The organism is Luteibacter yeojuensis (assembly GCF_000964085.1).
Classification (GTDB): Bacteria; Pseudomonadota; Gammaproteobacteria; order Xanthomonadales; family Rhodanobacteraceae; genus Luteibacter; species Luteibacter yeojuensis_A.
In genome coordinates this window covers 112,519-155,640 of sequence record NZ_JZRB01000016.1, presented here as the reverse complement: position 1 = coordinate 155,640, position 43,122 = coordinate 112,519, and the positions used below count along the sequence as shown (strand labels likewise).

Below are 43,122 nucleotides of genomic sequence, written 5' to 3'. Positions count from 1 at the left end.
TTCCCCGGTAATCCGCGATGAACCCAAAAAAAGGCCCGCCATTGGCGGGCCTTTTTTCGTTGCAGCTCAGCGGGGTGGCTTTACGCACCCACCGCCGAGTACCCCTTCAGCCGCTGCGCGAACTGCTGCAGCGAGCGGATGCCGCTTTCCTCGGCTTCGTGGATCCACTGCTGGAGCGAGCTGAGGGCCTTGTCGGCGCCACGCTCTTCCATCAGGGCCACCAGGCGGGCGCGGAAATCGCACACGGTCTGCAGGGCCGGGCGGTTGGCCAGGGCGGCCTGCATGCGCTCGCGGGCATCGTTGTCGAGCCAGCGGCCGCCGTCGGCCAGGGCGCGGCGCAGGCGCCGCGGGATAGCCTTCATGCGCTCGCCGGCCGAACCGGCCTCTTCGCGCATCGTCGGTAGGATGACGTTGCGGTAATAGTCGGTGGTGGCCTGGAAACGCAGCGCAAGCACGCCCTTCAGCGTCTCGGCATCGGGCAGGTGCACGTTCGGGCGCAGGTTCAGCGTGGGGGCCACGCGGAGCACCTTGGCGAGGCCCACGGCACGCAGGGTGCAGATGGCCGCCCAGCCGATGTCGAACTCCCACTTGCGCAGCGCGAACTTGGCCGAGCTGGGAAACGCGTGGTGGTTGTTGTGCAGTTCCTCACCACCGATCCAGAAGCCCCACGGCGAGATGTTGGTGGCCGTGTCGCTGCTTTCGAAGTTGCGGTAGCCCCACCAGTGGCCGATGCCGTTGACGAAGCCGGCGGCCCAGAACGGGATCCACAGCATCTGCACGGCCCACAGTGCCATGCCGATGACGCCGAACAGCGAGACATTGATGAGGGCCATGAGGACCGGGCCCCAGTACGGGTGCTTGCCGAACAGGTGGCGCTCGAACCAGTCGTCGGGCGTGCCGCGGCCGTACTTCTCCATGTCGGCCTTGTTGTAGCTGGCTTCGCGGTACAGCGAGACGCCGTCGAGGAACACCTTCTTGATGCCAAAGACCTGCGGGCTGTGCGGGTCTTCCTCGGTCTCGACCTTGGCGTGGTGCTTGCGATGGATGGCCACCCACTCCTTCACCACCATGCCCGTCGTGAGCCAGCCCCAGAAGCGGAAGAAGCCATTGAGCGTCCAATGGAAATCGACGCCGCGATGGGTGGCGCTACGGTGGTAGTACAGCGTCACCGTGAAGATGGTGAGCTGGGTGACCACGAGCATGTAGACCACGATCTCGCCCCACGACGCGCGGGTGAGGCCGTTGGCCAGGAAGTCGAGCACCGTGTCGAGCATCGGTCGGTTACCGCTTGGGTAGTGAAGGGAATGTACAGGTGTGCAGTCTATAGGGACGCCCCCGTACCCACCAGCACGGAGCGCGGCAAAATGTGAAGCCCACGGTTGGCGAAATGTGCCCCTTTCCGCACAATCGCCCCATGACCGCCGCCCGCCTTGTTCAGCCATGTGAAAACCCGCGCGCACGTTGCCCGCAGGTTCCTGCGCTTTGCGCGCCATTGGGCGATTTAGCCGCATGATCGCTACCGCTTTGCTGAATGTCGCCGGCATCTCCCGGCGCCGGGCCGGGCGCACGGCGGTCAGCGACGTCAGTTTCTTCCTGAACCGGGGTGAAGTCCTGGGCCTGCTCGGCGTCAATGGCGCGGGCAAGTCGACCACCCTGCAGATGCTTTCGGGCGCGCTGAAGCCCGACACGGGCAGCATCCAGCTCGACGGCCGCGACTTCGTCGCCGATCCCCGCATCGCGCGCCAGCTCATCGGGTGGCTGCCCGAGAACGCCCCGCTGTGGCCCGAGCTCTCGGTGGAAGAACACCTGCAAGCCTTCGCCACGCTGCGCGGCGCCTCGCGCGGCGATGCCCGGGCGGCGGCCCGGCGCATCATCGACCGGCTGCAACTGGGCGAACTGCGCCGCCGCCTCGCTGGCGTGCTGTCGCAGGGCCAGCGCCAGCGGCTTGGCCTGGCCTGCGCGCTGGTGCACGAGCCCGCCCTGCTTATCCTCGACGAGCCCGCCAATGCGCTCGACCCGGTGCAGGTGGGCGAGCTGCGCAAGGTGATCCGCGAGCGTGCCGCCGCCGGCAGTGCCGTCATCCTCTCGACGCACGTGCTGGCCGAAGTGGTCGCCGTGTGCGACCGGGTGGCCATCCTCCACGACGGCCGGCTACGCCACGATGCGCCGCTGGGCGGCAGTGGCGGTGGCAAGGCGCTCGAGGCCACGTTCTTCGGCATCGCGACGGGAGCCGCCGCATGAGCTTCGCCGCCGTCACCCGCCTGGAACTGCGCCGGCTGGCCGTGCGCCCGCTCGCCTGGGCGCTTGCCGCCCTCACCATCGCATGGCTCGCGTGGACGTTCGTGCTGGGCCTGGGCCAGTTCCTCGGCGCCCAGGTGAAGCTCGCCGCCGTCGCCGATGCGCCCGGTTTCACCGATCTGGTCGCCATACCGTTGCTTGCCGAACTGGTGAAGCTCTCGTTCCTGGTCGTGCCGTTGCTGACGATGTCGCTCATCGCCGGCGAACGCCGCACCGGTACGCTCGCCCTCCTCGCCTCGGCCGGCCTGCCCCCTTGGCGCATCGTCATCGGCAAGTACGTCGCCGTGCTGGCATGGCTCGGGCTGTGGCTAATCGCGACGCTCGCGATGCCGCTCATCGTGGGTGCCAGCGGCTCGGCGGACTGGGGCAAGCTCGCCTCGGCCACGCTCGGCACGGGGCTGGTGCTCGCGACACTCGCCGCGATCGGCCTTGCATGTTCCGCGGCCACCGCGTTCCCCGCCATTGCCGCCGCCATGGCACTCATCATCACGCTGGCGTTGTGGACCATCGACCGTGGCGCGCAGGCCGCCGGCGTAAGCGGGGGCTTCCTCGACTGGCTGGCGATGGCGAACCACCTGCAGAACCTGCTGCGCGGCCTGGTCACGTCGGTTGATATCGCGTGGTTCGCCGTGGCCATCGCGCTTGCGCTCACCCTCGCCATCCGCCGCCTCGGCGCCGACCGGGAGCGCCAGTGATGCGCCGCCTTGATCGCTGGCTCGTCACCCTCGGGCTCTTCATCGCCGCCGGCTGCATCGGCTTCCTCAGCTCGCGCCATGTCTGGACGGCCGACTGGACCCGCGGTGCGCGCGCCAGCCTCGCCCCCGAAAGCGTGGCCGTGCTGTCGAAGCTGCCGGGCCCCGTCGAGGTCGTGGGTTACCTCTCGCCCACGGGCCCGCTGCGTGAGCAGACGGCCGCGGTGATCGAGCGCTACGCGCGCGAAAAGCACGACCTCACGCTGGCGTTCATCGACCCCGACAAGGACCCCGCCGCATCGCGCCAGCTTGGCATCAGCGGCGACGGCGCGCTCCTCATCCGCTACAAGGGGCGCGAAGAGCGCGTCGAAAGCCCGATCAACGAGCGCAACCTGTCGAACGCGCTGGAGCGCCTCGCGCGCGGCGGCGAACGGCTCATCGCGTTCGTCACCGGCGACGGCGAACGCCAGGGCGATGGTGTCGCCAACGCGGACCTGGGCATCTTCATGCGCCAGGTGGAACGCCGCGGCATCCGCGCCGTGCCGCTTAACTTCGCGCAGACACAGGGCGTGCCCGAACACACCGACCTTGTCGTGCTTGCCAGCCCCAGCGCGTCGCTTTCGCCGCAGGCCGTGGGCGCCCTCGTGGATTACGTCCACGGCGGCGGCAACCTGCTGTGGCTCACCGAACCATCGAACGATAACCTCGGCACCGGCGCGCTGGCCGACGTGCTGGGCGTGCGCATCCTGCCGGGCGTGCTGGTCGATGGGCAAGGCAGCACGCTCAACGTGCAGGACCCACGCATCATCGTCGAGGCGGATTACCCATTCCATGCCATCACTCGCGGCTTCCGCGACACCACGCTGTACCCGCAGGCGGCAGCGCTGGCACAGGTATCCGACCACGACTGGGCGGTGGTGCCCTTCCTGCGCAGCAGCGAGCGTAGCTGGACGGCATTCGGTGGCATCGACAACGACAAGCCCTCCACCGTCGCGTTCCACCCCGAGGCCGGTGAACTGAAGGGGCCGCTGGATTTCGGCTTCGCGCTCAACCGCCTTTCGCCCAGCCCGGACAAGAGCGAGCAGCGCGCGGTGGTCATCGGCGATGGCGACTTCCTGTCGAACACCTACGTGGGCAACGGCGGCAACCGTGCCCTGGGCGAGCGCATCGTCAACTGGCTGCTCGGCGACGACGTGCTGGTGAACCTGCCGCCGCGGGGCGCGCCCGACCGGGTGGTCACGGTATCGCAGGACGGCCTCAACGCCCTCACGTTTGGCTTCCTCATCGCATTGCCCGTGCTGCTGGTCGCGGCCGGCGGCTTCATCGCATGGCGTCGCCGGAGGCGCTGAGATGGTGAAGCGGTTACTGGGGGTCGCCGTGCTGGCAGCGCTCATCGGCGCCGTGGCGTGGCAGGTGCACACGGATAACGACGAGGTGCGCGCACACACGCTGACGGCGCTCGACCCAGCTGCCGTGCGCCGCATCGATATCACGATGAAGGGCCTGCCGCCGCAGCATTTCGAGCGGCACGGAGAAGGCTGGAGCGGCGATGACCAGGGCCGCCCCACGGAACTTGCGCAGCTGGCCGGGACGCCCGTGGCCGAATGGAAGGCGGCGGCAGGGTTCGACATGGCCAGGATCGGCCTGGCCCCACCGCTGGCCGTGCTGACGCTCGACGGCACCCGCATCGAATACGGCGACATGGCCGCCCTGGGCCGCCAGCGCTACGCCCGCGTGGGCGACCGCATCGCCTTCATCCCCGCCCAGGCGATGCCACGCGCGCCACGCACCAAGGCGCTGGATACAAAGCCGATGTAACCGCCCGCTTTTTGTAGGAGCCCGCTCGCGGGCTCCTACAGCGCCGCCAGCATGCTTGCAGTGGTCGCCGGCAAGCCCCACATTGCAGCCATGCCTGAGTTACCCGAAGTCGAAACCACCCGTCGTGGCATCGCGCCCCATATCGAGGGGCGGCGCGTCACGGGCGTGGTGCTGCGCCGGCCCGACCTGCGCTGGCCGATCCCGCCCGAGGTGACATCGCTGCTGCCGGGGCAGGTGGTGGAGAGCGTCGACCGCCGCGCGAAATACCTGCTGCTGCGCACGGGCGCGGGCACCGCCCTGCTCCACCTTGGCATGTCGGGCATGCTGCGCGTGCTACCCGCCGAGACGCCGGTCGCAAAACACGACCACGTCGACATCGCGTTTGATACGGGCAAGGTGCTGCGCTACACCGATCCGCGCCGCTTTGGCGCGTTGCTCTGGCAGATGCCCGGCGAAACCCACGAACTGCTCGAAGGCATCGGGCCCGAGCCGCTCACGGACGCCTTCGACGGCGAGCGGCTGTTCGAACTGTCGCGTGGCCGCAAGTCGGCGGTGAAAACGTTCCTGATGGATAACGCCGTGGTCGTGGGCGTTGGCAATATCTACGCCAGCGAAGCGCTGTTCGCCGCCGGCATCGACCCGCGCCGCGCGGCGGGCAAGGTCTCGTACGAACGCTACGTGAAGCTGGCCGCCGAGGTGAAGCGCATCCTCGCCTACGCGATCACCCGCGGGGGCACCACGCTGCGCGATTTCCTGGCGCCCGATGGCGCGCCCGGCTACTTCTTCCAGGAATTGTTCGCCTACGGGCGCGCCGGCGAACCCTGCAAGGTATGCGGCACGCCCATCAAGGTGGTGACGCTCGGCCAGCGAGCGTCGTTCTGGTGCCCCACCTGCCAGCGCTGATCAGGCCGGCCAGCGAATGGCTGCGTGCGAGTTGTTGAAGCGCGGATCGTTCTCGTCGCCATCGAGGTGCACGGTGAGGCCACCCGCGACGCCATCGACCTCGACCACCTGGCCATCCTCGAAATGGGCGCCCAGCGCGCCCAGGTCGACGAAGCGCTCCGCCAGCGCGCCCACGCGATCGATCTCGCGGTCGGGCACGTTGGTGATGCTGACGTCAGGGCGGCCGAACTTGCGCATGCCGCGCGTGCGGATCCACGAACGGCCCTTGGTTTCTTCCGGGCTGCACAGGATGAGCACGTGGTGGCGCGTCGGCGCGCCACCCTTGATGAGGTAGTGCTCGCGCCACTCGGGGGCGCCGAAGAGCGTGAGGATCTGCGGATCGACCACGACCGAGCCGCCCACGTCGGTCAGGCCGGCCACCACGCCAAGCGTGTCGCGCAGGTAGCCGAGATCGTCGCGGTCGGGGAAGCGGCCGCGGATGACCATGACGTGGGGGGCGTGCTTCGCCTGCTTGAACGCCTCGGGGTTGTCCTCCCGCAGCAGCTCGCCCAGGGCGCCGGCCAGCGGGTAGCCCTCCCACTTCGACAGCACCACGTTCTGCATGCGCTGCATCTCGACGCCCTCGGGCAGGCCGGGGCTGCCGTACTTCATGGCGGGGATGGCGACATCCTCGGCGAAGCTGCCGAACACGAAGAACAGCAGCACGCCGCTTTCGTCGGAGGGCTGCCAGTAGGGGCGCGGCCAGTCGGCGGCGGGCGTCGTCGTATCGGTCACGCTTCAATGTCCTTCGTTCGGTTCGGTTTCGCCCAGCGGCAGCACGGGCTGCTGCAACTCGATGCGGCCTTCGCCCGCGGTGATCGTCTTGAACTCCGCGCGGCTGACGGAGACATAGCGGTCGTTGCCGCCGATCTCAACCTGCGGGCCCTGGGTGACGGCCCGGCCGTGTTCATCCACGCGCACCACCATGGTGGCCTTGCGCCCCGAGTGGCAGATGGTCTTGATCTCCTCGAGGTTATCCGCCCAGGCCAGCAGGTAGCGGCTGCCCTCGAACAGCTCGCCGCGGAAATCGGTGCGCAGGCCGTAGGCCAGCACCGGGATGTTGAGGCGGTCGACCACGTCGGAGAGCTGCCACGCCTGGTTCTTCGACAGGAACTGGGCCTCGTCCACCAGCACGCAGTGCAGGGGGCCACGCGCCCGGATATCGTTTTCCACCATGGCGAAGATGTCCTCGTCACCGGCGAAGCGCATGGCCCGGGCCTGCAGGCCGATGCGCGAGGCCACGATGCCCTCCCCGTAGCGGTTATCCAGCGCCGGGGTGAGGATCAGCGTCCGCATGCCGCGCTCATGGTAGTTATGGGCGCTCTGCAGCAGGGTCGTGGTCTTGCCGGCGTTCATCGCCGAATAGTAGAAATACAGCTTGGCCATGCGGGTTCCTGGTCTCGACCGGGCATGGTAGCGAATCCCGGCCCCGCCCGCCCCGGCCCGGGCGGCCGCCCGGCCGTCCTGCTACCATCGCAACCCTCGTTCGCCGCCCGCCCGGCCGCCCCGATGCTGAATCCGCAACAACACGCGGCTGTCGAGTACTGCGATGGCCCCCTCCTCGTGCTCGCTGGCGCCGGCTCCGGCAAGACCCGCGTCATCACCGAGAAGATCTCGCACCTCATTTCCCGGCGCCACCTGGCCGCCGAGAAGATCGCCGCCATCACCTTCACCAACAAGGCCGCGAAGGAAATGCGCGAGCGCGTGGGCAAGCTCATCTCCGATGAGTCGGCGCGCGCCCTCACCGTATGCACCTTCCACGCGCTGGGCCTGAAGTTCCTGCAGATCGAGCACGAGCGCGCGCGCCTGCGCCGCGGCTTCTCGGTGCTGGACGCCGACGACAGCGCCAACATGATCAAGGAGCTCTCGCCCAAGGGCGTGAAGCCGGAAGTGATCCAGGGTATCCGCAACCTCGTGGGCAAGGCCAAGAACGCGGGCCTGACGCCCGACGAAGCCATGGCCGCCGCGCGCACGGCGCGCGAAATGGAAGCGGCCACCATCTACGACCTCTACCAGCAGCGCCTCGCGGCGTTCAACGCGGTGGATTTCGACGACCTCATCCGCCTGCCGCTCAGCATCCTCGAAGGCGATGCCGACGCGCGCGCCATCTGGCAGGAGCGCCTGCGCTACCTGCTGGTGGACGAATACCAGGATACGAACGACGCGCAGTACCGCCTGTTGAAAGCCATCGCCGGCCCCAAGGCGCGCTTCACCTGCGTGGGCGATGACGACCAGAGCATCTACGCCTGGCGCGGCGCCAACCCCGAGAACATCGACCAGCTTGGCCGCGACTACCCGCAGCTGAAGGTGATCAAGCTGGAGCAGAACTACCGTTGCGCGAAGCGCATCCTGCGTGCGGCCAACCAGCTCATCGCCAACAACCCGCACGTGCACGACAAGAAGCTGTGGAGCGACCACATCGAAGGGCCGCCCATCCGCGTCATCGAGTGCAAGGACAACGACCACGAGGCCGAGAAGATCGCGGCCATCGCCACCAGCCTGCACGAGCGCTACAAGGACAAGGGCTGCCGCTGGGACGATTTCTGCATCCTGTACCGCGGCAATTTCCAGGCGCGCCCGCTCGAGAAGGCCTTGCGCCTGGCCCGCGTGCCCTACCACCTCAGCGGCGCGCTGTCGTTCCTCGACCGCGCGGAGGTGAAGGACATCCTAAGCTACCTGCGGCTGCTGACGAACCCCACCGACGACGCCGCGTTCCTGCGCATCGTGAACGTGCCCAAGCGCGAGATCGGCGCCACGTCGCTGGAGAAACTTGGCGAGATGGCCCAGTCGCGCAACGCGTCGCTGCTGGATGCCGCGCGCAGCGACGCGGCGCTGAAGAACATCTCGCCCAGGCCCGCGTCCGCGCTGGCCAGCTTCGCCCGCCTCATGGATGAACTGCGCAGCCATGCCGTGCATGAAAGCGCCGCCGACCTGGTCGCCACCGTGATCGAAAAGACTGGTTACGGTGCCCACGTGGCGGCCAGTACCACCGACGAGGTGCTGCGCGAGCGGCGCATGGGCAACCTGCGCGAGCTTATCGACTGGTTCCGCGCCATGGGCCGCGACGGAGGCCGCACGGGTGATATCGCGCAGCAGCTGGCGCTGCTCAGCCACGCCGACCGCGATGACCCCGGCAACGCGCTGCGCATGATGACGCTGCACTCGGCGAAGGGCCTGGAGTTCCGCTTCGTGTTCATCGTGGGGTGCGAGGACGGCACGCTGCCGCACGAGGGCGCCATCGACGAAGGCCGCCTCGATGAAGAACGCCGCCTGATGTACGTGGGCATCACCCGCGCGAAGGAGATGCTGACGCTTTCGTTCTCCGCCCGCTCGCGCAAGTACGGCGAGGTACTGACCAACGACCCCAGCCGCTTCCTCGAGGAGCTGCCGCAGGACGACCTGCACTGGGATGGCCAGAACCCAGAGGCCGACGCGGAAGTGAAAAAGGAAACCGCCGAATCGCACATGGCGCGCATCCGGGCGATGCTGGCGGGCGGCTAAAGAACCATGTAGGAGCGCAGCTCTTCGGTTAGATGAGCTTTTCCGCTTCGAGTTCGCTCTTGAGGTACGCGTAGTAGATGGGCCCGGCCACCAGGCCGCCGATGCCGAACGCGGCCTCGAACACCAGCATGGCCACCAGCAGCTCCCATGTGCGGGCGCGGATCTGGCCGCCGACGATGCGGGCGTTGAGGAAGTACTCGAGCTTGTGCACCACCACCAGGAAACCCAGCGCGGCGACACCGACCCAAAGCCCGGCCGAGAGCGCCGCGATGGTCACCAGCGTGTTCGAGATGAGATTCCCCACCACGGGCAGCAGGCCGACGACGAAGGTGATGATGACCAGGGTCTTCGCCAGCGGCACGTGCACGCCCACGATCGGCAGCGCCACTAGCAGGAACGCCGCGGCCAGGGCCGTGTTGATGGCCGAGATTTTCAGCTGGGCGAAGATGATGTTGTGGAAGGCCTCGGCAAGGCGCGTGGCGCGCACCGAGAGCTCGTACGAAAGGGGGCGCGTGGGCCGGCCGCCGCTGCCATGCGAAACAGCCACGATGGCACCCAGCACCAGGCCGATGAGGATATGGGCGAACACACGCGCGGCCGTGGTGCCGACGAGGCGCAGGTCGCCGGCGTGTTCATGGGCCCAGCCCATGCCCTGCGAGCGGAAGTCGGCGAAGCTGTCGGGCAGGCTCGACATGATCCAGGCCGGCAGCTGCTCGTGTGCCTTGTCCAGCAAGGGCAGCAGTTTCTCGTCCCACAGCTGTTGCGGATCGCCCAGGTCGTGGCGGTAGAAGCTGAGCCCCGACACCACCAGCAGCACGATGGCACCCACCACCACGACGGTGACGACGCCGACCGCGATGAAGCGGGCCCGCTCGCCCGGGATGGCGCGCCGGATGAGGGGCGTCATGGCTTCCACCACCTCGTACACCAGCAGGCCGGCCAGCAGGGCCGAAATGAGGTGCAGCATGAGGATGCCCCACAGCGCCAGCGCGGCGAGGACATAAGTGGCGAGGCGGATGGCTCGGGAATCCCCCGGGACGCTGACCATGCGGTACTCCTTGGCGGTGGGCGGATTCCAGCAGCCGGGCGATGAACGCTAGATCAAACGTTCGGCTTCGAGTTCAGCCTTGATGTAGGCGTAGAAGATGGGGGCCGCGACCAGCCCGGGCAAGCCGAACGCCGCTTCGAACACCAGCATGGCCACCAGCAGCTCCCAGGCACGGGCGCGGATCTGGCCGCCGACGATGCGGGCGTTGAGGAAATATTCGAGCTTGTGGATGAGGATGAGGAACGCCAGCGCGCCCAGGCCCACGTACAGGCCCACCGAAAGGCCGACGATGGTGATGGCCGTGTTCGACAGCAGGTTGCCGATGACCGGCAGCAGGCCGACGATGAACGTGATGACGATGAGCGTCTTCGTCAGGGGCAGGTGCTGGCCGAAGAGGGGCAGCACCACCACCAGGAAGATGGCGGTGAAGCCCGTGTTCACCAGCGAGATCTTGATCTGGGCGAACACGATGTTGTGGAACGCGTCGGCCAGCCGGGCGCAGCGCAGGCCCAGTTCGCTGGCGAAGGGGCCGATCTGGTGCGTGGGCCGCGCGCGGCTCAGTGCCACGAAAGCCCCCAGGATGAGCCCCAGCACGATGTGCACCAGCACGCGGGCGGCCTCCTTGCCGGCCAGTTGCAGCGCCACGGCATGCGAGCGCGCCCACTCCAGCGCGGTATCGCGCAAGGCATCGACGCTATCGGGCAGCAGGCCCACCACGGCGGGCGGCAGCTGGCCGCGGGCGCGGTCCACCATGGGCATGAGCTTGTTCTGCCACAGGTCGGCGGGGTTGCCGATCTCGTTGCGGAAGAAGCTGATGGCACCCAGGATCAGCAGCGTGAGCAGGCCCACCACGACGATACCCACCAGGGCCACGGCCAGCATGCGGGCGCGCTCGCCCGAGAGCCGGCGCCCCATCAGGGGCGCGACCGAGACGACCACCTCGTAGACGAGCAGCCCGGCCAGCAGCGCGGGCAGCAGGCGCAGCACCATGATGAGCAACAAGGCCACGCCGGCGAGGATGTAGCTGGCGATGCGCACGGCGCGGGTCCGGTTTTGAGCGTCCATCAGGGGCCCTTGCGAAGATCAGGCCGCAGTCTGTCAGCACACGGGGGGCGGGCGCCATAGGCGGCACGGCGTCGTCAGCCTGTCGTAAACTGCCGTCACAATCGCCGGCCCTCGGGCACAGGCGCCCGATATGCCAAGGGGAATCCATGATGAAGTTCGCCCCGGCCGCGCTTGCGGCCGCCCTCGTCCTCGCCGGCTGCGCGTCGGCACCGCAGGCCGCGAAGCCCGCCGCCGCCGCGGCACAGGCCGCTCCCGCCGCCGCCGAGCCGGCGGCGGCCGGCCCCGCGCCGGACGACAACCTCAACGCCGTACTGTGGTCGCAGACCGCGAACGAGCACGACTTCATCTACATCCAGACCTACCGCGATGCGCAGGAGAAACTTCTCAAGGCGAAGGCGGATCGCCGCTGGGACGCACTGGCGAAGGACGACCGCGCCGCCCATCCGTCCCTTGCGGAGCTGAAGCCGGCCGTGGTGCTCGACGTCGACGAAACCGCGCTGGATAACTCGCCCTACCAGGCCCGCCTCATTCGCTCCGGCGGTGAATACAACGAAGCGGAATGGGCCGCGTGGTGCCAGGAAGGCAAGGCGAAGCCCATGCCGGGTGCCGTCGAGTTCACGAAGTTCGCGGCCGACCACGGCATCGCGGTCATCTTCATCTCCAACCGCGCCAAGGATCTCAACGACGCCACGCTCGCCAACCTGCGCGCCGCCGGCTTCCCGGTCGCGGGCAAGGAATCGTTCCTGGGCCTGGGCACCTTCGTCGAAGGCTGCGAGCAGGCCGGCAGCGAGAAGGGCTGCCGCCGCCAGCTGATCGCCGGCAAGTACCGGGTGCTGATGCAGTTCGGCGACCAGATCGGCGATTTCGCCAATGTCTACGGCAACACGGCCGAGGGCCGCGCCAAGGCCATGGCCCCGTACACCGCCTGGATCGGCGAGCGCTGGTTCGTGCTTCCCAACGCCACGTACGGCAGCTGGGAACCCGCGCTCTTCGATAACGACTACACTCTGCCGCGCGGGGAACGCCGCCAGAAAAAGATCGACGCGCTGCGTACCAATTAATTCAATAACTTAGGTCATGATATTTGACGTATTGCTTTAGCAATGTCGTCCAACTATCATGTGCCTCGCCGAAACCCGCGGTGCGAAGAGCAAAGCGGGCAAGGCCATTTCCCTTACCGGCTTCGGGCCGGATAACCCCGTGAGACCCAAGGTCTCCGGGGTTTTTCTTTATGCGGATGCGGTAATCTCGCTTCCCCGCCGTTTACGGACGACGCACCCATGATCCGCACCACCCCGAAGGCCTGGCTGCTCATGCTGGCGCTGGCGTTCGTCGCGGGTTGCAACCGCCACAAGGAACCGGCTGGCACGCCCGGCGGTGGCTCGCCCGAAGATGCCGCGCGTGAATCGCTCGAGCTGATCCGCGACGGCAAGTTCGACATGTTCTGGCAGCACGCGCTGCCGCCGGCCGATTTCGCCACGTTGAAGGCCGACTGGCCCAGGCGTAACGCGGCGGCCGAACCCATCAATGACGACGACCGCGCGAAGTTCGAGAACGGCGTGAAGCGCCTGACCGAGCCCGACGCGGAGAAAAAGCTCTACGCCGACCTGCGGCCGACGCTCATCCACTTCGACCGCGATTACAAAGACCAGATGCCGCTTATCTCGGGCGTCGGCCAGTCGATGGCGCTGACCGCCATCGACCAGGCGAAGGACCTCACCATCCCGCAAAAGCGCCAGCTGCGCGAAGCGGTGAACGCCATCGCCCCCTGGACCCAGGGCGTGGCCTGGGGCGACCAGGACAAGGCGAAGCAGGCCATCGGCATCCTCGTCGACACGGCACGCAAGGCCCATCTCAGCACGCCCGAGGCACTGCATGGCATGGACTTCACCCAGTCGATGGCCACGTACTCGGCGCTGTGGCTGGGGCTAAAGAACCTGCTGAACGTGTACGGCCTGTCGCTGGACAAGAGTTTCGAGTCCATCAGCATCGATACGCTGGAGAACACCGGCGGCACGGCCCACGTGAAAATCACCTACACCCTGCTCGACAAGCCGATCCAGACCGATGCCACGCTTGTCCTGCTCGATGGCCGCTGGTACGACAGCGACCTGCTGCAGAGCGTGCGCAATGAGCACTTCAAGCTGAACCCGCCGCCGGCGCCCGCCACCGCGCCGGCACCGGCGGCCACCGCCGCCCCGCCGCACCGCGACCCGGGCGCGCCGGTCGCGGCCGCGAAGCCCCGCTAAGGCCTTACAATCCCACGATGTCCGAAATTCCCATGAGTGCGGATCCGCACGTCCATGTCGCCCGCTCCCCGTGGTGGTTCAAGCTGCTGGGGCGCGTGCTCGAGCCCTGGGTGCGCATCAAGCGCGACCCGGCCGAACCCGCCGCGCTGCTCAAGAGCGGGGCCGCCGTGTGCTACGCCATCGAGCGCGACGGCACCTCCGATGCCCTGATCCTCGAGCGCGCTTGCCGCGAGGCTGGCCTGCCCAGCCCCATGCAGCTGCTCGACTTGCCCGGGCGCCGCCGGCGTTCGGTGTTTTCGCTCAGCCGGCGGCACGGCTGGCTGTTCGGCCGCACCGACGCACGCGGGCCGAAGGAACCCATCGGCCAGCTCATCCGCGCCATCGAGGACGACCCCCAGCGCGATATCCAGGTCATCCCTGTCTCGATCTACGTCGGCCGCGCCCCCAACCGCGAAAGCGGCTGGTTCAGCGTGCTGTTCGCCGAGAACTGGCTCGTCGTGGGCCGCTTCCGCCGCATGCTGGCCCTGCTGCTCAATGGCCGCGATACCGTGGTGCACTTCTCCGAGCCGGTGTCGCTGCGCACCGTGCTGACCGAATCGCAGGGCCTCACCAACGAGCGCCTCACCCGCAAGATCGCCCGCGTGCTGCGCACGCACTTCCGCCGCATCCGTGCCGCGGTAATCGGCCCCGATCTGTCGCACCGGCGCACGGTGGTCGACGCGGTGCTGAACGCGCAGCCGGTGCGCGATGCCATCGCCGCCACGGCCAGCAAGGAAAACATCACCCAAGCCAAGGCCGCGCGCCGCGCACGCGACGCCGCCCTGGAAATCGCGGCGGATTATTCCCACCCCGTGGTGCGCTCCACGTCGTTCCTGCTCTCCAACTTCTGGAACAAGCTGTACGACGGCATCGCCATGCACCACTTCGACAAGGTGCGCGCCGAGGCGCCGGGCCACGAAGTGGTCTACGTGCCGTGCCACCGCAGCCACACCGATTACCTGCTCCTGTCGTACCAGCTGCACCACTCGGGCGTGGTGCCCCCGCACATCGCGGCCGGCGTGAACCTCAACCTGCCGGTGGTCGGCCCCATCCTCCGCCGCGGCGGCGCGTTCTTCCTGCGCCGCAGCTTCAAGGGCAACGCGTTGTACTCGGTGGTGTTCAACGAGTACCTCGCGCAGCTGGTCGACCGCGGCGTACCGCTCGAATACTTCATCGAAGGCGGCCGCTCGCGCACGGGCCGCTTGCTGGCGCCGCGCGCCGGCATGCTGGTGATGACCGTGCGCGCGTTCCTCCGCGCACCGCGCCGCCCCGTGCTGTTCCAGCCCGTGTACATCGGCTACGAAAAGCTCATGGAGGGCAAGTCGTATGTCGGTGAACTATCGGGCAAGGCGAAGGAGAAGGAATCGCTGCTCGGCCTCATCCGCGGCCTCAAGGTGCTGCGCCAGCGCTATGGCCACGTCACGCTGAACTTCGGCGAGCCGATCCGCCTTACCCCGCTGCTCGACGGCGCCGCGCCCGATTGGCGCGAGACCACGGCCGAGCCGGATAGCAAACCCGAGTGGCTCAACAGCGTGGTCGATGGCCTGGCCGAACAGATCCAGGTGAACATCAACCGCGCGGCCGACGTGAACCCCATCAACCTGCTGGCGCTGGCGTTGCTCGCCACGCCCAAGCACGCCATGGCGGAAAACGACCTGCTGGCGCAACTCGAACTCACCAAGGCGCTCTTCCAGGAGCTGCCCTACTCCGATCGCGTCACTATCACCGCCATGAACCCGCAGGGCATCATCGCGTATGGCGAGCAGATGGGCTGGATCCGCCGCGTCCGCCACCCCCTGGGCGACGTGCTCGTCACCGAGGGCGAGCAGGCGGTGCTGCTCTCGTATTTCCGCAACAACGTGCTGCACCTCAACGCGGTCGCCGCATGGGTGGCCGCGTGCTTCCTCAACAACCGGCGCATGTCGCGCTCATCGGTGGCGCGGCTTGGCAAGCTCATCTACCCATTCATCCAGGGCGAACTGTTCCTGCCGTGGGACGAGGAAGGCTTCGCGAAACAGGTGCACGACACCATCGAGTTCTTCGTCGGCCGCGGCATCCTCGAGGCCTCGTCCGAGGGCCGCGTGCTCGAGCGCGGCCCGGGCCAGGATGACGGGGCCTACCAGCTTCGCGTCATCGCGCGCAGCATGCTGCAGGCGTTCGAGCGGTATTACATCGCCATTGCGGCACTGGTGAAGAACGGCCCGCACACCTTGTCGGCCGGCGAACTCGAAACCACCTGCACGCTTACCGCGCAACGCCTCGGCCTGCTCAACGAGCTCTCGGCGCCGGAGTTCTTCGACAAGGCCCTGTTCCGCGGCTTCATCCAGAAGCTGCGCGAGGCCAGGGTCGTATGGACCGATGACGCCGGCAAGCTCGATTTCAGCGACGCGCTGGAAGACATGGTGCGCGATGCGCGGGTCATCCTCGCCCGCGAGGTACGCCACTCGATCCTGAAGATCACGCCGGGTGGCGACAACGACCGCGACCTCGACGCACGGCCTCCGGACGACCCGGGCGAGACCAGCGCCGAATCGCTGCACGAACGCCACGTGGCGAACGAGCACGAGCGGCACCACGGCCAGCACTGACACGCATGCAGGAATACGCCTACACGCGATAGGTGCCGACACCTACAGTGGCCTGGCTTAGCCCCCGTTAGCCTTGGCGGACACATTCGTTCGCCAAGGTATCGCCATGGAACAGGCACCCCCGCAGGCACCGCCCGCCCACACCCAGCCGGCCGAACAGGCGGCCATCGCCGCCATCGCCCGCATCGCCGGCTTCGACGCCTGGCTCGGCGAGCTGCAGCAGGGCCTGCCCCCTTTCGCCGCGCAGCCTGCCCCCGGTGAGGCGGCCGCCTTTGCCGACGCCATGGGCCGCTGGTGGCGCACGCCCGTCGATGCTGGCCCCGGCACGACGCCACAGCCGCGCCACGCCGTGCTCGCACGCCGCATCGGCCAGCTGATGCGCGACGAGGCCGCGCTGCAGGCGCTCGACGGTACGCTGGCGCGCGACGCGGTGCATGCCGTGCGCCGGTTCGTCCGCGACCCCATGGGCACCGGCATCCACGCGCACCAGCCCATCATTGGCGGCCACGCGCTGGCCGGTGTCGTGGCCATCACCGACGACGAGTGGCCAGGCCATGTTCTGCTCTTTACGCCGGCGCAGGGCTGGCTCGTCTTCGCCACCATGGACGACGCCGCCACGCATGTCGCTGATTGGGCGCAGCGCTGGTTTGCCATCGACCGCCTGCCGCCGGGCCTCGCCGCGGGCGATGCGGGTTTCCATCCTGCTCCCGTGCTGCTGCGCCCCATCCAGGGCGAGGCCCTCGCGATGCTCGCGCACGGTGTCACCACCCTGCAGGCGCGCGCTGTCGCGCATGCGTGGCAAGCATCCCCCGCCGGGCAGGCCGGGGATGCGATCAGCGCCGCGCTGCGGCTCGATACGCTCTTCGATATCGCTGCCCTGCTCGATCACCGCGAGCAACGGCTCGTTGACCGCCTGCTGCGCGATCGCCTGGCGCAGGCGCCGGCGGCCGTCGCCGCCGACTGGCGGCGCGCCGCGGGCGATTACGCGCTGCGGCTCGCGGAGGGCCCCGGGCGGCCCGCGGCGGGGCGGCGGCTGCCGTTCGACGCATGGCTGCGCGCGGCGCTTGGCCAACGCCTGCGCGCCCATGGCATCGACAGCGACCCGGCCCGGCTCGTCGTCGAGCGCCACCGCGTGCTTGCGTTGCCGGACACCGACGGTATCGAGGGTGGCCCGCCACTGACGCACGCCGCGCACATCGACGACACGGGGCTTGTCGAGCTCGCGATGGCCAACATCGGCGCCTACGACGGCTATGAATACGCGCTGCGCGATGGCACGCGGCGGCTTGCCCTCGACTCGGCCTCGCTGCGGGCGATGGTCCGCGGGCTCGATGCACCCAACGGCTACCGCGGCTATGTCACCGAGGTGCTGTCGACGTCGCCATCCGGTGCCGTTGCCAAAGCCGAAGCCATGGGGCTGTTCGCCGCGCGGATGGCCCTTGCTGCCGAAACGGCGCGCCTTGGTTACTTCGTGCCGGCCATGCCGCCGGGCTTCATCGACGACCACGCGTTCCGTGGCTACGCGTGGCTGCGCGCCGTGCTGGATTCGCCCGTGGCGGCGGGGCGTGCCCAGGTCGAAGGGCACGAGGTGGTCGCCAGCCAGGTCACCTACAAGGGCACGCCCGTGCGCGACCTGCTCATGGTCTCGGTGGCGCAGAAGAACGCCGTGCCACGCATCGTGCTGTACACGCCCGATGCGCCCGACGGCCGCGCCGTGCGCGAGTACGCCGACCAGGCGGAAGCAGCGCGCGCCTTCTTCCAAAACCGCATGTTCGAGTCCTGGTTGCTCGAACGCCTGCCCGCGGAGGATGGCGACGGCGGCCGCTTCCGCATCGATTACGGCACGCGGACGGCCCAGTTCGTTTTTTCGATGGGGGGCGACGGCTCGCGCCCGGGCGAGCGCTTCGCGTCCGTCGATATCGCGGGCGACATCTTCGCGGCGAACTACGATGCGGGCATGCACCTGCTGGCCAGGCATGCCGTGGCCGGAAGCCGCACGGCCCAGGACGCCGATGTCTTGCCGTGGCTGCCGGAGCTCACGCTGGAAGGCGTCGCGCGCGCCGCCACCGCCGTCCTGGGCGCCCCCGCGATCGCGGCATGGCAGGCGGAGGAAGCCATCCGTGCCGGCGATTACCGCGCGGCCTTCGTCCATGCCACGGGCGCCTATGTCGGCGCCCTCGACGTCGTCGCGCCCGCACTGCGGGCACGGCGGGCCACCCTGCCGGCGTTCGCACGCACGGCGAGGCCCGGCCGGCCGGCGCGGGTGGTGACGGTGGCACGGGCGGCGGCGGATGCGGGGCGCGCCGTGGAGGTGCCCGTGCCTTTCGCGGCCCGGCCCTTCGACGCGGCGTACCTGGCACGCAAGGTGGGCGTACCGGCGCACCCGCCCGGGCCCGATGGCATCCACCGGCTCGATGCGGGCGCCACCACGGGCACGTATATCGCCCGCGACGGTAGCATGTACCGGGTGCACCGGCCCGACGCCCAGGGGCCCTGGCGCCTCATGGCACCGAACGGCGACCCGTCGCGGTACGGGCCACCCGTGGCCTACGGCGAGGGGGGCTGGCACATGGCCCGCGTGGGCCTGGCGGGTGGCGCGCCCGCGAACCCCAGGGTGGCCGATGTCGGCGTCGGGGTCCTCGACTTCCTCGACGGTTACCGGCGAGAGATGGCCGAACTGCAATCGCTGGACGGCGTGCAACTGCATCATGTCGCGAGCACGCTCCGCGCCAGCCAGCATTCCGATCGTTCCGCGAAGCGCATCATCGAGCAGGTGCGCACGGGCGGCCAACTCAGCGAGGCCGACCGCGGCGCATGGCAGGCGGCGGTGCTGGCCGGGCAGCGCGCGCGTTGGCCGGCGGCCGCGCCCGACCCGGTCGCGGGGTGGCACCTGCAGCCGATCGAACGCAGCCAATGGCCTGCGCGTGTCTACCATTACACGCGCGCGAACCGCTACGCGGTGTTTCGCGGCTCGCGGCTTAGCCTGTGGCAATCCCGCGCAGACCCCAACCGGGGGCCCGCCGGCCTGTACACCACCACGCTGGGGCCGGAGCGGTCCGACGACGTCATCGCGCGGGTGATGCGCGGCGACCTGCTCACCCGGTTCATGTCGCCCAGCGAAATGGCTGACATGCGCGCCGTGCACGTGGAGATCCAGTTGCATCGGCTACGCGACGAAATGTGGCCCGACGGGCGGTACCGCTACAACGTGTACAGCGTCACCAACCGGGGCCACGAAACCTATGTGATCCTGCCGTCGGCACCCCCGCCGCGCCCGCCCGCCAGCGACGTCTCACCCCGGGTCGATGTATCCCTGGGCGAGATCGTCCTGCATCCGGGCATGTTTGGGGTGGGCCAGCGGCCCGCCCCGCCACGCTAGCCGGCTCGCACCCCCCGCCTGATCCGGCTACCATCGCCCGATGGCGAACGAATCCACCACTCATTTCGGCTTCCGCGACGTGCCGGTCGGCGACAAGCAGAAGCTCGTCGGCCAGGTCTTCACGTCCGTGGCCCGCAATTACGACCTCATGAACGACCTCATGTCGTTCGGCGTGCACCGGCTATGGAAGCGCCATTTCGTGGCCGTCAGCGGCGTGCGCCGCGGCGATCGCGTGCTCGACCTGGCGGGCGGCACGGGCGATATCGCCGCGCTGCTCAAGCCGGTGGTGGGCGATGAAGGCGAGGTGGTGGTGGGCGATATCAACGCCGCCATGCTGGGCGTGGGTCGCGACCGCCTTACCGATCGCGGCCTCGTGGCGGGCCTGCGCTGGGCGCAGATGAATGCCGAGGCGCTGCCGTTCCCCGACAACAGCTTCGACGCCGTCACCATCGCGTTCGGCCTGCGCAATGTCACCGACAAGGACAAGGCGCTTGCCGACATGCAGCGCATCCTCAAGCCGGGCGGCCGCTTGCTGGTGCTCGAGTTCTCGAAGGTGCAAAGCCCCCTGCTCTCGAAGCTGTACGACGTGCACTCGTTCCAGATCCTGCCGCGGCTGGGCAAGCTGTTCGCCAACGACAGCGACAGCTACCGCTACCTGGCGGAATCCATCCGCAAGCACCCCGACCAGGGCACGCTGAAAGACATGATGCTCGCCGCCGGCTTTGGCCATGTCGAAGTGCGCAACCTCACCAACGGCATCGTCGCCATCCACCGCGGCTACAAGCTCTAGCACCCCACGGCTAGCATGTAGGTCTGCGCCCACAACGATTCGGGCCGCCGCCTACAGCAAAAGCGGGTGCAACTTCGTACTTTGGCGGCTCCTCCACCGCCAAAGGATGGCACCTTGGATATGCTCCCGCCGCAGGCCCCGCCTGCCCAGGTTTCGCCGCAGGAAGCCGCGGCCACCGCCGCGCTGCGCCGCCTCACCGACCACGAGGCATGGCTGCTCGCGCAGCACGGCGCCATGCCCCAGCCGCCCGACGCGCCCGCCGCCGGGCAGGAAGCCGCGTTTCTCGCCGCGTTCGACGCCGCCATGGCCGCCCCCGTCGACGCGGGGCCCGGCATCGTGGCCACGCCGCGCACCCAGGCGCTGGCCGCCGTGCTCGGCGCCGTGATGAAAGACGAAGCCGCGTTGCGCCGCCTCGATGGCACCCTGGGTGTCGCGGCGGCCGACACCATCCGTGCGTGGCTGGCGGCGGGCGGCGCGGCCAGCGGCACGCAGGCGTCGTTCGTTCGTTTCGGCGGCACGCGCTACGCGGGCGCCATCGCACTGCACGCGGCGGCGGGCGACGGCCCGGCGTGGCTCTTCCTGCCCGACGCCGGCTGGGAGGCGTTCCCGTCGCTGGCGCAGCTTCATGCCGTGGTGGCGCGGCGTTTCCGCGAGCAGGCCGCCCATGGCGACGAACTGCCCGGCATGGCCGCCGACGCCGTGCGTGCCGCCGTCGCGGGTGGCGTCGTCGACACCGACCCGGCCAGCGGCGACGTGCTCGGCACGCTGGCCGCCGACATCATCGGCGTGCAGCGCGCGAGGGCGGCCGCGGCATGGCAGTACTTCAACGACGGCCTGCTCACTGCCACGGGGCTCGGCGATGCGCTCCGTGATGCGGTGGGCCTGCACCATGCCATCGATGTGACGCGCATCCTCGCACGGCGCGACCGGCTTCTCTTCGACGAGGTGCACGCAGGCCGCCTCGCCCAGCTACCGTCGGGCGTCGCCGACGCGTGGCGGGTCGCGTTCCACGCCTATCAGGCCGAGGTCACGGGGATCGAGCAAGCCATGGCCGATGGCCACGCGCCGTTCCCGGCCTCGCTGGATGCCTTCGCCCGCGCGGCGCTACAGCAGCGGCTGCAGGCACGCGGCCTCAGCGAAGCTGTCGACGACATCGAGCTGGTCGTCCGCGATACGACGCCTCCGTCGTCCATCCTGGGCTACCTCTGGCAGCCGGCCGCCGCTACCCGCGAGCACCCCGCCAACCTGCTGCAGCTGGCGTACACCAACGCCACGACGGAAGTGGTCCGGGTGCGAGGGCCCGGTGGCGTGCCCCTGTCGGCGCCCCTTTCGCCCAGCGCCGTGGCATCGATGGTGCGCGCGCTGAACCTGCACGAGCGCTACCCCGCCTACCTCGACGCCCACGGCGCGACCTCGCACGGCGGCCTCGGCCGCGCGGCCCTTCGCTTCGCCGCCGAGGATGCCCGCACGGCGTATTACGTGCCGGGCGAACCGCACGCGTTCATCGACGACCGCGACGAACGTGGCTACCGCATGGTGGATGCGGTGCTGGCCTCGCCAACACCCGCGTCGCGCCCGACGGTAGGCGGGCATGCCATCGTGGCGCACCAGGTGACCTACCGTGGCGCCGTGCTGGCCGACGTGCTGGTGATCGGCGTGGCGACACCCGGCTCCGCACCGCGCATCGTCGCGTGGACTCCCGGCGCGCCGGATGGCAAGGAGCTGCGCGAGTTCGAAAGCCGGGCGCAGATGGCGGCGGAGTTCCTCCATGCCAGCGCGTTCGAGTCCTACCTGCTGCAGCGGATCCCGCTCGACCTCGCGCTCACCGATGCGCAGGGCAACCCACGCTTCGACACCACGGGCACGCGACTGGCAACGTGGGTGTTCAACCAGGGCGGCCTGCAGGGTACGCGCACCGACGAGGTGTTTGGCGAGCGGGCCATCACGGGCGATGTGTTCGCCACGCTCGACACCACGGGGCGGCAGTTGCTCGCCCGCAACGCGCGCTGGCTCACCCGCTCCACCGAGGCGGTGGATCGCGGGCGCGCGATGGCCATGGCGCGCCTCATCACGTCGGCCGTGCACCCGGCGGGCGAACTCGGTGCCACGATGGCGCGGGAGGTGGTGACCGCCATCCCCGCCATGCTCGGCCAGGCATGGCGGTTCTACGATGCCGTGAAGGCGGGGGATGGCACCGAGGCCTTCTTCGCTTTCGTGGACGGTTACAAGGCCTTCCTGGCCATCGCGCCGGGGCCCTCCGCGGGCGCCGCGTCGGCGCGCGTGGCGTGGCTTCGCGCCAGCCGCGGTTCGCCGCGCCTTGTCCGCGGCACCGCCCGTGCACCGGCGCAGGCGCTCTTCGAGCAGCGCTTCGTGGTGCGCGGCGTGCGCGCCCGCGACGCGACCCGGGTGGAAGACGGCATCCTGCATATCGGTGGCGAGCCTTTCATCGAACACGCCGGGCTGCTTTATCGCGTGCGTTTCGACAAAAACATCGGTGGCTGGCGGCTCAACCGCCTCGGCGCGCCCGACAGCGTGTTTACCGGCCCCGCCATCGAGCGGACGGCTGGCGGGGGCTGGACCTACCGGCGCGTGGGCCTGCTCGGCGGCAGCGGCCGCGGCCAGCCGCACGGGCGGCGTGCCGGCCCCTATCCGCCCGGGCGGCCGCCGCGCGAGCTCATCTCGCTGATGCGCGACCCCAGCCTCTACAACCCGGAGATCAACGCATTGTCGGGCGGGCAGTTGCGCAGCCTGTGGATCGAGCTGCGCAGCCGGGCGGGCCACCATGCGGAGCGCATCGTGCGCGCCATGCGCGCGCGGGACGGGCGGGGCGCCGGGACGCTGACCGTGGCCGAACGCGCGCACTGGGATGAAGCCCTGCGCATCGCACGCTCGAACCCGGCGGTGCCCGTCAACATGGGCCCGGCCGCCACGCCCATCGACCTTTCCGCCCGGCGCATCGACGGCATGCAACGCCTGCGTGCCGACGAGTGGCCGGCCGAGCTTTGGTACTACACCGATATCCGCGGCGACATGCCGCCGTACCATGCCGTGGTGCACCTACCCCAGCTCCGCGCCAGCGAACAGATCGTCGGGGTGCCTTTGGTCAGCTATGCGCCGGCCACGCCGAGCATGCAGGTGGTGCCGCGGTGGTATGGCGTGGCTCGCGAGGGCCTGCAGCTGGGGCAGTTGCTCACGTCGGTTCGCGTCGACCTGCGCCGGCTGCGGGGCCAGGCCACCGCCGCGGGGCGCCCGGCCTTCGACCTGTACCGTGTCGGCCCCGCCGATAGCCCGGCCTTCGTCCTCCGCCCGGCGCCCACCGACCTCGATCCGCGCGGCCTGCGGCCGTTGTCGCTCATGCCGGGCGATTACGTGTATTCCCTGCCGGCGGCCCGCTGACGGCGCGCCAGGGGGTGCCGCGGGGCACCCCCTGGCGTGGCGGTGGCATACTGTTCCCTTTCGTCCCCTGGAACCGTTCCATGCGCCTGCTCCCCTACGCAGCCCTCGCGATCGCCTTCCCCGGCATGGCCTTCGCCGCCGATCCGCACTCCTACGCCCAGCCCGACGTCGTCAAGGTCACGCACCTCGACCTCGCCCTGAAGGTGGATTTCGCGAAGCGCGAGCTGGCGGGCGACGCCACGCTCAAGCTCGACTGGAAGGATGCCGGCGCCAAGGCGCTCGTCCTCGACACGCGCGACCTGAAGATCGCCCATGTCGACGCCATCGACGCCAGCGGCAAGGCCACCCCGCTCACGTACACGCTCGCGGCCCGCGACAAGGAACTGGGCTCGAAACTCACCATCGCCGCGCCGGCGCACCCGGCCAGCGTCCGCATCACGTACACCACGGTGCCGGCGGCGTCGGGCCTGCAGTGGCTCACGCCGGAGCAAACCGCGGACAAGAAGCAGCCGTTCATGTTCTCGCAGTCCGAATCCATCCATGCGCGCTCGTGGGTGCCGCTGCAGGATTCGCCGGCCATCCGCTTCACCTACGATGCGCACGTCACCGCGCCGAAGGATGTCCGCGTGGTGATGAGCGCCATCAACGACGCGAAGCACCCGCTGGATGGTGATTTCAAGTTCGACCAGCCGCACCCCATCCCCTCGTACCTGCTGGCCATCGCCGCGGGCGATATCGCGGTGAAGGAAACCGGCCCGCGCAGCGCCGTCTACGCGGAGCCCAGCGTGGTCGGCAAGGCCGCGCACGAATTCGAGGATACCGAGAAGCTCATCGCCACCACCGAGCAGCTCTACGGCCCCTATGCGTGGGGCCGTTACGACATCCTGGTGCTACCGCCATCGTTCCCCTTCGGCGGCATGGAAAACCCGAACATGACGTTCGCGACGCCCACCGTGCTGGTGGGCGACAAGAGCCTGGTGTCGCTGGTCTCGCACGAGCTTGCCCACTCGTGGTCGGGCAACCTCGTCACCAGCGCCGCATGGCGCGATATCTGGCTGAACGAGGGTTTCACCACCTACGTGCAGGGCCGCATCACCGAGGCCGTGTACGGTAAGGCGCTGGCCGACGAGGAGGCACTGCTCTCGGCCCGTGAGCTGGAGAAGACCATCGGCGACATGCCGGCCAATACGCAGAAGCTCACGCCCGATCCGCGCGGCGTGGGTGCCGACGATTCGCTGTCCTCGGTGGCGTACGACAAGGGCTCGTGGTTCCTGCGTACGCTGGAGCAGCGCTTCGGCCGCGAAACGTTCGATGCGTACCTGAAGGGCTACTTCGCGCACTTCGCCTTCCAGAGCATCGACACCGACACGATGTTCGCGTACCTCAAGGCCAACCTGCTCGATAAGTACCCGGGCAAGATGAGCGAGGCCGAGGCCCGTGCATGGATCTGGCAGCCGGGCATCCCCAAGGATGCGCCGCTGCCCACCTCGCCACGCTTCGACAGCATCGACCAGCAGCGCACCGCTTTCCTGGCCGGCAAGCTCGATGCCGCGAAGATCGACGCGAAGGGCTGGAACACGCAGGAGTGGATGTACTTCCTCGATCGCCTGCCCGACGTCGCCCCGCTCGACAAGATCAAGGCCATCGACGCCGCGTGGCACCTCACGGGCACGCCCAACGCCGAGATCGGCATGCGCTGGTATGCGCACGCCATCGCCGCGGGCGACAAGGACGTGTGGACGGCCGCCGCCGAGCACATGACGCGCATCGGCCGCCTCTACCTCACCACGCCGGTATACCGTGCATTCGCCCGCACGCCCGAGGGCCTGGCCTACGCGAAGCAGGCCTACGCCAAGGCGAAGGCTGGCTACCACCCGATGACCCAGCAGGCGGTGGAAAGCATCCTCGCCGGCAAGTCGAAGAAGAAGTGACATGGCGAAGACTCCCGCGCCCATCGGCGCCACGCCGGTTCGCCCGCTATGGCAACGCCTGCTGCTTCGTCGCCTGAAGTTCCTCGTCATCGTGGCGGTGGTGCTCGGTGCCGCCGCGGGCGGTGTCTACCTGTTCGCACCGCAGCTGCTGTTGAAGGCGGATGCGGCGCGCATGGCCATGCAGGCACACGTCGAAAAAAAGACGGTGGTGGCGGGTGACACCACGTGGTCGTACTACGAAGGTGGCCAGGGCCCGACCATCGTGCTGCTGCACGGTTTCGCGGCCAACAAGGAAACCTGGCTGGAAACGGCGAAGGGCCTCACCGACCACTTCCGCGTCATCGCCCCCGACCTGCCGGGCTGGGGCGAATCGTCGCGCAACGACAGCGGCGACTACGGCGTGCCCGCGCAGGCGGCACGGCTGGATGCGTTCGCCACCGCGGTGGCACCCCAGCATTTCCTGCTGGTGGGCCAGTCGATGGGTGGCGCCATCGCCGGCGTCTACGCGGCGGACCACCCCGACCGCGTCGCCGCGCTGGCGCTGGTGAGCTCGCTGGGCCTCACCTTCAAGGAAAACGACTTCGTCCGTGACGTGAAGGCCGGCAAGAATCCGTTCCTGTTCGACAACCGCGAAGGCCTCGAGGCCCTGCTCGCCCGCATCTTCACCAAGCCGCCGCACCTGCCGGGGCGCATCGAAGATGCTTTGGTCGATCGCAACAAGACCGACCGCGCCTTCATCGAACGCACCTTCGCGGAGCTGAAACAACCGGAACAGGCCTACGCGCTCGACCCGATCCTGGGCAAGCTGACCATGCCGGTGCTCGGCATCTGGTGCCACGATGACAAGATCATCGATGCGTCGGCGCTCGATACGTTGCGCGAGGGCCTGAAGAACACCTCTTCCATCGGCGCGACCACGCTCAACGGGTGCAACCACATGCCCATGCTCGAGAAGCCGGACGAGACAGCACGCATCATCACGGGGTTTGCGCTGGCCCACTGAGTAGGTAAAACCTCCGGCTACGCCGGGGGTTTCCCCTACAGACACCCTTGCCCTCGCGGGCCTAAGGTAGGCGCTCGTTCACTACGCGAGCCCCTGCATGGATGCACTACCCCCGCCGCCGCCCGCGGTCGTGCGCGCGGTCGACCAGGATGCCGTCGACGCCGCCACCCGCCTCATCGACATGGAACGCTGGCTGCATGCGCAGCAAGCCAGCCTCCCCACCCCGCCGTTACAACCCGACAACGCATCGCTCGCCGCCTTCGCCGGCGACGTGGACGCATGGTGGGCGTCGCGACGCGAACCCTTCAAGGCGCGCCTCGCCGCCGCCATGGGCGATATCGCGCTGCTTCGGGGTTTCGACGGTAGCCTGCCTGACGATACCTGCGCCGCCGCCATCGGCATCGCCACGGTGCATGGCATGGTGCTGCCACACGTGGCGCTGCACGAGGTCACGGTCGGTGGCGCGCCGTACGCTGGCGCGTTCCTCGCGGCCGACACGCGCCCCGCCGGCAAGGTCATCTCCTTCCTGCCTGCGCGCGGGTGGGACACCCACGATACGGCGGCGGCCGCCCTGCAGGCCATCGAGGCGCACGCACGCCGCGCCCTGGCGTCGCGCACCGACCTGCCGGGCGTGGCGCACACGCGGCTGGGCGGTGCAGGCGAGGGGCCCATCGTCGCCTCCCGTCCGCTGCAAGGGCGCCTGTTCGACACGCTGGTCGATGGCATCATCCGCGCGCAGCGCGAGAAAATGGATGCCGCTTGGGCCGAGTTCTCGCTCGGGCCTGGCGTGCCCGGGCGCCACCAGCACCTCGCCGATGCGCTGCGCGACGCCCTGCGCCTGGCGGACGCGTTCGACGTTGCCAGCATCCTCGAGGTACGCGACGCCCGGCTGCGCATGGCGCTGGCCGACGAGCGCCTGGCCACCGTGCCGGCCGACGTGGCCGCCCAGTGGCGGCAGGCACGCCGCGATTACGCCGAGGGCATGCAGGCCATCGCGGCGCGCGAAGGCGAGGCCGGCATCGCGCCGCCGGGCGGCCTGCACGACTACACGATGCGGCAATTGCGCACGGTGCTCACCGGCCTTGGCATCGACGACGACCCGGCCGATATCACGATCACGCTGCATCGTGGCACCGATGTCGCGGCCTGGTTCGAGTCGTTCACCTCGCTGTTCACCGGGCCCGAACCCTTGCATGCGCCGCTGCTCGACCTGGCCCTCCGCAACGTCCCGCCGGCCGGGGGTGGGCTGTTCACGGCCAGCGGCAAGCGCGGCGACGCCATTGCGCCCCTGAACGACAAGGTCATCCGCGGCATGCTCAACCGCCTGGATGTGCACACGCGGTTCCAGGCGCTGTTGCGCCGCGAACTGCAGGAGGGCCCGCTCGCGCCGCTGCGTCGCTCGCTGTTCGCCACGGGGTGGGCGGCACGCGCGCGCCATGAGGCCACCGACGCCCTTGTCGCCACGCTCCGCGACGAGCACGCCGGCGCGGCGCATCTCGGCCTGGGCAGGCAGGGCCTGGCATGGGTGGTGGCGGCGCTGGATGCAACCGCCGGCGCGCGCACCTTGCCCAACGGCGCGGCCATTGAGGTGAGCGCCGTGGGCTACCTCGATACGACGATCCGCGACATCGTCGAGTTCCGCGCCACCGGGCAGGCTCGCTTCGTGCTGTACACCCCGGGCGCCCCCGATGGCGTCGCCTTCCGGCAGTTCGCTGGCCGCGACGAGGCCGAGCGCCTGTTCTACCGCCAGCCCGCCTTCCGCGAATACCTGCTCGACCGGTTGCCCGCGGCGTTCAGCGAGCTCGCCGGGGTGGGCGGCGCCCGCCAGTTCAAGGCGAGCCGGGGGGTGCAATGGGTGTTCGGCGGCAATCTTCCGCCGGGCTACACGCAAACCGCCGGGCCGTTCGAGCCCCGGCCCATCGCCGGTGATATCGCGGGCGCGCTCTACGACACCCACGTCGAGCACTCGCTGCGCCAGGTGCGCGAGGTGTCGCGCAGCACCGCCGACGCCGGCTGGGGCTACCTGGTCGACCTGTGGCATCGCAATCCCGCGCAGGCGCTGCCCGCGCACGCCGTCGTGGCCACGGTGACGGCGCCGTTCCGGGTGGCGCCCGCCGGCTGGCGTGCCTACGACGCCGTGCGTGCGGGCGATTTCGGGCGCGCTTTCGTGGATGCGACCGAGGCCTATGTCGCCGCCATCGCCGCGCACGCCGCTGGCGCGACGGCCCTCGCGAGCGGCACCGCACTCGCCACGCTGGGGTTCCGCACGGCACGGGGTGCCACGGTGGATCGCGTGCTGCGCCGTGGCGACCAGCCCATGCCCTCGCGGTACCCGGCCAGCGGCCCCGCCCCTGCGGGCGTGCCGGATGCGCACGGCCTTTACCGTATCGACGGGCAGCAGTATGCCGCCGTCGGCGGGCAGCTCTACAAGGCGTACTACGACGCCCCGCGGCGTGCCGTGCGGCTTGGCAGCGTGCCGGCGGGTGGTGACGTGGCCGGCCCCACGATCCGGCTGCAGCAAGGGCTGTGGCGGCTGGGCAGGCAGGCACCGCCGCGTGCCAGGTACGGCAGCAACGCCAGCGACGACTTCCGCAGCGAGTACGTCGCGCAGCTTGCCCACGCGTTCCCCGACGCGGCGGAGCGCGACTTGGTCGTGGCTGCCATGTTCCGCGAGGTGCGCGGGCTGCCCGCGGCGGCCGCCGCTGGCGTCAGCGAAGCGCAGCGCTCGGCGTTTCGCGACGCCATGGTGCGGGCGGAGCAGGCCGTGCACACCCTCGCCGGTACCGGCCCGGCGTTGCCAGGGCACCTGCGGCGCGTCTCTTCCGCCGACCTGCCGCAACGCCTCTGGTTCCACGGCGACCGCCGCATCCACGCCGATGCCTTCGCGCATGCGGCAACCGCCAGTGGTGGCGAGTGGGCGGCGATGGGCACCGCCTACCAGGCAAGGGATGTCGTGGGGATCCGGCTCACCGCGGTGCCGCCGGGCGCGCCGTCATCCCCGCACGACTTCGCCGTGGAGCTTGCCGTGCGCGACATCGTCGCCGCGCGTATGTCGGGCGCGGGGCCTGTCGACCTGGTGACGGCACTGGGCAGCAGCGGCCCCGACTTCATCCTGCGCACGCCGCCGGGGCAGCCGCTTGTCCTCGCGCCCGGCGAGTTCCGGGTCGTCGAAACGCCGATGTAGGCGTTCGCGCCTGCTACCCGATGTGGGAGCGCGCTTGCACGCGATCGCGCGCAAGCGCGCTCCCACAGGTTCATGGTGGGGTGCTTTTTAGTCAGCCACGTCGGCGATGAGCCGGTCGAGCTGCGCCTTCAGGCCGCTGCCGTGCGCGCGCAGCCAAGTACGCTGCGCCTTGTGCTCGGGCAGGATGCTTTCGACCCAGTGCCAGAAGCGCGGCGAGTGGTTACGTACCTTGAGGTGGCACAGCTCGTGTACCAGCACATAGCGAAGCGCCGCGGGCGGCGCCAGCGCGAGGGCCAGGTCGAGGTTGATGCGGTCGCGCGTGTCGAGGCTGCCCCACAGGCTTTTCAGCGGCCTGATGCGCAACGCGGTGGGCGCGGCATTGATCTGCGGGATGTACCCCGGCAGCCAGCGCGAGACGTCGCGGCGGATCTGCGCCTCGAAGAACGTGGCCAGCAAACCACGCGCCACCAGCAACTCGCGGTGGTGCGGGCCCGGGATGACAAGGGTGATGCCGTTCTCGTCGTGCTGCACCCGTGGGTAGGGCCCTTCGGCCCAGTGCAGGGTGGTTTCTTCGCCGCGGAAGGGGAACGACGTGGGCACGCCGACCTTGAGGCCCGGCAGCGGCTCGGCGTCCATGTGGAACTCGCCGAGCTTCTGCTCGAGCCAGTCGGCGTGGTGGCGCAGGAAGGCGGTCATCTGCGCCACGTGCGTGCCGTTGGGGTACGTGAGCCGCGCCCCCTTGGGCGTGACGGTGAGACGCAGCCGGCGCGCACGCGGGTGCGCCGACTTGAGCACGCGGATGGTGCCCCCGGTCGGGGTCGACAGTTCGAGCCAGTCGCCTTGTTCTGATGCCATGTTGCCAGTCCCGGAGCGATCCCGACAAACATCCCACCCTGCTGTATCAACCACTGCGACCGGCCCGGCCGGTTACTCCGGGCGCGGCAGCTTGAACCATTCGCCAAGTTTGCCCAGCAGGCGCTCGTACTCGAGGGCCATGAGGGCGAAGTTGGCGTCCAGCTCGGCGGCGGCGCTCTCGTGGCTATCGGCCTGTTCGTCGAGCACCACGTCCGTGAACTTGATTTTACGCAGGATGAGGTCTTCGCCTAGTACGAAAGAGATGCGGTCGTCGAAGACCAAACCAAGCTGGAACACCTGCTTGCCGGTGCGGAGGTGCTCCCGGATCTCATCGGTATCGAGATCCTGGCGGCGGCAGCGGGCGATGGCGCCCGAGGCCGTGGCCGGGTCACGCAGCTCGCACTCGTCGCCCAAGGCCAGCCCCCCCGGCAACTCGCCCGTGGCCACCCAGTGGGTCATGAGGATGCGGGGCGATTCTTCCGGCGCCAGTGGCACGGCCGGGAAGCTGCCCAGGGCCTCGCGGACCTGGCTGAGGGTGTTCTCAGCGGACTTGCGACTGGACGTATCCAGGATGAACCAGCCGTTCTTCTTGTCCGCATAGGCCCGCATGCGCGAGCTGCGCACGAAGGCACGCGGCACCAGTTCGTTCAGCACGTCGTCCTTGATCTTCTTGCGCTCGCGGCCGCCGACCTTGCGGCCTTCTTCCTCGGCGATCTTCTGCACGCGGTTGGCCACCTCGTCGTTGATGACCGAGGACGGCAGGAGCTTATCTTCGCTGCCCACGGTGACCATCGTGTTGCGGGCCACGCTATGGGTGAGGCCTTCTTCATTGCGGCCCAGCGGCGAAACGAAGCCGCGGGCGGAAAGCTCCATGGGGCCGACCGGGCGCAGGCGGTGTTCGGGCAGGGCTTCGTCCAGGCGGTCGAGATCGGTGGCGACGGATTCGGAGAAACGGAACAGCGTCAGGTTGCGAAAGAACATGTATCAGGGCTTCTCGTGATAAGTGGATGGAAGGTCAGACGACCTTCGTGATCGCCTCGGCGACGCGATCGATATTGGTGTCGTTGAGCGCGGCCACGCAGATGCGGCCCGTGCCGACGGCGTAGATGCCGAACTCTTCGCGCAGCCGGTCGACCTGCGCGCTGGTGAGGCCGGAGTACGAGAACATGCCGCGCTGGCGTTCGATGAAGCCGAAATCGCCGGCCCCCGCCAGGCGCTGCACGAGGCCGCGGCGCATGGCACGGATACGCTCGCGCATCTCGCCCAGTTCGGTTTCCCACGTGGCGCGCAGGTCGTCGTGGTTGAGCACGGCGGAGACCACGGCGGCGCCATGCGTCGGCGGGTTGGAGTAATTGGTGCGGATGACGCGCTTCAGCTGGGATTGCACGCGAACGGCCTCGTCATGCGAGCCGGTGACGATGGACAATGCACCGACGCGTTCGCCGTACAGCGAGAACGACTTCGAGAACGAGCTGGCGACGAAGAACGGCACGTCGGCCTGCGCGAACAGGCGCACGGCGACCGCATCGGCCCCGATGCCATCGCCGAAGCCCTGGTAGGCGATGTCGAGGAACGGCACCAGGCCGTGCTCGCGCACCACCTCGATGACGCGCTTCCATTCGGCCTCGCCGAGGTCGACGCCGGTGGGGTTGTGGCAGCACGCGTGCAGCACCACCACGGCGCCCTTCGGCAGCTTGGCCAGGCCGGCCAGCATGCCTTCGTCGTCCACGCCGTGCGTGGCGGCGTCGTAGTACGGGTAATCGACGACGTTGAAGCCGGCGTTCTCGAACAGGGCGCGGTGGTTCTCCCAGCTCGGGTTGCTGATGGCCACCGGCACGTCGGGGTTGAGGCGCTTGAGGAAATCAGCGCCGACTTTCAGCGCGCCGGTGCCGCCGAGGGCCTGCGCCGTGACGACGCGGCGCTCGGCTAGCAGCGGCGACGATGCGCCGAACAGCAGCTTCTGTACGGCGCTGTCGTACAGCGCGATGCCGTCGATGGGCAGGTAGCCGCGCGGCAGCTGGGCTTCGAGGCGTGCCTTCTCGGCCTCGCGCACGGCGCGCAGCAGGGGCACGTGGCCTTTCGCGTCGTAATAGACGCCCACGCCGAGGTTCACCTTGTCAGCGCGCGTATCGGCGCCGAAGGCTTCGTTGAGGCCAAGGATCGGATCGCGCGGGGCGAGTTCGACAGCGGAGAACAGGGTCATGATCGTCTGGCCTTGAAGCGGTGGAAGGGAAAGGGTCAATCGTTGTCGTCGGCGGTGTCGCTGCCACCAAGCCACGCATGCGCGTCGGCGCGTACCGCGCCCTCGCGTGCGCCAAGGCCCGCGAAGTCGAACAGGTTGCGATCCATCAGCTGGGAGGGGGCGATGTTGCCCATGGCGCGGAACATCGTTTCGCTGCGGCCCGGGTGGGCTTTCTCCCAATCGGCCAGCATGCGCTTCACCACCTTGCGCTGCATGTTCTCCTGCGAGCCGCAGAGGTTGCAGGGGATGATGGGGAAGGCCTTCGCGTCGGCGTACTCGGCGATGTCGTCCTCGCGGCAGTACGCCAGCGGGCGGATGACGACGTGCTTGCCGTCGTCGGAGCGCAACTTGGGCGGCATGGCTTTCAGGCTGCCCTGGTAGAACATGTTGAGGAAGAACGTACCCAGGATGTCGTCGCGGTGGTGGCCAAGGGCGATCTTCGTGATGCCGTTCCCGGCCGCCCACTGGTATAGCGCGCCGCGGCGCATGCGCGAGCACAGGCTGCACATGGTCTTGCCCTGCGGGATGACGCGGGTGACGACGCTGTAGGTGTCCTGCTCGATGATGTGGAACGGGATACCGCGCCCGGTGAGGTACCCCGGCAGCACGTGCCCGGGGAAATCCGGCTGCTTCTGGTCGAGGTTCACCGCGATGAGCTCGAAGCGCACGGGCGCCTTGGCCTGCAGCGAGAGCAGGATATCGAGCATGGTGTAGGAATCCTTGCCACCCGAGAGGCACACCATGACCTTGTCGCCGTCTTCGATCATGCCGAAGTCGGCAATGGCCTGGCCCACCTGGCGGCGCAGGCGCTTGGCCAGCTTGCCGGCCTCGTAGGTGTGCTTGCGGGTGGCGTCGGGGGTCGCGGACATGGTGTTTCGGGGGTGGCCAAGGGGCGAGCCTCCTATTGTAGCCGCTGCGGGCCGCCCCGCCGGAGGGTAAACTTGCCGCTTCCCTCCCCGCCGGCCCGTCGCCATGCAGGTTCAGGATCCGACCCAGCTGTCCCAGCGCCTCGCGGAGCTCAAGGTGGAGCACCGCGACCTCGACACCGCCATCGACCACCTGGCCCAGGCCATCAGCCGCGACGAGCTGCAGCTCACCCGGTTGAAGAAACGGAAGCTGCAGCTGAAAGACGCCATCAGCCGCATCGAAAGCCGCCTCATCCCCGACCTGGACGCCTGAAGGAGCCCCGTGCATGGCCGATCGCCTCGAAAACGCCTGGGTGACCCTCGAGCCCATGGCCCTGGCCCACGTGCCCGCCCTTGAGCAGGCCGCCGCGGACGGCGATCTATGGGACCTGTGGTTCACCAGCGTGCCCCGCCCCGGCAGCATGGCCGCCTATGTGGAAAAGGCGCTGCGCGGCCAGGCCGAGGGCCGCATGGCGCCCTGGGTGGTGCGGGAGAACACCAGCGGCGATATCGTCGGCACCACGCGCTATTACGACATCACGCCCGATCCCCACCGCGTCGCCATCGGCTACACCTGGTACGCGAAGCGCTGGCAGCGCAGCCACCTCAATTCCGCCTGCAAGCACCTGCTGCTCGACAACGCCTTCCAGAACCTGGGCGTGGTGGCCGTCGAATTCCACACCGACGCCTACAACCAGGATTCCCAGCGCGCCATCGAGCGCCTGGGCGCGAAGCGCGAGGGCGTGCTCCGGGCGCACAAGCGCCGGGAGGATGGCTCGCTGCGCGATACGGTCTGCTACAGCATCCTCGCCACCGAATGGCCCGACGTGGACAAGTGGCTGCAGCTGCGCCTGAAGCGCCTGGCCGGCTGAGCCTTCCTGTAGGAGCCCACTTGTGGGCGACATCTTTCGCGACAACGCAACAGGCCCTCGGGCTCTTCCGAGAAAGGATGTCGCCCACGAGTGGGCTCCTACATTAGGGCAGTCAACGCGAGGCTACGGCCTGCTCGGGGTGCGACGGCCGCACGATGAGCGTGGCGGTCATACCGGCTGCCAGCATCGTGCCTTGCGGCAGGTGGTCGGCGTCGATACGGACGCGTACCGGCACGCGCCGGGCCAGGCGCACCCAGTTGAATGTGGGGTTCACGTCGGCGAGCAGGTCGCTGCCTGTCGGGTTGTCGGCGTCGGTGATGCCGCGGGCAATGCTTTCCACGTGGCCTTGCAGGCGCGCGCCGCCGCTCATGAGCCGGATATCCACCGGGTCGCCGATGCGCAGGCCCGGCAGCTTGGTTTCCTCGAAGTAGCCGTACACCCAGTACGAGTGGCTGTCGATGAGCGCGAGGCGCGCGGTGCCCGCGCTGGCGTAATCACCGACGCGGACATCGAGGTTGGTGACGTAGCCATCGACCGGCGCGCGCACGTCGGTGCGGTCGAGGTTGAGCTGTGCGGAGGCCACTTCCACCTCCGCCTGCGCCACGGCGGCCAGCGCCTGCTCCTGCGATGCCGAGGCCTGCTTCGTGCTCGCCTGCGCGGCCTGCCAGCCGGCCTTCGCGGCATTGGCCGCCGCCAGCGCGTTGGCCTTGTCTTCCGCCGAGATGACATTGTTGATGAGCTTCTGCCGGCGATCGGACTGCGCCTCGTACATCTCGTAGTTCGAGCGGCTTTGCTGCGCGCTGGCGAAGGCGGCGTTGATGTTGGCGCCCGATGCGCGTGCCGCGGCCTCGGCCGCATGCAGGTTGGCCTTGGCCTGGTTCAGCGCATTGAGGTAGCGCGCCTTGTCGACGACGAAGAGCAGGTCGCCCTTCTTAACCGTCTGGTTGTCGATGACGCGTACATCGGTGACCAGGCCGGCCACGTCGGGCGCGATGCGCACGATCTCGGCACGTACGCGGCCGTCGCGCGTCCACGGCGAATACATGTAGTGCTTCCACAGCGCGTGGCCGACCAGCGCCGCGACCACGACGACGGCGGCAGTGACGAGGAAACGGATTACGGTGGCGAGTTTCATGACGGCATCACTCAGTTAAGGAACAGCGCGAACGCGCCGAAGACACAGACGAACACGGCGAGGCGGAACAGCGGCGGGTGCCACACCAGGCGGTAGAGCCCGACGCGGCCCGCCACCCAATCGAGCAGCCACAGCGCCAGCAGCGCCAGGACGAACATGACGAGCAGCCCGGGGACCAGGGCGTCGCCGAGGGCGATCTCACGGGGCATGCGTGATCTCCTTGGCAAGGGGGGCGGAGGGCATGTACGCGGCGAGGACGGATTCACCATCCAGCAGCGCCATGCGGACAAGGTGCAGGTGTTCGAGCAAGTGGGCCTGGCCCGCGTGCTCGCCGACGCTGGCGATGGCGGTGGCCACCGCGTCGCGGGCGAGCTGGTAGCCATGCGCATCGGGCTTCTCGTAGAAGCGGGCCAGCGTGTGCAGGGCCGCCTGCAGGTACGGGCTGAGCGTCGGCGGCACGTCGCGGCGCGCCATGTCGTGGCGCATCTCGATCAGGGCACGGCCGGTCTCGTGTACCGCCAGCGCCCACGCGATAAGCGCGCGCGAATCGGCACTGCCCGGCTGCGTCTGCGCCACCACCTGGCTGACCAGGTCGTGGTTCACGCTTTCGAAGCGGTGGCGCAGGCCCGGCAGCGGCGCCTCGGCCGCGAGCGCCACCTGGCCACGCAACCGCGCAAGCTGGCGGCGGCGCAACCAGGCACTGCCAATGGCGGGCGGGATGACGACGAACGACACGGCCGCGGCGCCCAGGCCAACGACCTGCGCGATGGCATCGTTGATGAAGTGGGCGGGGTCGTACACCTGCACGTTCTTCAGCGCGAGGATGTAAGCGAAGCCCATGGCCCAGCCCAGGCCGTAGAACGCGAGCTTGCGGCTCATCATCATGACAAGGCCGATGGCCAGGAACGGCGCCACGGCAAACACCAGCAGGCCGTAACCATCCACCTGCGTCAGCAGGAAGAACTCGCAGATGAAGCCCGCGGCCATGCCGGAGAGGTAGCCGAGCATCACCACCCATGTCACGCGCGTGGGGTTCGGCGTGGTGGCGAACAACCCGGCGAACACGGTGGCCAGCAGCATGGCGCTGGAGCCCAGCGGCCACGCGCTGTCGATCCAGAACAGGCCAAGCACCAGCATGGTGAGCGTGGTGCGGAACGTGGCGATGCCCGCGCCCAGCCAGTCGTTACCGCGGTCGAAGCGGACTTTCTCGGCCGAGCCACCAAGCACGCGCGGCGCCTGCAACGAGGCTGCCGCATCCACGTACGCGTGCAGCTCGTCGACGAAACGCAGGAGCAGCGAGGCGCCGGTGTCGAAGTCGCGGATATCCTGGGTATCGGCCAGCGTGGCGCGGAGCGTGGCCACGTTGCCGCGCATGGTGTCGCGGGCGGCGGCCAGGCGCGGCAGCAGCAGGCGCGCGCCTGTGCCGGCCTCGATGGGCATGTCCAGTGCGTCGCCTATCGGCGCGTAGAGGCGGATGAGCGTCGACGCCGCCAGGTCGCGCTTTGCCCGCTTCAGGCGGTTCACCAGGTGGTGCAAAGACTGGAAGCTCGTCGATGCCGCCATGAAGCGCTGGTTGAACAGGCGCATGTGGTTGCTGCGGGCGCGTGCTTCGGCATCCTCGAAGATGACCGAGCTGCGCAGGTCCTCCAGCGTCACGGCATCACGAACGAAACGCAGGTGCGCGTTCTCCATGGCCTCGCGCGGGATGCTGCCACCCGTGGCACCGCGCACGAAACCGAGGAAGTGCGCGAACTGGTCGCGCGCCGCCCGGCGCAGCACGTCGCGCATGCGGCTGGGGAAGACCACGTCGTTGACCATGCCGCTGACCAGCAGGCCCAGCAGCACTTCGGAAAGGCGTGCCACCGCGGAATCGAACACCCCCGGCGGGTTCTCGATGACCGGGATGGCGACGATGGCCGCCGTGTAGCCGCCCAGCACGAACGCATACGACTTGAAGTTGCGGTACAGCGTGGCACCGCCCGCGCAGATACCGATCCACAGCGACAGCGCCAGCAGGAAAAGATCGCGTTGCTGCGGGAACGCCGCGACGATGCCTACGGCCGCCGTGGCACCGGCGACGGTGCCGATGCCGCGGTAGAAGCTTTTCGCCAGCACCATGCCCGATTGCCGGTTCGCCACGATGATGGTGGTGAGCATGGCGGTGGATGGCGCCGGCAGGTCGAAGCGCATGGCCAGCCAGCCCGTGGCGAAAAACGCGATGAGCGTCTTCGCGACGAACAGCCACGTCGAGGCTTCCTCGCGCAGCGTCTCGACGACGACCTCGCGGGTGCCCTGGGCGTTGGCGGTGGGGTTCACGGCGGCCATGGCGTGCCCGCTCAGCCCCCGAACCCGGCCAGCATCTTCTTCAGCAAGCCCTCGAGCTGGGCCTGCTCCAGCATGCTCAGGTTGCGCGTCTGGCGGTGCAGCAGCGTGACGATGTCGGGGAGGAACGTCTCGATGAGTTCCACGCCCGCCGGCGTGAGCGTGAGCTCGACCTTGCGACGGTCGTCCTCGCTGGCGGCACGGGTGATGAAGCCCATCTCGCTGAGGCGGGTGGTGAGGCGGGTGACATTGGCGGACTTCTCCCCGGCGGCGTCGGCCAGCTGCGAGGGGTTCATGGCGTTGCCCGGTGCGCCGTACAGCATCATGAGGATGTTGTACTCGGGGTGGTTCAGGCCGTAGGGCCGCATGACGGCGTTCGCCTCGTCGTGCACCTCCTTGTAGAGGTGCTTTACCAGGCGCACGAGCACCGCCGGTTCGCGCGGGAACGCGGGGTACTTCTGAATCGTGTTGCGGAGCCGTGCTTCGGTGGGGGCGAAATCACTCATGAGGCGGGGCCTTCGGCTGGTTACCTCATAAGTATATAGTTCATTTCTGTATATTCAATATCCAAATAGTATCGCCGCTTGCAGGAACCTGCCCCCGCGGCCCTGCAAGCGGCAATCTCACTAAGAGAGAGACAGCAAATCATCAAAGCCGGCGCGGAAGAACAGCTCGCGGCGGACACGGTCGGCCATGCCGTTCACGATTTCCGCGCCATCCTGCGAGGGGTCGACATGGATACGAAACGGGCGCTTGCCATGCGGCATGCCCACCACCTCGACGATCTTCACCGCCACCTCGGCGGCATCGGCGTCGGCGGGTTCCAGCGAAGCCAGCCCCTGCAGGATCCTGTCCGGCATGCCCGCGTACGGGCCTTCCAGGTAAGCCGCCTCGGTCGCCGAATCGGCGGGCTTGCCCGCGTGCCGGAAGTGGTTCGTGCCCTTCGTGAACGCGCCCGGCACCATGATCGAGGTCTCGATACCCCAGCGGGTGAGCTCGCCGGCGTAGCTGACGGCGAGCGAATCCATGGCCGCCTTCGCCGCGAAATACGGCGCCAGGAAGGGCGGCGTGCCGCCGCGGGTGCTGCTCGACGATACCCACAGCAGCAGGCCCTTGCCCCGCTTGCGCATGGCTGGCAATGCGGCGCGGTTCACCCGCTGCGTGCCGAGCACGTTCACGTCGTACAGCTGTGCGTACTGCTCGGCGGTGAACGCCTCGGCCGGGCCGAACACCATGTGCCCGGCGTTGTGGATCAGCACGTCGAGGCTGCCCGCCTCGCCTACCACGGTGTCGATGGCGGCTTTCGCGGAGGCATCCGACAACACGTCGAGTTCGACGACGCGCAGGTCGACGTTCCGCTCGCGGGCTTCCGCCAGCACGGCGGCGGCTTGCGCCTTATTGCGGCCTGCGATGTCACGCATGCTGGCGTAGACGGTGTGGCCGGCCTCGGCCAGGGCTCGCGCGGTGAGCAGGCCGAACCCGCTGGAGGCGCCGGTGATCAGGATGGTCTGTTTCATGGCGATGCTCCCGTGGGCTCAGACAATGCCGCCGTTGGCGCGGAGCACCTGGCCATTCACCCATGCGCCATCGGGGCCGGCGAGGAAGGCGACGGTGGCGGCGATGTCCTCGGGCGTACCCAGCCGCTCCAGGGGCGCCAGCTTGGCGAGGCGATCGACGAGCTCATCCGACTTGCCGTTGAGGAAGAGTTCGGTGGCGGTCGGGCCGGGGGCCACCGCGTTCACCGTCACCTCGCGGCCGCGCAGTTCGCGCGCCAGCACCATGGTCGTCGCCTCGATAGCGGCCTTGGTCGCGGCGTAAGGGGCATAGCCCGGCTGCAGCAGGCCCACGACGCTGGACGAGAAGTTGATGATGCGGCCACCGTGGCGGAGGCGCTTCGCCGCTTCGCGCATGGTGTTGTAGCTACCCTTCACGTTGATGTCGAAGAGGCGGTCGAAATCTTCCTCCGTCAGGTCGGCCACGTTGGCGAGAGCCATCACGCCTGCGTTGTTCACCAGCACGTCGACGCCGCCATATACCTGCTCGGTGGTATCGAACAGCCGGCGTACGTCGGCGGCCTTGGCCACGTCGGCCTGGGCACTGATGGCCGTGCCGCCCGCGGCGGTGATGTCGCCGACCACTTCTTCGGCTGCCTTGGCGCTGCCCGCGTAGTTGACGACGACAGTGAAGCCGTCGTCGGCCAGCCGCCTGGCCACCGCCGCGCCGATACCCCGCGAGGCACCCGTGACGATCGCAACCTTGTTATTCGCTTGCTTGTTCATCTTGATTCTCCGGAACCGGCGCCATTGCCGGGGAGGAAGAAGGATGGACGTTGTCGGCGCTCGGATAATCCGGCTAGATTAGGCTTCACTATTCCTTGCGATGGAACAATCGCCGTGGCCATGGACCGTTTCGACACCATGCGGCTGTTCGTGCGGATCGTGGAGCGGCGCAGCTTCACGGCCGCCGCGGCGGACCTCGACCTGCCCCGCTCCACCGTCACCCAGGCGATCAAGCGGCTGGAAGCGAGGCTGGGGGTCCGCCTGCTCCAGCGCACCACCCGCCAGGTGAGCCCCACGCTCGATGGCGAGGCCTACCACCGCCGCTGCGTCGCGATCCTGGCCGATGTGGAAGATGCGGAAGCGACGTTCACCGATGCACGGCCCAGCGGCCTGTTGCGCGTGGACATGCACGGGGTACTCGCCCGCACCTTCGTGCTGCCGGCACTGCCGGATTTCCTCGCGCGCTACCCCGGTTTGCGCGTGCATGTCGGCGAGGGCGACCGCTGGGTGGACCTGGTGCGCGAGGGCGTGGATTGCGTGCTGCGCGCCGGCGACCTGGCCGACAGCAGCATGGCGGGGCGGCGCATCGCGATGCTGCGCGAGGTGACCCTGGCGAGCCCCGCGTACCTCGAACGGCACGGCGTACCGCGCACGCCCGATGACCTCGACGGCCACCAGGCCATCGGTTTTTTCTCAACCGCCACGGGTGGCACGCTGCCGCTGGAATTCGTCGTCGATGGCGAGGTGCGCCACGTGCAGTTGCCATCGGTCGTCACGGTGACCGGGGCGGAAACGAACAAGGAACTGGCGCGGCTGGGCCTCGGGTTGATCCAGGTGCCGCTGTACAACGCGGTGGCCGACCTGGCCGAGGGCCGGCTGGTGGAGGTGCTGCCCGGTTACCCGCCGACGGAAACGCCCGTGTCGCTGCTGTACCCGCACAACCGGCAGCTCTCGCCGCGGGTGCGCGTGTTCATCGACTGGGTGATGGCCACCTTCGCCGCGCGGGCGGACGAAGGCGTGCGCATGCTTTGAATCAGTTCTTGAGCGGGACGGTTTCGAAGCCGCCCTGTGGCGTGGTGTTCTGCGGCGGCGGGGGCGGCGGGTTGTTGACACCCTGCTGGCCGAGGGCACGGGTGCCGCAGGTGTAGGCGCCCCAATCCTGCGAGCCATTGTTGGGCTCGCCCAGCGGCTTGACGGTATCGGCGCCCAGCTTGGCTGCCTCGTTGCGGGCGAGCACCTCGAGCTCGTCGCGCACCTTGAGGTCGCTGCGATCGACCGGGCCGACGCGGCTGGTGACCGAGACGCTGACCTTGCCCTGCTCCTTGCAGCTGCCGACATCACCGTTCCATGCGGTGCGCACGTTGCGTGCCCTGTCGTCGAGCTTGATGCCCCAGTCACAGGCGCTGAGCGCGAAGGTGGCGAGGGGGATGAGGAGGAGGACGGCTTTGCGCATGGGTGGCTCCGGAAGGTAACGCGTTCGGGGCCAATGCTAGCCCGATGGAAGCGACGACGCGATGAGCAAGCCCACCGCGCCGTCGCCGTCAGTCACTTGCCAGCCGGTTTGGCCGGCTTCGCGGCGGCCTTCACCGGGTTGCCGTCGGCATCGATGACGTGCACCTCGCCGAGGTTCAACGCGCGCACCGGCGCTTCGATCTTGCGCAGGTCGCCGACGATGACCCAGGTCAGCGCATCCGGCTTCACCACCGCGGAAATCGCGGCTTCGGCATCCTTCTGGTCGACCCCGTCGATGCGTGCCTTGAGCGTCTGCACGTAATCATCCGGGCGGTCGTACATGAGGATGCCGTTCATCGCGCCCATGACCGAACCCGTGGTCTCGTAGCTGCCCGGCAGCGCGCGGACGCGCTGCGAGCGCACCTTGGCGATTTCGTCGGCGGTGAGCGGGCGGTTGCCGATGACGTCGCGTGCTTCTTTAAGGATTTCCGCAGCCGACTCGGCGGTTTTGTCGGTCTGCACCGGCGCATACAGCAGGAACGGACGCTGGCCCTGGGCATCGGTCAGGAAGCTGCCGGCGCCGTAGGCCCAGCGCTTGTCCTCGCGCAGGTTCATGTTGAGGCGCGACGTGAAGCTGCCACCGAAGGCACCGTTGGCGATGCCGAGGTCGAGCGCGTCTTTGGCCTTGGTCGACGGCGCGAGCAGGCCAGCGAGCACGAGCGACTGCGGGGCATCGGTGCGGTTGCAGAGGTAGACGCGCGGCTTGGGCTGCGCGGCCACCTGGCCCACGTTGCGCTTCGGGATGGCGCTGGCGGGCGGGGCCCAGTCGCCGAACGCCGCGTCGAGCTTCGGCAGGATCTCGGCCAGCGTGGTGTCGCCCGCGACGAGGATGCGGACGTTATCCGGGCGCAGGTAATCGCGCTGGAAGGTGGCGAGGTCGGCCGCGGTGAGCGAAGCGATGGCCTTCTCGGTACCACTGCCGGTGAACGGGATGCCGTACGCGTGGTTTTTGCCGAACATCAGCGGCGGCAGCGAACGCAGCGCGATGGCCTCCGGCTCGGTCTTCTCCTGGGCGATGCCGGCGATCCACTGGCCGCGCACGCGCTCGATGTCGTCCGCATTGAAGGCCGGCGTGCG

35 protein-coding genes (1 of these 35 only partly in view) are annotated in these 43,122 nt (G+C 68.9%); 18 read left to right on the top strand and 17 right to left on the bottom strand.

Annotated features, from left to right (window positions below; genetic code table 11):
* Nucleotides 1–80: 80 nt before the first annotated feature.
* Nucleotides 81–1,274, bottom strand: coding sequence for a DesA family fatty acid desaturase (locus tag VI08_RS08765; RefSeq protein ID WP_045829178.1), 1,194 nt, complete (start codon nt 1,272–1,274; stop codon nt 81–83).
* A 235-nt stretch (nt 1,275–1,509) separates the two neighbouring features.
* Between VI08_RS08765 and VI08_RS08760 the strand changes: the two genes are divergently transcribed.
* The 5 genes from VI08_RS08760 to mutM all read left to right on the top strand — a co-directional run bounded on the left by VI08_RS08760 (nt 1,510) and on the right by mutM (nt 5,711).
* A complete protein-coding gene (locus tag VI08_RS08760; RefSeq protein WP_045829177.1) occupies nt 1,510–2,241 on the top strand; it encodes an ABC transporter ATP-binding protein in 732 nt (243 codons plus the stop codon).
* Entirely contained in the window at nt 2,238–2,993 is a 756-nt protein-coding gene (locus VI08_RS08755) for an ABC transporter permease (protein ID WP_045829176.1), read from the top strand. The genes VI08_RS08760 and VI08_RS08755 overlap by 4 nt, the downstream gene beginning before the upstream one ends.
* A complete protein-coding gene (locus VI08_RS08750) occupies nt 2,993–4,339 on the top strand; it encodes a GldG family protein (protein ID WP_045829175.1) in 1,347 nt (448 codons plus the stop codon). Before VI08_RS08755 ends, VI08_RS08750 begins: the two co-directional genes overlap by 1 nt.
* 1 nt (nt 4,340) lies before the next feature.
* Nucleotides 4,341–4,808, top strand: coding sequence for a hypothetical protein (locus VI08_RS08745; RefSeq protein ID WP_045829174.1), 468 nt, complete (start codon nt 4,341–4,343; stop codon nt 4,806–4,808).
* Between the two features lie 90 nt (nt 4,809–4,898).
* Nucleotides 4,899–5,711 (top strand): bifunctional DNA-formamidopyrimidine glycosylase/DNA-(apurinic or apyrimidinic site) lyase, encoded by an 813-nt coding sequence (mutM, locus tag VI08_RS08740; RefSeq protein WP_045829202.1) that lies wholly within the window; start codon nt 4,899–4,901, stop codon nt 5,709–5,711.
* On the opposite strand, the gene VI08_RS08735 is transcribed toward mutM, so the two are convergent.
* Nucleotides 5,712–6,485 (bottom strand): hypothetical protein, encoded by a 774-nt coding sequence (locus VI08_RS08735; RefSeq protein WP_045829173.1) that lies wholly within the window; start codon nt 6,483–6,485, stop codon nt 5,712–5,714.
* A gap of 3 nt (nt 6,486–6,488) precedes the next feature.
* Nucleotides 6,489–7,136, bottom strand: a complete 648-nt coding sequence (locus tag VI08_RS08730) for a thymidine kinase (protein ID WP_045829172.1) — start codon at nt 7,134–7,136, stop codon at nt 6,489–6,491.
* 123 nt (nt 7,137–7,259) lie between these two features.
* Here VI08_RS08730 and VI08_RS08725 point away from each other — a divergent pair, with 123 nt between their 5' ends.
* Nucleotides 7,260–9,251, top strand: coding sequence for a UvrD-helicase domain-containing protein (locus VI08_RS08725; protein WP_045829171.1), 1,992 nt, complete (start codon nt 7,260–7,262; stop codon nt 9,249–9,251).
* 28 nt (nt 9,252–9,279) lie between these two features.
* Here VI08_RS08725 and VI08_RS08720 read toward each other — a convergent pair whose 3' ends face one another.
* Together VI08_RS08720 and VI08_RS08715 are read right to left on the bottom strand one after the other, a co-directional pair.
* Nucleotides 9,280–10,299: an AI-2E family transporter gene (locus VI08_RS08720; protein ID WP_045829170.1), complete on the bottom strand. Its 1,020-nt coding sequence runs from the start codon at nt 10,297–10,299 to the stop codon at nt 9,280–9,282.
* A 48-nt stretch (nt 10,300–10,347) separates the two neighbouring features.
* The gene (locus VI08_RS08715; protein WP_045829169.1) at nt 10,348–11,364 is read right to left on the bottom strand and encodes an AI-2E family transporter; all 1,017 of its coding nucleotides are present in this window, start codon (nt 11,362–11,364) and stop codon (nt 10,348–10,350) included.
* Nucleotides 11,365–11,510: 146 nt separating this feature from the next.
* Between VI08_RS08715 and VI08_RS08710 the strand changes: the two genes are divergently transcribed.
* The 9 genes from VI08_RS08710 (at nt 11,511) to VI08_RS08670 (ending at nt 29,923) form a co-directional block, all read left to right on the top strand.
* Entirely contained in the window at nt 11,511–12,425 is a 915-nt protein-coding gene (locus VI08_RS08710) for a 5'-nucleotidase, lipoprotein e(P4) family (protein WP_045829168.1), read from the top strand.
* A gap of 219 nt (nt 12,426–12,644) precedes the next feature.
* Nucleotides 12,645–13,613: a hypothetical protein gene (locus tag VI08_RS08705; RefSeq protein ID WP_045829167.1), complete on the top strand. Its 969-nt coding sequence runs from the start codon at nt 12,645–12,647 to the stop codon at nt 13,611–13,613.
* Nucleotides 13,614–13,630: 17 nt separating this feature from the next.
* Nucleotides 13,631–16,240, top strand: a complete 2,610-nt coding sequence (gene plsB / locus VI08_RS08700) for a glycerol-3-phosphate 1-O-acyltransferase PlsB (protein WP_232309504.1) — start codon at nt 13,631–13,633, stop codon at nt 16,238–16,240.
* 106 nt (nt 16,241–16,346) lie between these two features.
* Nucleotides 16,347–19,619: a DUF6543 domain-containing protein gene (locus VI08_RS08695; protein ID WP_045829165.1), complete on the top strand. Its 3,273-nt coding sequence runs from the start codon at nt 16,347–16,349 to the stop codon at nt 19,617–19,619.
* A gap of 40 nt (nt 19,620–19,659) precedes the next feature.
* Nucleotides 19,660–20,409, top strand: coding sequence for a bifunctional demethylmenaquinone methyltransferase/2-methoxy-6-polyprenyl-1,4-benzoquinol methylase UbiE (gene ubiE, locus VI08_RS08690; protein WP_045829164.1), 750 nt, complete (start codon nt 19,660–19,662; stop codon nt 20,407–20,409).
* A 120-nt stretch (nt 20,410–20,529) separates the two neighbouring features.
* Nucleotides 20,530–23,805, top strand: coding sequence for a dermonecrotic toxin domain-containing protein (locus VI08_RS08685; protein ID WP_045829163.1), 3,276 nt, complete (start codon nt 20,530–20,532; stop codon nt 23,803–23,805).
* Nucleotides 23,806–23,885: 80 nt separating this feature from the next.
* Nucleotides 23,886–25,736 carry a M1 family metallopeptidase gene (locus VI08_RS08680; protein ID WP_045829162.1) on the top strand — a complete coding sequence of 617 codons (1,851 nt, stop codon included), beginning with the start codon at nt 23,886–23,888 and terminating at the stop codon, nt 25,734–25,736.
* A 1-nt stretch (nt 25,737) separates the two neighbouring features.
* Nucleotides 25,738–26,739 (top strand): alpha/beta fold hydrolase, encoded by a 1,002-nt coding sequence (locus tag VI08_RS08675; RefSeq protein WP_084621380.1) that lies wholly within the window; start codon nt 25,738–25,740, stop codon nt 26,737–26,739.
* A gap of 97 nt (nt 26,740–26,836) precedes the next feature.
* Nucleotides 26,837–29,923: a dermonecrotic toxin domain-containing protein gene (locus VI08_RS08670; protein WP_045829161.1), complete on the top strand. Its 3,087-nt coding sequence runs from the start codon at nt 26,837–26,839 to the stop codon at nt 29,921–29,923.
* Between the two features lie 87 nt (nt 29,924–30,010).
* On the opposite strand, the gene VI08_RS08665 is transcribed toward VI08_RS08670, so the two are convergent.
* From VI08_RS08665 to ttcA, 4 genes are all read right to left on the bottom strand, one after another.
* Complete coding sequence (locus tag VI08_RS08665; RefSeq protein ID WP_045829160.1) at nt 30,011–30,778, bottom strand: M48 family metallopeptidase; 768 nt, start codon at nt 30,776–30,778, stop codon at nt 30,011–30,013.
* 72 nt (nt 30,779–30,850) lie between these two features.
* A complete protein-coding gene (locus VI08_RS08660; protein WP_045829159.1) occupies nt 30,851–31,759 on the bottom strand; it encodes a recombination-associated protein RdgC in 909 nt (302 codons plus the stop codon).
* Nucleotides 31,760–31,793: 34 nt separating this feature from the next.
* Complete coding sequence (locus VI08_RS08655) at nt 31,794–32,981, bottom strand: amino acid aminotransferase (protein ID WP_045829158.1); 1,188 nt, start codon at nt 32,979–32,981, stop codon at nt 31,794–31,796.
* Nucleotides 32,982–33,016: 35 nt separating this feature from the next.
* Nucleotides 33,017–33,889, bottom strand: coding sequence for a tRNA 2-thiocytidine(32) synthetase TtcA (ttcA, locus tag VI08_RS08650; RefSeq protein ID WP_045829157.1), 873 nt, complete (start codon nt 33,887–33,889; stop codon nt 33,017–33,019).
* 103 nt (nt 33,890–33,992) lie between these two features.
* Between ttcA and VI08_RS08645 the strand changes: the two genes are divergently transcribed.
* Nucleotides 33,993–34,199, top strand: a complete 207-nt coding sequence (locus tag VI08_RS08645) for a YdcH family protein (protein ID WP_045829156.1) — start codon at nt 33,993–33,995, stop codon at nt 34,197–34,199.
* Between the two features lie 13 nt (nt 34,200–34,212).
* On the top strand, nt 34,213–34,797 hold the full coding sequence (locus tag VI08_RS08640; protein ID WP_045829155.1) for a GNAT family N-acetyltransferase: 585 nt from the start codon (nt 34,213–34,215) through the stop codon (nt 34,795–34,797).
* Nucleotides 34,798–34,909: 112 nt separating this feature from the next.
* On the opposite strand, the gene VI08_RS08635 is transcribed toward VI08_RS08640, so the two are convergent.
* The 6 genes from VI08_RS08635 to VI08_RS08610 form a co-directional block, all read right to left on the bottom strand.
* Complete coding sequence (locus VI08_RS08635) at nt 34,910–35,932, bottom strand: biotin/lipoyl-binding protein (RefSeq protein ID WP_045829154.1); 1,023 nt, start codon at nt 35,930–35,932, stop codon at nt 34,910–34,912.
* Between the two features lie 11 nt (nt 35,933–35,943).
* Nucleotides 35,944–36,141 (bottom strand): DUF1656 domain-containing protein, encoded by a 198-nt coding sequence (locus VI08_RS08630; protein WP_045829153.1) that lies wholly within the window; start codon nt 36,139–36,141, stop codon nt 35,944–35,946.
* The gene (locus VI08_RS08625; RefSeq protein WP_045829152.1) at nt 36,131–38,257 is read right to left on the bottom strand and encodes an FUSC family protein; all 2,127 of its coding nucleotides are present in this window, start codon (nt 38,255–38,257) and stop codon (nt 36,131–36,133) included. Before VI08_RS08625 ends, VI08_RS08630 begins: the two co-directional genes overlap by 11 nt.
* Before the next feature lie 11 nt (nt 38,258–38,268).
* The gene (locus VI08_RS08620) at nt 38,269–38,760 is read right to left on the bottom strand and encodes a MarR family winged helix-turn-helix transcriptional regulator (protein WP_045829151.1); all 492 of its coding nucleotides are present in this window, start codon (nt 38,758–38,760) and stop codon (nt 38,269–38,271) included.
* A gap of 120 nt (nt 38,761–38,880) precedes the next feature.
* Entirely contained in the window at nt 38,881–39,771 is an 891-nt protein-coding gene (locus tag VI08_RS08615) for an SDR family oxidoreductase (RefSeq protein WP_045829150.1), read from the bottom strand.
* Nucleotides 39,772–39,789: 18 nt separating this feature from the next.
* Nucleotides 39,790–40,533 (bottom strand): SDR family oxidoreductase, encoded by a 744-nt coding sequence (locus VI08_RS08610; protein ID WP_045829149.1) that lies wholly within the window; start codon nt 40,531–40,533, stop codon nt 39,790–39,792.
* 120 nt (nt 40,534–40,653) lie between these two features.
* Between VI08_RS08610 and VI08_RS08605 the strand changes: the two genes are divergently transcribed.
* Nucleotides 40,654–41,565, top strand: coding sequence for a LysR family transcriptional regulator (locus VI08_RS08605; protein WP_045829200.1), 912 nt, complete (start codon nt 40,654–40,656; stop codon nt 41,563–41,565).
* 1 nt (nt 41,566) lies between these two features.
* On the opposite strand, the gene VI08_RS08600 is transcribed toward VI08_RS08605, so the two are convergent.
* Nucleotides 41,567–41,986: a DUF4156 domain-containing protein gene (locus VI08_RS08600; protein WP_045829148.1), complete on the bottom strand. Its 420-nt coding sequence runs from the start codon at nt 41,984–41,986 to the stop codon at nt 41,567–41,569.
* Nucleotides 41,987–42,078: 92 nt separating this feature from the next.
* A protein-coding gene (locus VI08_RS08595; protein ID WP_045829147.1) for a M16 family metallopeptidase crosses the window boundary here: on the bottom strand, nt 42,079–43,122 show its 3' portion. The gene runs 1,833 nt beyond the window's last position; 1,044 of the gene's 2,877 nt are visible here — the last part of the coding sequence; its start codon lies beyond the right edge, outside the window — the gene reads right to left on this strand; it ends in the stop codon at nt 42,079–42,081.

Excerpts from the sequence above, each read along its gene's own strand:
- VI08_RS08765 (WP_045829178.1), bottom strand. The coding sequence starts at position 1,274 with ATGCTCGACACGGTGCTCGACTTCCTGGCCAACGGCCTCACCCGCGCG.
- VI08_RS08760 (WP_045829177.1), top strand. The coding sequence starts at position 1,510 with ATGATCGCTACCGCTTTGCTGAATGTCGCCGGCATCTCCCGGCGCCGG.
- VI08_RS08755 (WP_045829176.1), top strand. The coding sequence starts at position 2,238 with ATGAGCTTCGCCGCCGTCACCCGCCTGGAACTGCGCCGGCTGGCCGTG.
- VI08_RS08750 (WP_045829175.1), top strand. The coding sequence starts at position 2,993 with ATGCGCCGCCTTGATCGCTGGCTCGTCACCCTCGGGCTCTTCATCGCC.
- VI08_RS08745 (WP_045829174.1), top strand. The coding sequence starts at position 4,341 with ATGGTGAAGCGGTTACTGGGGGTCGCCGTGCTGGCAGCGCTCATCGGC.
- mutM (WP_045829202.1), top strand. The coding sequence starts at position 4,899 with ATGCCTGAGTTACCCGAAGTCGAAACCACCCGTCGTGGCATCGCGCCC.
- VI08_RS08730 (WP_045829172.1), bottom strand. The coding sequence starts at position 7,136 with ATGGCCAAGCTGTATTTCTACTATTCGGCGATGAACGCCGGCAAGACC.
- VI08_RS08725 (WP_045829171.1), top strand. The coding sequence starts at position 7,260 with ATGCTGAATCCGCAACAACACGCGGCTGTCGAGTACTGCGATGGCCCC.
- VI08_RS08720 (WP_045829170.1), bottom strand. The coding sequence starts at position 10,299 with ATGGTCAGCGTCCCGGGGGATTCCCGAGCCATCCGCCTCGCCACTTAT.
- VI08_RS08715 (WP_045829169.1), bottom strand. The coding sequence starts at position 11,364 with ATGGACGCTCAAAACCGGACCCGCGCCGTGCGCATCGCCAGCTACATC.
- VI08_RS08710 (WP_045829168.1), top strand. The coding sequence starts at position 11,511 with ATGATGAAGTTCGCCCCGGCCGCGCTTGCGGCCGCCCTCGTCCTCGCC.
- VI08_RS08705 (WP_045829167.1), top strand. The coding sequence starts at position 12,645 with ATGATCCGCACCACCCCGAAGGCCTGGCTGCTCATGCTGGCGCTGGCG.
- plsB (WP_232309504.1), top strand. The coding sequence starts at position 13,631 with ATGTCCGAAATTCCCATGAGTGCGGATCCGCACGTCCATGTCGCCCGC.
- VI08_RS08695 (WP_045829165.1), top strand. The coding sequence starts at position 16,347 with ATGGAACAGGCACCCCCGCAGGCACCGCCCGCCCACACCCAGCCGGCC.
- ubiE (WP_045829164.1), top strand. The coding sequence starts at position 19,660 with ATGGCGAACGAATCCACCACTCATTTCGGCTTCCGCGACGTGCCGGTC.
- VI08_RS08685 (WP_045829163.1), top strand. The coding sequence starts at position 20,530 with ATGCTCCCGCCGCAGGCCCCGCCTGCCCAGGTTTCGCCGCAGGAAGCC.
- VI08_RS08680 (WP_045829162.1), top strand. The coding sequence starts at position 23,886 with ATGCGCCTGCTCCCCTACGCAGCCCTCGCGATCGCCTTCCCCGGCATG.
- VI08_RS08675 (WP_084621380.1), top strand. The coding sequence starts at position 25,738 with ATGGCGAAGACTCCCGCGCCCATCGGCGCCACGCCGGTTCGCCCGCTA.
- VI08_RS08670 (WP_045829161.1), top strand. The coding sequence starts at position 26,837 with ATGGATGCACTACCCCCGCCGCCGCCCGCGGTCGTGCGCGCGGTCGAC.
- VI08_RS08665 (WP_045829160.1), bottom strand. The coding sequence starts at position 30,778 with ATGGCATCAGAACAAGGCGACTGGCTCGAACTGTCGACCCCGACCGGG.
- VI08_RS08660 (WP_045829159.1), bottom strand. The coding sequence starts at position 31,759 with ATGTTCTTTCGCAACCTGACGCTGTTCCGTTTCTCCGAATCCGTCGCC.
- VI08_RS08655 (WP_045829158.1), bottom strand. The coding sequence starts at position 32,981 with ATGACCCTGTTCTCCGCTGTCGAACTCGCCCCGCGCGATCCGATCCTT.
- ttcA (WP_045829157.1), bottom strand. The coding sequence starts at position 33,889 with ATGTCCGCGACCCCCGACGCCACCCGCAAGCACACCTACGAGGCCGGC.
- VI08_RS08645 (WP_045829156.1), top strand. The coding sequence starts at position 33,993 with ATGCAGGTTCAGGATCCGACCCAGCTGTCCCAGCGCCTCGCGGAGCTC.
- VI08_RS08640 (WP_045829155.1), top strand. The coding sequence starts at position 34,213 with ATGGCCGATCGCCTCGAAAACGCCTGGGTGACCCTCGAGCCCATGGCC.
- VI08_RS08635 (WP_045829154.1), bottom strand. The coding sequence starts at position 35,932 with ATGAAACTCGCCACCGTAATCCGTTTCCTCGTCACTGCCGCCGTCGTC.
- VI08_RS08630 (WP_045829153.1), bottom strand. The coding sequence starts at position 36,141 with ATGCCCCGTGAGATCGCCCTCGGCGACGCCCTGGTCCCCGGGCTGCTC.
- VI08_RS08625 (WP_045829152.1), bottom strand. The coding sequence starts at position 38,257 with ATGGCCGCCGTGAACCCCACCGCCAACGCCCAGGGCACCCGCGAGGTC.
- VI08_RS08620 (WP_045829151.1), bottom strand. The coding sequence starts at position 38,760 with ATGAGTGATTTCGCCCCCACCGAAGCACGGCTCCGCAACACGATTCAG.
- VI08_RS08615 (WP_045829150.1), bottom strand. The coding sequence starts at position 39,771 with ATGAAACAGACCATCCTGATCACCGGCGCCTCCAGCGGGTTCGGCCTG.
- VI08_RS08610 (WP_045829149.1), bottom strand. The coding sequence starts at position 40,533 with ATGAACAAGCAAGCGAATAACAAGGTTGCGATCGTCACGGGTGCCTCG.
- VI08_RS08605 (WP_045829200.1), top strand. The coding sequence starts at position 40,654 with ATGGACCGTTTCGACACCATGCGGCTGTTCGTGCGGATCGTGGAGCGG.
- VI08_RS08600 (WP_045829148.1), bottom strand. The coding sequence starts at position 41,986 with ATGCGCAAAGCCGTCCTCCTCCTCATCCCCCTCGCCACCTTCGCGCTC.